Annotated in this window: 44 protein-coding genes (2 of these 44 only partly in view); 17 read left to right on the forward strand and 27 right to left on the reverse strand. The window is 72.1% G+C overall.

The annotated features are described in order from the left end of the window. On the forward strand, positions 1-623 hold the 3' portion of the coding sequence (locus tag HHX37_RS18780; protein WP_396776047.1) for a vancomycin high temperature exclusion protein. Its footprint begins 100 nt before the window's first position; only the last 623 of its 723 coding nucleotides appear in the window; the start codon falls outside the window, past its left edge; the stop codon is at positions 621-623. 369 nt (positions 624-992) lie between these two features. Here the strand turns inward: HHX37_RS18780 and HHX37_RS18785 are convergent, their stop codons facing one another. Continuing rightward, entirely contained in the window at positions 993-2,108 is a 1,116-nt protein-coding gene (locus HHX37_RS18785; protein WP_220502949.1) for a lytic polysaccharide monooxygenase auxiliary activity family 9 protein, read from the reverse strand. Positions 2,109-2,288: 180 nt separating this feature from the next. Further along, positions 2,289-3,620, reverse strand: a complete 1,332-nt coding sequence (locus tag HHX37_RS18790) for a PrsW family intramembrane metalloprotease (protein ID WP_310740437.1) — start codon at positions 3,618-3,620, stop codon at positions 2,289-2,291. Positions 3,621-3,761: 141 nt separating this feature from the next. Here HHX37_RS18790 and HHX37_RS18795 point away from each other — a divergent pair, with 141 nt between their 5' ends. Next, positions 3,762-5,318 (forward strand): N,N-dimethylformamidase beta subunit family domain-containing protein, encoded by a 1,557-nt coding sequence (locus tag HHX37_RS18795; protein ID WP_182886224.1) that lies wholly within the window; start codon positions 3,762-3,764, stop codon positions 5,316-5,318. Between the two features lie 19 nt (positions 5,319-5,337). Here the strand turns inward: HHX37_RS18795 and HHX37_RS18800 are convergent, their stop codons facing one another. Then, positions 5,338-6,291, reverse strand: coding sequence for a heme o synthase (locus HHX37_RS18800; RefSeq protein ID WP_182886225.1), 954 nt, complete (start codon positions 6,289-6,291; stop codon positions 5,338-5,340). A gap of 238 nt (positions 6,292-6,529) precedes the next feature. Between HHX37_RS18800 and tkt the strand changes: the two genes are divergently transcribed. The 9 genes from tkt (at position 6,530) to HHX37_RS18845 (ending at position 22,209) form a co-directional block, all read left to right on the forward strand. Then, positions 6,530-8,632: a transketolase gene (gene tkt, locus HHX37_RS18805; protein WP_220499027.1), complete on the forward strand. Its 2,103-nt coding sequence runs from the start codon at positions 6,530-6,532 to the stop codon at positions 8,630-8,632. Positions 8,633-8,642: 10 nt separating this feature from the next. After that, complete coding sequence (tal, locus tag HHX37_RS18810) at positions 8,643-9,746, forward strand: transaldolase (protein WP_111699318.1); 1,104 nt, start codon at positions 8,643-8,645, stop codon at positions 9,744-9,746. A gap of 7 nt (positions 9,747-9,753) precedes the next feature. Beyond that, positions 9,754-11,379, forward strand: a complete 1,626-nt coding sequence (locus HHX37_RS18815) for a glucose-6-phosphate isomerase (RefSeq protein WP_111699319.1) — start codon at positions 9,754-9,756, stop codon at positions 11,377-11,379. A gap of 214 nt (positions 11,380-11,593) precedes the next feature. After that, the gene (zwf, locus tag HHX37_RS18820) at positions 11,594-13,114 is read left to right on the forward strand and encodes a glucose-6-phosphate dehydrogenase (RefSeq protein ID WP_220499091.1); all 1,521 of its coding nucleotides are present in this window, start codon (positions 11,594-11,596) and stop codon (positions 13,112-13,114) included. Next, a complete protein-coding gene (locus HHX37_RS18825) occupies positions 13,111-14,058 on the forward strand; it encodes a glucose-6-phosphate dehydrogenase assembly protein OpcA (protein WP_182880789.1) in 948 nt (315 codons plus the stop codon). The genes zwf and HHX37_RS18825 overlap by 4 nt, the downstream gene beginning before the upstream one ends. Continuing rightward, on the forward strand, positions 14,055-14,834 hold the full coding sequence (gene pgl, locus HHX37_RS18830; RefSeq protein WP_138461195.1) for a 6-phosphogluconolactonase: 780 nt from the start codon (positions 14,055-14,057) through the stop codon (positions 14,832-14,834). Before HHX37_RS18825 ends, pgl begins: the two co-directional genes overlap by 4 nt. A 163-nt stretch (positions 14,835-14,997) precedes the next feature. Continuing rightward, positions 14,998-20,157: a pentapeptide repeat-containing protein gene (locus HHX37_RS18835; RefSeq protein ID WP_182886226.1), complete on the forward strand. Its 5,160-nt coding sequence runs from the start codon at positions 14,998-15,000 to the stop codon at positions 20,155-20,157. Positions 20,158-20,160: 3 nt separating this feature from the next. Beyond that, positions 20,161-20,841, forward strand: a complete 681-nt coding sequence (locus HHX37_RS18840) for an SLATT domain-containing protein (RefSeq protein WP_182886227.1) — start codon at positions 20,161-20,163, stop codon at positions 20,839-20,841. 117 nt (positions 20,842-20,958) lie between these two features. Further along, positions 20,959-22,209, forward strand: a complete 1,251-nt coding sequence (locus HHX37_RS18845; RefSeq protein WP_182886228.1) for an ROK family transcriptional regulator — start codon at positions 20,959-20,961, stop codon at positions 22,207-22,209. Positions 22,210-22,274: 65 nt separating this feature from the next. Here HHX37_RS18845 and HHX37_RS18850 read toward each other — a convergent pair whose 3' ends face one another. The 3 genes from HHX37_RS18850 to HHX37_RS18860 all read right to left on the reverse strand — a co-directional run bounded on the left by HHX37_RS18850 (position 22,275) and on the right by HHX37_RS18860 (position 26,232). Next, positions 22,275-23,156 carry a hypothetical protein gene (locus HHX37_RS18850; RefSeq protein WP_182886229.1) on the reverse strand — a complete coding sequence of 294 codons (882 nt, stop codon included), beginning with the start codon at positions 23,154-23,156 and terminating at the stop codon, positions 22,275-22,277. Between the two features lie 93 nt (positions 23,157-23,249). Further along, on the reverse strand, positions 23,250-24,743 hold the full coding sequence (locus tag HHX37_RS18855; RefSeq protein ID WP_220502950.1) for an SMP-30/gluconolactonase/LRE family protein: 1,494 nt from the start codon (positions 24,741-24,743) through the stop codon (positions 23,250-23,252). A gap of 424 nt (positions 24,744-25,167) precedes the next feature. Then, positions 25,168-26,232, reverse strand: coding sequence for a GNAT family N-acetyltransferase (locus HHX37_RS18860; protein WP_182874474.1), 1,065 nt, complete (start codon positions 26,230-26,232; stop codon positions 25,168-25,170). 195 nt (positions 26,233-26,427) lie between these two features. Between HHX37_RS18860 and HHX37_RS18865 the strand changes: the two genes are divergently transcribed. Beyond that, complete coding sequence (locus tag HHX37_RS18865) at positions 26,428-27,825, forward strand: NAD(P)/FAD-dependent oxidoreductase (RefSeq protein WP_182886230.1); 1,398 nt, start codon at positions 26,428-26,430, stop codon at positions 27,823-27,825. A 49-nt stretch (positions 27,826-27,874) separates the two neighbouring features. Then, a complete protein-coding gene (locus tag HHX37_RS18870) occupies positions 27,875-29,479 on the forward strand; it encodes an amidohydrolase (protein WP_182886231.1) in 1,605 nt (534 codons plus the stop codon). A 7-nt stretch (positions 29,480-29,486) separates the two neighbouring features. Here the strand turns inward: HHX37_RS18870 and HHX37_RS18875 are convergent, their stop codons facing one another. The 12 genes from HHX37_RS18875 to uvrA form a co-directional block, all read right to left on the reverse strand. Continuing rightward, on the reverse strand, positions 29,487-30,257 hold the full coding sequence (locus tag HHX37_RS18875) for an SDR family NAD(P)-dependent oxidoreductase (protein ID WP_182886232.1): 771 nt from the start codon (positions 30,255-30,257) through the stop codon (positions 29,487-29,489). Between the two features lie 304 nt (positions 30,258-30,561). Next, a complete protein-coding gene (locus tag HHX37_RS18880) occupies positions 30,562-30,909 on the reverse strand; it encodes an RNA polymerase-binding protein RbpA (protein WP_111699330.1) in 348 nt (115 codons plus the stop codon). A 74-nt stretch (positions 30,910-30,983) separates the two neighbouring features. Then, complete coding sequence (gene secG / locus HHX37_RS18885) at positions 30,984-31,214, reverse strand: preprotein translocase subunit SecG (RefSeq protein ID WP_182880797.1); 231 nt, start codon at positions 31,212-31,214, stop codon at positions 30,984-30,986. 147 nt (positions 31,215-31,361) lie between these two features. After that, positions 31,362-32,141: a triose-phosphate isomerase gene (gene tpiA, locus HHX37_RS18890; RefSeq protein ID WP_111699332.1), complete on the reverse strand. Its 780-nt coding sequence runs from the start codon at positions 32,139-32,141 to the stop codon at positions 31,362-31,364. Next, complete coding sequence (locus HHX37_RS18895; protein WP_182874469.1) at positions 32,142-33,329, reverse strand: phosphoglycerate kinase; 1,188 nt, start codon at positions 33,327-33,329, stop codon at positions 32,142-32,144. Then, positions 33,329-34,333: a type I glyceraldehyde-3-phosphate dehydrogenase gene (gene gap, locus HHX37_RS18900; RefSeq protein WP_138461199.1), complete on the reverse strand. Its 1,005-nt coding sequence runs from the start codon at positions 34,331-34,333 to the stop codon at positions 33,329-33,331. Before gap ends, HHX37_RS18895 begins: the two co-directional genes overlap by 1 nt. A gap of 205 nt (positions 34,334-34,538) precedes the next feature. Continuing rightward, on the reverse strand, positions 34,539-35,519 hold the full coding sequence (gene whiA, locus HHX37_RS18905; protein WP_111699335.1) for a DNA-binding protein WhiA: 981 nt from the start codon (positions 35,517-35,519) through the stop codon (positions 34,539-34,541). 63 nt (positions 35,520-35,582) lie between these two features. Next, on the reverse strand, positions 35,583-36,617 hold the full coding sequence (yvcK, locus tag HHX37_RS18910; RefSeq protein WP_182886233.1) for a gluconeogenesis factor YvcK family protein: 1,035 nt from the start codon (positions 36,615-36,617) through the stop codon (positions 35,583-35,585). 237 nt (positions 36,618-36,854) lie between these two features. Beyond that, complete coding sequence (rapZ, locus tag HHX37_RS18915) at positions 36,855-37,724, reverse strand: RNase adapter RapZ (protein WP_111699337.1); 870 nt, start codon at positions 37,722-37,724, stop codon at positions 36,855-36,857. 253 nt (positions 37,725-37,977) lie between these two features. Then, positions 37,978-40,119 carry an excinuclease ABC subunit UvrC gene (gene uvrC / locus HHX37_RS18920; RefSeq protein WP_182886271.1) on the reverse strand — a complete coding sequence of 714 codons (2,142 nt, stop codon included), beginning with the start codon at positions 40,117-40,119 and terminating at the stop codon, positions 37,978-37,980. A gap of 151 nt (positions 40,120-40,270) precedes the next feature. After that, entirely contained in the window at positions 40,271-40,696 is a 426-nt protein-coding gene (locus HHX37_RS18925; RefSeq protein WP_182874468.1) for a Rieske (2Fe-2S) protein, read from the reverse strand. Between the two features lie 178 nt (positions 40,697-40,874). Next, a complete protein-coding gene (gene uvrA / locus HHX37_RS18930; protein ID WP_182874467.1) occupies positions 40,875-43,715 on the reverse strand; it encodes an excinuclease ABC subunit UvrA in 2,841 nt (946 codons plus the stop codon). Positions 43,716-43,983: 268 nt separating this feature from the next. Here uvrA and HHX37_RS18935 point away from each other — a divergent pair, with 268 nt between their 5' ends. From HHX37_RS18935 to menC, 4 genes are all read left to right on the forward strand, one after another. Continuing rightward, on the forward strand, positions 43,984-44,805 hold the full coding sequence (locus tag HHX37_RS18935; RefSeq protein ID WP_182880800.1) for a maleylpyruvate isomerase family mycothiol-dependent enzyme: 822 nt from the start codon (positions 43,984-43,986) through the stop codon (positions 44,803-44,805). Between the two features lie 12 nt (positions 44,806-44,817). Next, positions 44,818-45,462: an MBL fold metallo-hydrolase gene (locus HHX37_RS18940; RefSeq protein ID WP_111699341.1), complete on the forward strand. Its 645-nt coding sequence runs from the start codon at positions 44,818-44,820 to the stop codon at positions 45,460-45,462. A 59-nt stretch (positions 45,463-45,521) separates the two neighbouring features. After that, positions 45,522-46,940: a gluconate:H+ symporter gene (locus tag HHX37_RS18945; protein WP_182880801.1), complete on the forward strand. Its 1,419-nt coding sequence runs from the start codon at positions 45,522-45,524 to the stop codon at positions 46,938-46,940. 64 nt (positions 46,941-47,004) lie between these two features. Next, the gene (gene menC / locus HHX37_RS18950; RefSeq protein ID WP_182886234.1) at positions 47,005-48,105 is read left to right on the forward strand and encodes an o-succinylbenzoate synthase; all 1,101 of its coding nucleotides are present in this window, start codon (positions 47,005-47,007) and stop codon (positions 48,103-48,105) included. 10 nt (positions 48,106-48,115) lie between these two features. Here the strand turns inward: menC and HHX37_RS18955 are convergent, their stop codons facing one another. The 9 genes from HHX37_RS18955 to steA all read right to left on the reverse strand — a co-directional run. Next, the gene (locus HHX37_RS18955) at positions 48,116-48,412 is read right to left on the reverse strand and encodes a hypothetical protein (RefSeq protein ID WP_150934603.1); all 297 of its coding nucleotides are present in this window, start codon (positions 48,410-48,412) and stop codon (positions 48,116-48,118) included. A gap of 100 nt (positions 48,413-48,512) precedes the next feature. Next, positions 48,513-49,364 carry a CDP-diacylglycerol--serine O-phosphatidyltransferase gene (pssA, locus tag HHX37_RS18960; protein ID WP_111699345.1) on the reverse strand — a complete coding sequence of 284 codons (852 nt, stop codon included), beginning with the start codon at positions 49,362-49,364 and terminating at the stop codon, positions 48,513-48,515. Next, positions 49,351-50,025, reverse strand: a complete 675-nt coding sequence (locus HHX37_RS18965; protein WP_396776064.1) for a phosphatidylserine decarboxylase — start codon at positions 50,023-50,025, stop codon at positions 49,351-49,353. Before HHX37_RS18965 ends, pssA begins: the two co-directional genes overlap by 14 nt. Positions 50,026-50,150: 125 nt before the next feature. Continuing rightward, positions 50,151-51,164 carry a TerC family protein gene (locus HHX37_RS18970; protein ID WP_182874462.1) on the reverse strand — a complete coding sequence of 338 codons (1,014 nt, stop codon included), beginning with the start codon at positions 51,162-51,164 and terminating at the stop codon, positions 50,151-50,153. Between the two features lie 299 nt (positions 51,165-51,463). Next, complete coding sequence (locus tag HHX37_RS18975) at positions 51,464-52,573, reverse strand: glycosyltransferase family 4 protein (protein ID WP_310740438.1); 1,110 nt, start codon at positions 52,571-52,573, stop codon at positions 51,464-51,466. Continuing rightward, positions 52,570-54,396, reverse strand: coding sequence for a murein biosynthesis integral membrane protein MurJ (gene murJ, locus HHX37_RS18980; protein WP_182886235.1), 1,827 nt, complete (start codon positions 54,394-54,396; stop codon positions 52,570-52,572). Before murJ ends, HHX37_RS18975 begins: the two co-directional genes overlap by 4 nt. A 55-nt stretch (positions 54,397-54,451) precedes the next feature. Beyond that, positions 54,452-55,420 carry a hypothetical protein gene (locus HHX37_RS18985; RefSeq protein WP_244301993.1) on the reverse strand — a complete coding sequence of 323 codons (969 nt, stop codon included), beginning with the start codon at positions 55,418-55,420 and terminating at the stop codon, positions 54,452-54,454. 128 nt (positions 55,421-55,548) lie between these two features. Further along, entirely contained in the window at positions 55,549-56,532 is a 984-nt protein-coding gene (locus HHX37_RS18990) for a copper transporter (protein ID WP_165900947.1), read from the reverse strand. Continuing rightward, a protein-coding gene (gene steA, locus HHX37_RS18995; protein ID WP_259403582.1) for a putative cytokinetic ring protein SteA crosses the window boundary here: on the reverse strand, positions 56,529-57,671 show its 3' portion. Its footprint extends 54 nt past the window's final position; 1,143 of the gene's 1,197 nt are visible here — the last part of the coding sequence; its start codon lies off the right edge, out of view; its stop codon occupies positions 56,529-56,531. The genes HHX37_RS18990 and steA overlap by 4 nt, the downstream gene beginning before the upstream one ends.

The raw sequence follows: 57,671 nt of genomic DNA on the forward strand, positions 1-57,671 counted from the left end.
TGCTGCCGCTGGCGCCGATCACCTGGGCCTGGCTGACGAGCGCGGCGCACCGGGTGACGGCGGAGCCGGGCACGCGGTGGACCGCCTCGGTGCCCGCCATGCCGGCCGCGCTCGTGCTCGGCGCGGGCGTCGTGGCCGACCGCCCCTCCGCGATGCTTCGCACGCGGCTCGACATCGCGGCCGATCTCTACCGCGCGGGCCGGGTGCGGGCCCTGCTGCTGTCCGGCGACAACAGCCGCGAGAGCTACGACGAGCCGACGGTCATGCGCGACTACCTGGTCTCCAGGGGCGTCCCCGGCGAGCGGATCGTGCTCGACTACGCCGGGTTCGACACCTGGGACTCCTGCGTCCGGGCCAAGGAGATCTTCGGGGCGTCGCGTCTCGTGGTGGTCACTCAGGTGTTCCATCTCCCCCGGGCCGTCGCGCTGTGCCGGACCGCCGGGCTCGACGCGTTCGGCGTCGGGGACGACTCCAGCCGCGACTGGCCGACGGAGACTGTGGTCTACGCGATGCGGGAGTTCCCCGCCGCCGCCAAGGGCCTGCTCGACGGCCTGGTCCTGCGCTCCTCGCCGCGGTTCCTCGGCCGGCGCGAGGTCGCCCTCGACCGCGCACTGGCCCGCTGACGGAGCGGCTCCTCTCCTGAGAGGTACGGCGCGGCCCCCTCCGCGCGGCGGCGGGCGACGCCGCGCACTGTGACCTGACCTCGTGCCGCGAAACTTTCATCCGGTCACCCCCGGCGACCTGGGCCGATTGAGGCGGGCGGGCCCGGGCCGCTGGCCGGTGGCGGAGGAGGGCGTTAGGGTCCGGGGCACGTGGGAGCGCTCCCACCTATCCGTACGGGAGGTGAGGCCACACCACGAGTGGCTATCGCACCGCGGGTACGAGGCGGACCCTCCTCCGCCCACCCATCGCGCGACGCCCGGGGAGGCCGTCACGGCGGCCTCCCCGGGCGTCTCCCGCGAATCCGGACTCAGTTCACCGTCGCGCGCCGCTCAGCCGCAGCTGATGTCGCTGATCGTCGGCGCGGCCGACCCGGAGCCGAGGAACCCGGCAGTGGCCGAGGCCCCCGGGGCCAGCGAGTTGTTGTACGTCGGCGCGTGGATCATCGCGAACGGCCCGCTCTGCATCGAGGTCCCGTTCCACGCCTGGGTGACCGTCGCGCCGTTGGACAGCTGCCACTGGATGTACCAGCCGTTCAGCGGGCTCGTGCCGGTGTTCTTGATCGTGGCCTCACCCTGGAAGCCGCCCGGCCAGGTGTTGGTCAGCTTCACCGTGGCGGTACAGGACGGGTTCCCGGTCGTCGGGGACGCCGAGGGGCTCCGGCTGGGCGTGGCACTCGGGCTGGCGCTGGGGCTCACACTGGGACTCACGCTGGGCGACGCACTGGGCGACGCACTGGGGGACGCGCTCGGCGACGGGTTGCCGCCGACGAAGTCCACGTCCGAGCAGCCGTAGAACGTCTCCTGGCTGTCGGAGCGGTACCAGACGGCGTAGATGATGTGCCGGCCGCTCTTGTTGGGCAGCTTCCCGGAGAAGCGGTACGCGCCGTTGGTGACCGCGGGCTCGGGGTCGGCCGTCAGGAAGGGCTGCTCCTCCATGTCCGCCCAGGTCAGCGGCTTGGTGGGGTCATATCCGTCCTTGGTGACGTAGAGCTTGAAGCCGCCGGGGTGGGGCACCCAGGCGCCGTAGACGAAGTCGTACGTCGCGCCGGCCCTGACCGTGGTGGTCGGCCAGTCGGTCCTGGCCGCGTCGTAGGCGGCGTACTTGCTGAAACCGCCGCTGCACAGCTGGCCGTCGGGGATGAAGCCCCGGGTGCGGCCGCCGCCGTCGGAGCGGAGCACGCCGTACCAGTCGTAGAGGGGCTGGGTGCCGCCGGCCGCCACCGCGTCCTTGCAGGCGGCGTTCTTGGGGATGATCTGGCCACCGGTCAGGCCGTCGGTGTAGCAGGCGTAGGTGCGGCTGGCGGGGGCCTGCAGCGCGCCGTGGGCCTCGGCGGCGGTCTGGGTCACAATCGCGACGACGCCGGCGAGCAGGGCCGCCACCGCAGCGAGGACGGCGAGGTTGCGCCCGGATCTCAACCGCGGAGCTCGCAGGGGCAGGAATCTCACAGGGGTTCTCCTCTGATGGGCGGGCACGCCTTCGGGGAGGAAGGTCGCGCCGTTTGAGCTGTCGTACGAGAAGAACGCGTGCGGCATCGCCGCACGCCCTCCTGAGCCCACCCATCAGTGGCCACCGCGCACCATGATTGAAACACGCGCGAGGCGCCCGGGCCAACCGCGGCCGGCGGATCAGTTCGGCCGGGGTCCGCCCTGCGGCGGGCCGTACCCTCCGGGACCGCCGGGGGGAAGACCGCCGGGGGCATGACCGCCGGGGGGAAGGCCGCCGGGCGGTCCGTACCAGGGCGGCACGGCGGGGCCGCCCGGCCATCGGCCCGGGGGCGGCGCGCCGGGGGCGTACCCCGGCGGCGGCACCCCGCGCGCCGCGTCCGCCTGATGACGCTCCGGCAGCGGGAAGGACATCCGGGCGTAGGCCATCAGGTCCGCCAGCGACCGCTGCTGGGCGCGGAAGGTCTCCTCGTCGACCCCGCCCCTGGCCGCGCGGGCGTGCAGCAGCCCGAGCTCGGTCGAGGCGAGCTGGTAGTCGATCATCGCCCGCGCCCCCGCCCGGCCGCCGAGGGCCTTGGCCCAGGCCCGGGCGTGCCTCCGGCGGCGCAGCGACGACAGCATGAAGATGTCCGCCTGGTTGATCAGCCCGTTGCGCTCGTACGGCGGCAGGTAGTGCTGGATCAGCCCGACGATCCGCCGCCTGTCCCGGAAGATCACGACGAGTTCGACCACGAGCAGCAGCATCAGCAGCAGGTAGGCGATGGCCAGCCCGCCGAGCCCGCCGAAGGTGGCGAGGCCGTTCCAGAGGCCGTGCAGCAGCATCGCCCCGATCCAGCCGATGACGATCACGATGACCCCCACCGCGCCCCGGCGCTGGGCGGCGTACGCGACCGCGATGCCGATCAGCGAGGTGAACAGCGGATGGGCGAACGGCGAGAGCACGGCCCGCAGCACGAGCGTGGCGGCGAGCCCCTGGGCGCCGTTCTCCTGCAGCGCCGCGATGTAGTAGCTGACGTTCTCCGACATGGCGAAGCCCAGCCCGACCATGCTCGCGTAGATGATCCCGTCGGTCGGGCCGTCGAGCTCGTGCCGGCGGAACCACAGCAGCCCGAGCAGCACCAGGCCCTTCGCCGTCTCCTCGACCGGCGGCGCGCCGAAGGTGGCGACGAGGTTCCGCGCGTTGCCGACGTCGCCGAGCTGGTGGGCGACGTAGACGAGGTTGAGCGAGTTCAGCAGCCCGGCGAGCAGCACGGCGATGCCGGCGCCCCAGGCGAACGCGAAGGCCAGGTTGCTGCGCGGCTCGGGTTCCATGCGGTCCAGTGCGAGCACGCCCGCGAGCAGCAGCGGCACCGGCGCCACCGCGAGCCCGAGCGCGATGAAGAACTGGACCGGGTCGCCGTTGATGATGTCGAAGGAGAACGACACCAGGGCGCAGAACCCGGCGATGACCAGGCCCGCGATCAGACCGACGGACGGGCGTTCCTTCAGGACGGCGCGAGGGTCGAGGCCTGCCACTTTGCGACTGTAACCGAACACGGCCGCTGCGGTCCCCCTCCGGTCCCAGGAGATCCCAAAGATCCCGTGCCGGGAATTATCCCGCATGTCGAGTGGGAGGATCGGCCAAGCGGAGCGGAACCGGGGGCACAATAGACGATCATGAACGTCGCACCACGCGGCGGGCTCGGGCGGCGCGGCTTCCTGCGCGTCGCGGCCGCGGCGGCCGTCGGCTCGGTCGCCGCCTGCGAGCCCGCCGTACAGCTCAGGGGATCAGGGCAGGCCACGTCCCCGGGAACAGCCGCCCCGCCGCCCGGATCGTCCCGCACGCCCGCACCGGAACGGCTCATGGCCGGCGACCCGGACTGGCGGATTCGCCGGACCGGCCCCGACGAGGCGATAGAGGGCTACTGCGACCGCGCGAGCGTGCTGCCCGGCGAGACCATCGGGCTGCACGTGTCCACGACCGGGGACCGCTTCCGGGTCACCGCCTACCGCATGGGCTGGTACGGCGGCGCCCTGGCCCGCCGGGTGTGGCGCTCGGCGTGGGCGCGGGGACGCGACCAGGGCCGCGGCAGGGTCGCCGGGGACACCCGCACCGTTCGCGCCGGCTGGCGGCGGAGCATGACGGTGCCGACCGAGGGCTGGCCGGAGGGGGTCTATCTGCTGCGCCTGGACTCCGAGCGGGGCCACCAGCGGTACGTGCCGCTGGTCGTGCGCTCGGCCTCCGGAGCCGGCCGTACGGTCCTCGTCCACGCGACCCCGACCTGGCAGGCGTACAACCGGTGGGGCGGCTACAGCCTGTACTACGGGGAGGACGGCAGGTACGAGAGCCGGTCGCTCGCGGTCAGCTTCGACCGGCCGTACGACGCGACCGGGATGGAGAAGTTCCTGGTCCACGAGCGGCCGGTGGTGGCGCTGGCGGAACGGCTCGGCCTGCCCCTCGCCTACACGACGCACGGCGACCTGGAGAACGGCCACGACGTGCTGTCCGGCGCCTCCGCCGTGATCTTCCTGGGCCACGACGAGTACTGGACGCCCGGGGTCCGCCAGACCGTGGCCGGGGCCCGCGACGCGGGCGTCAACCTCGCCTTTCTGGGCGCCAACACCTGCTACCGCCGGGTGCGGCTGGAGGACGACGGCCGGACGGTGGTCTGCTACAAGACCGCGGTGGACCTCGACCCGCTGGTCCGCAGGCGCCCGTCGCTCGCGACCACCGACTTCCGGGCGGCGCCGAAGGCCGACCCGGAGTCGTCGCTCGTCGGGGTCTACTACGACGGCTATCCGGTCGACGCGCCCTTCGTGGTGCACGAGCCCGATCACTGGATCTTCGCCGGCACCGGCGCGCGCCGCGGCGACGCCTTCCCCCACCTGGTGGGGGTGGAGTACGACCGGGTGAACACCGACGTGCCGACGCCGAGGCCGCTGCAGATCCTCGCGCACTCGCCGGTCACCTGCGTGGGACGGCCCAGCTTCGCCGACGCGGCCTACTACACCGCCCCGGGCGGGGCCGGGGTGTTCGCCTCGGGGACCATGCGGTGGGCGGAGACGCTCATGGCGGGCACCCGGGACCTGCCCCGGGCGCACGGCATCGGCGCGCGCACGCGGGCCTTCGTCACGACCGCGACGACCAACCTGCTGAAGGGCTTCGCCGAGGGCCCGGCGGCCGGGCGCATGCCCGCGCCGGACGACAACGTGCGGCGGACCTACCGGCGCTGAGCCGCCGCTGAGCCGCCGCTCAGACGAGCAGCGAGTCGATCGCGACGGCGAGGAACAGCAGCGCCAGGTAGATGTTCGACCAGTGGAAGAACCGCATCGGCCGCAGGTCGACGCCGGTGCGGCCGGCCTTCACCCGGCCCAGCAGGCGGTGGACCTCCACCAGGCAGACCACGCCGAGCACGAGCGCGACGGCGGGGTAGAACAGGGAGGTGCCGGCGACCGGCCACAGCAGCAGCGAGCACAGCACGGTGGCCCAGGTGTAGGCGACGACCTGCTGCACGACCCGGCGCTCGGTGGCCACCACCGGGAGCATCGGCACCTCGGCCGCCGCGTAGTCCTCGCGGTACCGCATGGCGAGGGTCCAGGTGTGCGGCGGCGTCCAGAAGAACACCACGCCGAACAGCACGACCGGGGCCCACGAGAGCCCGCCGGTGATGCCGGCCCAGCCGATCAGCACCGGCATGCACCCGGCGATGCCGCCCCACACGATGTTCTGTGACGTACGCCTCTTCAGCACCAGCGAGTAGACGAAGACGTAGAACAGGATCGCGCCGAGCGACAGCGCGGCGGCGAGCCCGTTCACCGTGAGGGCGAGGCCGAGGGTGGACAACGTGCCGAGAATCACACCGAAGACCAGCGCGCCCGCCGGGGAGACGTCGTGCTTGGCGAGCGGCCGCCTGCGGGTCCGCCGCATCGTGCGGTCGATGTCCCGGTCGATGTAGCAGTTCAGCACGTTCGCGCTGCCCGCCGAGAGCGTGCCGAAGATCATCGTGGCGGTGGCCGTCCACAGATCGGGCAGCCCGCGCGCCGCCAGGAACATGACCGGCAGGGTCGTGATCAGCAGCAGTTCGATGATCCGCGGCTTGGTGAGCGCCACGTAGGCCTTCACGAGCGCCCCGGCGGAGCGGGGAGCCGTGGCCGTCGCGGTCGGCCCGAGGGGGGCCACCGCCTGCTTGTTCGTCAGGACCGTCAAGGCGCTTCCAACACGTGCGAGGTCAACGCGTAACCTTCTGATTAGGGCGGATCTCCGGGCAGCGGCCGGCACTTGAGCAATCACTGTAGTCGCCGGAGCGGGTGGTCCCCGAACCGGGGGCGAAGTCGCGGGCGTGTACCGGAGGTGCCTACCAAACGGTATTACTGCCGACCCGTTAGGGTCCGGTGTGGGCGGGAAATGCCAGAACCGGCGCGAAAACCAAGAGGGGATCGAGCAGTTGAGCAGCGCAAGCCTTGAGTGGAGTGACCTTGACCGGCAGACGGTCGACGTCGTACGTGCCCTGGCGATGGACGCCGTGGAGAAGGCCGGATCGGGTCACCCCGGCACCGCGATGAGCCTCGCCCCCGCCGCCTACCTTCTCTTCCAGCGGGTCCTGCGGCACGACCCCTCGGATCCCAAGTGGGCGGGACGTGACAGATTCGTCCTCTCCTGCGGGCATTCGAGCCTGACGCTTTACATCCAGCTCTACCTGTCCGGCTATGGCCTGACCCTCGACGACCTGAAGTCGCTGCGTCAGTGGGGCAGCCTCACCCCGGGTCACCCGGAGTACGGCCACACCCTCGGCGTGGAGACCACGACGGGTCCGCTCGGCCAGGGCATCGGCAACGCGGTCGGCATGGCCATGGCCGCCCGCCGCGAGCGCGGCCTGTTCGACCCCGACGCGGCCGAGGGCGCGTCGCCGTTCGACCACATGATCTGGTGCTTCGCCTCCGAGGGCGACCTGGAGGAGGGCATCAGCCACGAGGTCAGCGCGCTCGCCGGCCACCAGAAGCTCGGCAACCTCGCCGTAGTCTTCGACTCCAACCACATCTCTATCGAGGACGACACCCAGATCGCCCTCTCCGAGGACATCGCCAAGCGCTACGAGGCGTACGGCTGGCACGTCCTGGAGGTCGACTGGACCGCCACCGGGGAGTACGAGGAGGACGTCCAGGCGCTGTACGCGGCGATGGAGGCGGCCCGCGCGGAGACCGAGCGGCCCACGTTCATCAAGCTCCGCACGGTCATCGGCTGGCCGGCGCCGAACAAGCAGAACACCGGCAAGATCCACGGCTCGGCCCTGGGCGCCGACGAGGTCGCCGCGACCAAGCGCGTCCTCGGCATGGACCCGGAGAAGAGCTTCGACGTCCCGGGCGAGGTGCTGGAGCACGCCCGCGAGGTCGTCCAGCGCGGCCGGGCGCTGCGCGCCGAGTGGGACGAGGCCTACCAGAGCTGGCGTGCGGCCAACCCCGAGCGGGCGGAGCTGTTCGACCGTATCTCCGGCCGGAAGCTGCCCGAGGGCTGGGACAAGGCGCTGCCGACGTTCGAGATCGGCTCGCAGGTGGCCACCCGCAAGGCGTCCGGCGAGGTGCTGAGCGCGCTCGCGCCGGTGCTGCCGGAGCTGTGGGGCGGCTCGGCCGACCTGGCGGAGTCCAACAACACCACGATGAAGGGCGAGCCGTCCTTCATCCCGGACGAGTACCAGACCAAGGAGTTCCCCGGCGGCAGGTACGGCCGGACGCTCCACTTCGGCATCCGCGAGCACGGCATGGGCGCGATCCTCAACGGCATCGCGCTGCACAACGGCACCCGCCCGTACGGCGGCACGTTCCTCGTGTTCAGCGACTACATGCGCCCGTCGGTGCGGCTCGCCGCGCTGATGAAGCTGCCGGTGACCTACGTCTGGACGCACGACTCGATCGGCCTCGGCGAGGACGGCCCGACCCACCAGCCGATCGAGCACCTGTGGGCGCTGCGCGCGATCCCCGGCCTCGACGTCGTCCGCCCGGCGGACGCCAACGAGACCGCGGCCGCATGGAAGGCGATCCTGGAGCACGACGACCGGCCGGCGGGCCTCGCCCTGACCCGGCAGAACGTCCCGACCCTGGAAGGCGCGGGCGACCCCGACGCCGTCGCGAAGGGCGGCTACGTCCTGCAGGACGCCTCCAACGGCCAGCCGGCCGTGGTGATCATCGGCACCGGCAGCGAGGTCCAGCTCGCCGTCGAGGCCCGCACGATCCTGGAGTCGCAGGGCATCCCGACCCGTGTCGTCTCGATGCCGTGCGTGGAGTGGTTCCAGGCGCAGGACCCGGCCTACAAGCAGACCGTGCTGCCCCCCGCCGTGCGTGCCAGGGTCGCCGTCGAGGCGGGAATCCCGCTCGGCTGGCGCGAGTTCGTGGGTGACGCGGGCGAGGTCCTCGGTCTCGACCACTTCGGCGCCTCCGCGCCGTACAAGACGATCTACGAGCAGTTCGGCCTCACCGCCGACCGCGTCGTCGCCGCCGCCAAGGCCAGCCTGGCCAAGACGGGCGCCGACAAGGGCGAGACGACCGGAAACTGAGGGACGAAGGATGAATGAGAACCTGAAGCGGCTGTCCGACGCCGGAGTCTCCATCTGGCTCGACGACATCAGCCGGGAGCGGCTGCGCTCCGGCAACCTCTCCGCCCTGATCCGCGACAAGAACGTGACCGGGGTCACCTCCAACCCCACGATCTTCGCCTCCGCGCTCAGCAAGGGCGACGCCTACGACGCGCAGATGCGCGACCTCGCCACGCGCGGGGTGACGGTCGAGGAGGCCGTACGGGCGATCACCACGTTCGACATCCGCTGGGCGGCCGACGTGCTGCGGCCGGTCTTCGACGCCACCCGCGGCGTCGACGGCCGGGTGTCGATCGAGGTGGACCCGCGCATGGCCCGCCGGACCGAGGCGACCATCGCCGAGGCCCGCGCGCTGTGGTGGCTGGTCGACCGGCCGAACGTGCACATCAAGATCCCGGCGACGGTCGAGGGCCTGCCGGCCATCACCCAGGCCATCTCCGAGGGCATCAGCGTCAACGTCACGCTGATCTTCTCGCTGGAGCGGTACCGCCAGGTGATCGACGCCTGGCTGAGCGGGCTGGAGAAGGCGAAGGCCAACGGCCTCGACCTGGCCACGATCGAGTCGGTCGCGTCGTTCTTCGTCAGCCGCGTGGACACCGAGATCGACTCCCGCCTCGACAAGATCGGCACGCCGGAGGCGGCGGAGCTGAAGGGCCGGGCCGCGGTGGCCAACGCCCGCCTGGCGTACGCCGCGTACGAGGAGGTCATGAACTCCCCGCGCTGGCAGGCGCTGCGCGCGGCGGGCGCGCACCCGCAGCGTCCGCTGTGGGCGTCCACGGGCGTGAAGAACCCCGACTTCCCCGACACCCTGTACGTCGAGCAACTGGTCACCGCGGGAGTGGTGAACACGATGCCCGAGAAGACGCTGGACGCGTCGGCCGACCACGGCCGGATCTCCGGCGACACCATCCGCCCCTTCTACCAGCAGGCGTGGGACGTCATGGCCTCGCTCAAGCAGGCCGGCATCGACTACGACGACGTGGTCCGCGCGCTGGAGGAGGAGGGCCTCGAGAAGTTCGAGACGTCCTGGGGCGAGCTGCTGGAGACCGTCGACGGCGAGCTGCGGAAGGCCTGATCTTCATATGACTATCGAGGTGACCCTCGGCGACGAGGCGGACGCCGTCGCCGCTGTGAGGGACAAGCTCGTGGCCGAGGGGGTGCCCGCGGCTCTCGCCGCGGGCGACCCCGCCCTCTGGGGGCCGCAGGCGCAGCCCGAGGCCGCCATCCGGCTGGGCTGGCTCGGCCTGCCGAACACGAGCCGGGAGCTGCTGCCGGAGATCGCGAAGCTGGTGGAGCGGGCCCGCGCCGCGGGCCTGGACCACGTCGTGCTGGCCGGGATGGGCGGCTCCTCCCTCGCCCCCGAGGTGATCTGCGCCACCGAGGACGTCCCGCTGACCGTCCTCGACACCACCGACCCGCACCAGGTGCGGCGGGCGCTCGCCGACCGGCTCGACCGCACGGTCGTCGTGGTGGCGAGCAAGAGCGGCGGCACGGTCGAGACCGACAGCCACCGGCGCGTCTACGAGCAGGCGTTCCGCGACGCGGGCATCGACCCGGCCGAGCGGATCGTGGTCGTCACCGACCCGGGCTCGCCGCTGGAGCGGGCGGCCAACGAGGCCGGCTACCCGGTGGTCCTCGCCGACCCGAACGTCGGCGGCCGTTACAGCGCGCTCACCGCGTTCGGCCTGGTGCCGAGCGCCCTGGCGGGCGCGGACGTGGCGAAGCTGCTCGACGACGCCGCCGCCGTGGCGCCGCTGCTCGCCCAGGACGAGGGCAACCCCGGCCTCGACCTCGGCGCGCTGCTCGGCGCGCAGGCCCTGCGCGGGCGCGACAAGCTGATCCTGCGGGACGCGATGTCCGACATCACCGGCCTGCCCGACTGGATCGAGCAGCTCATCGCCGAGTCGACCGGCAAGGAGGGCAAGGGCGTCCTGCCCGTCGTCGGCGCGGAGGCGGCCGAGGCCGACGACCAGTTCCTCGTCTCGATCGGGCCCGACAGCGGCACGACCGTCGACGGGCCGCTCGGCGCGCAGTTCCTGGTCTGGGAGTACGCCACGGCGGTCGCGGGCCGGGTGCTCGGGATCAACCCGTTCGACCAGCCGAACGTCGCCGAGTCGAAGGAGAACACGACCCGGATCCTGGAGGAGGCCGGAGACGGCCCCCTGCCGACCGGCACTCCGATGCTCACCGACGGCCCGGTCGAGGTGTACGGCGACGTGCCCGGCGACCTGAAGAATCTGGCCGACGTCCTCACCTGGCTGCTGCGGTCGATCCCCGAGCGCGGCTACCTGGCGATCATGGCCTACCTCGACCGCGAGGCGGCGTTCGACGCGGCGGTCGTCGGCGAGGCGTCCTTCGAGGAGATGACGGAGACGTGGGCCGGCGCCGACGTCGCCACCCTCCGGGCGCTGCTCGACTACCGGACCGACCACGCCGTCACGTTCGGCTGGGGACCGCGCTTCCTGCACTCGACCGGCCAGTACCACAAGGGCGGGCCGTCGGCCGGGGTGTTCCTCCAGGTCACCGGTGCCGTGACCGACGACATCGAGGTTCCGGGCAAGCCGTACACGCTGGGCAGGCTCCAGCTCGCGCAGGCGCTGGGCGACCTGGGGGCCCTGACCTCCCGGGGCAGGCCGGCCGTACGCCTGCATCTGACCGACCGCGTCGCCGGAGTCAGGCACCTGCTCTCCGTGGCCGAGGAGCTCTGACCATGCGATGCGTTACCGGCGACGGGCCCGTCCCCCGGGAGGAGACATGACGGAGCAACAGGAGCCCCGGGCCGGCGACGACGGCCGCGGCGCGGCGCCGGGTCAGGAGGACCGGGCCGTCGAGCAGGTCCGCGACGTGGCGCTGCCGGTGGCGGAGCACGCGGCGGTGACCGCCGCGCAGGCCGCCACCACCACCGCCACGACCGACCTGACCATGGAGGTCAACCCGCTGCGCGACCCGCGCGACCGGCGGCTGCCGCGCGTCGCCGGGCCCTGCGTGCTGGTGCTGTTCGGCGTCACCGGAGACCTCGCCAAGCGCAAGCTGCTGCCGGCGATCTACGACCTGGGGAACCGGGGGCTGCTGCCCCCGGGCTTCTCCCTGGTCGGCTTCGCCCGCCGTGACTGGGCGCACGAGGACTTCGCGCAGGTCACGTACGAGGCGGTCAAGGAGCACGCGCGGACGCCGTTCCGCGAGGAGGTCTGGAAGCAGCTCAGCGAGGGCATCCACTTCTGCCCCGGCGAGTTCGGCGACGACGGCGCGTTCGACGTGCTCTCCATGATGCTCAAGGAGATCGACGAGACCCGGGGCACGGGCGGCAACTACGCCTTCTACCTGTCGGTGCCGCCGAAGTTCTTCCCGGTCGTCGTCGAGCAGCTCAAGCGGACCGACCTCGCCAAGGCCCCCGACGGGTCCTGGCGCCGGGTGGTCATCGAGAAGCCGTTCGGGCACGACCTGAAGAGCGCCCGCGAGCTCAACGAGATCACCAGCGCGGTGTTCCCGGAGAGCTCGGTCTTCCGCATCGACCACTACCTCGGCAAGGAGACCGTCCAGAACATCCTGGCGCTCCGGTTCGCCAACACCCTGTACGAGCCGATCTGGAACCGCGGCTACGTCGACCACGTGCAGATCACGATGGCCGAGGACATCGGCATCGGCGGCCGGGCCGGCTACTACGACGGCATCGGCGCGGCCCGCGACGTGATCCAGAACCACCTGCTGCAGCTCCTGGCGCTCGTCGCGATGGAGGACCCCACGTCCTTCGACGCCGACGCGCTGCGCCGGGAGAAGGAGAAGGTGCTGCGGGCCGTCAGGCTGCCCGCCGACCTGTCCACCGGCACGGCCCGCGGGCAGTACGACGGCGGGTGGCAGGGCGGCGAACCCGTCGTCGGCTACCTGGAGGAGCAGGGCATCTCGCCCGAGTCCACCACCGAGACGTACGCCGCGGTGAAGCTGGAGGTGGCCAACCGCCGGTGGGCGGGGGTGCCGTTCTACCTGCGTACCGGCAAGCGGCTCAGCCGCCGGATGACCGAGGTGGCGGTGGTCTTCCAGCGGGCTCCGCACCTGCCGTTCAGCCAGGACGACACCGAGATCCTCGGCCACAACGCGCTGGTCATCCGGGTGCAGCCGGACGAGGGCATCACGGTGCGCTTCGGCTCGAAGGTGCCCGGCACCGCGATGGAGGTCAGGGACGTCAACATGGACTTCGCCTACGGCGAGTCGTTCATGGAGTCCTCCCCCGAGGCGTACGAGCGGCTGCTGCTCGACGTGCTCATCGGCGACCCGCCGCTGTTCCCGCACCAGCGGGAGGTGGAGCTGTCCTGGAGCATCCTCGACCCGATCGAGGAGTTCTGGGCCTCCCAGGGCAGGCCGGAGGGGTACGAGTCGGGCTCCTGGGGCCCCGCCTCGGCCGATGCGATGCTGGCCAGGGACGGACGCGCCTGGAGGCGGCTGTGACGACGTTCAACCTGACCGAGACGACCGCGTCGAAGATCTCTTCGACGCTGACCCGGCTGCGGCACCAGATGGGCGCGCCCGCCGTCGGCATGGTGCTGACGCTCGTCGTGGTGGTCGACGAGGCCGGGCAGTACGACGCCCTGCGCGCCGCCACCGACGCCGCGCGCGAGCACCCCTCACGCATCCTGATCGTGATCAACCGCGATCCCGCCGAGCCCAACCGGCTGGACGCCGAGATCCGCGTCGGCGAGTCGGCGCCGGGTGAGGTCGTGCTGCTGCGCCTGTACGGCGAGCTGACCGAGCACGGCGACTCGGTGATCATGCCGCTGCTGCTCACCGACACGCCGGTGGTGGCGTGGTGGCCGGGCGGCTGCCCCGAGGTTCCCGCGAAGAATCCCATCGGGCACCTGGCCAACCGCCGGATCACCGACGCCCGGTCGGCCCAGGACGCCGTGGCCGCCGTCGCCTCCCGGGACGCCAGCTACGTCCCGGGCGACACGGACCTCGCCTGGACCCGGCTGACGCCGTGGCGGAGCCTCCTGGCCGCCGCCTTCGACCAGCCCGTCGGGAAGATCGAGAGAGGCGTCGTGGAGGCCTCGCCGGGCAACCCCAGCGCGCCGCTGCTGGCCGCCTGGCTCTGCGACCGCCTGGAGGCGCCGATCGAGGTCGCCGACTCCGGCGGCCCGGGGCTGACCGGGGTACGGCTGCTGATCGAGGGCGGCGGCGAGATGACGGTGAGCCGGGGCGACGCCCGGCTGGCCACGCTGTCGCGGCCGGGGCACCCGGACCGCCGGGTCGCCCTCGCCCGCCGCCCCACCTCGGAACTGCTCGCCGAGGAGTTGCGCCGGCTCGACCCGGACGACATCTACGCCGCCACGATCCGCCGACTGGCCCAGACGAACGAGCAGGCGGATCGTCGGGCGAAGAAGGGCGGGCGGTCGTGACCGCCGTACCCGGGGTCATCGTCCACCGCGACGCCACGGTGCTGGCCCAGGCCGTGTCCGCCCGCCTCATCACGAGGCTGGTGGACACGCAGGCCGCCCGCGGCTCGGCGCACCTGGTGCTGACCGGCGGCACCGTGGGGATCGCGACGCTCGCGGCGCTGGCGGCCACGGCCGCGCACGACGCGATCGACTGGCGGGCGCTCGACATCTGGTGGGGCGACGAGCGGTTCCTGCCGACCGGCCACCCGGAGCGCAACGAGACGGGGGCACGGCAGGCGCTGCTCGACCACGTGGACGTGGACCCGGAGCGGGTGCACGTCATGCCCGGCCCCGACTCGGGGATGACCGCCGAGGAGGCCGCCGAGGCGTACGCGGTGGAGCTCGCCAAGGCGGCCAGGCCGGAGGACCACGGGCCGGTGCCGTCGTTCGACGTGCTGCTGCTGGGCATGGGCCCGGACGGCCACGTCGCCTCGCTGTTCCCCGACAAGCCCGCGGTGTACGAGGAGGAGCGCTCGGTGGTGGCCGTGCACGGCTCCCCCAAGCCGCCGCCGACCCGGCTGTCGCTGACGTTCCCCGCGCTCAGGGCCGCCAGGGAGACCTGGGTCGTGGTGGCCGGCGAGGACAAGGCGCAGGCCGTCCATCTCGCCCTGTCCGGCGCGGGGCCCTTCCAGGTGCCCGCCGCCGGGGCGCGCGGGCGGCAGCGCACGCTGTTCCTGCTCGACCGCGCCGCCGCCGCCAAGATCCCGCCGGGCCTCGGCCGGATCGCCTCACCCTGAATCCTGATCCGCAAAAGAGCGGCCGGGCGGGTATCCTACCCCGCCCGGTCGTTTCTTTTTGCGCAACTGATGGCGCGAATCCTCATTTATGGAGTCTCACCGCCAGCAGGACAATTGTGGTTAGAATTTCCGCCCGGTAGCGATTCGCGTAGCGGGAGGTGTGGTGGCGGAGCGGCGCGCGATAACGGTGCTGCACGTGTCGGACACCCAGTTCGGTGCCCACCACCGGCACGGCGCCGAGGGCGTCACCGAACAGGACCGGACGTACTCCTCGCTGGCGGCACGGCTTCTCGCCGACGTCAAGCGGTTGCGCGAGGAGCGCGGCGTCTCCCCCGATCTCGTCGTCGCCTCGGGCGACCTCGCGGAATGGGCACGCCCCGCCGAATTCGACCAGTTTTATGACTTTCTGACCGAACTCGCCTCCGGGCTCGGACTGAGCCGGTCGCGCGTGGCCATGGTGCCCGGAAACCACGACGTCAACTGGAAGAAGTGCGAGGCGTATTTCCTGAACTGTCAGGGCGACGACACCGAGCCGGTCCCGCCGTACTGGCCGAAATGGGAGCCGTACGCCCAGATGTTCACCCGGTTCTACGACGGCGTCCCGGGGGTCTCGTTCGCCCGTGACCAGCCGTGGACGCTGTTCGAGGTGCCGGAACTGAAGACCGTGATCGCCGGGCTCAACTCGACCATGGCCGAAAGCCACCGCGACGAGGACCACTACGGCTACTGCGGCGAGGCGCAACTGTGGGCCTTCGCCGAGCTGCTGTCCGCCTTCGAGCGGGAGGGCTGGCTGCGGATCGGCGTGATGCACCACAACCCGGTCATCGACAACGAGAGGGACGACGCCTTCCTCCGGGACCGGGCGGCCTTCCGCGAGATCCTCGCGCCTCGCCTGCACATGCTGCTGCACGGCCACACCCACCAGGGCCGGGCGGAGGGTTTCGGGCCCGACTTCCTGCCCGTGCTCTGCTCCGGCAGCGCCGGCGTGCGGCAGAGCGCCCGGCCGGACGACGTGCCCAACCAGTACCAGCTCGTCGAGATCACCCGGACCGGGCTGCGGATCCACGGCCGGCGCTACAACCCCGACCGGCTGCGCTGGGAGGCCGACACCGCGATCGGACGCGACCCCGACCAGTCCGTGCTGGCGATCGACCGGCCGCTGCGGGAGGCGCACGCCGCCTTCCCCGACCCCGAGCGGGACGGACCCGGACCGGACGACGGCGCATCGTTCGCCGCTCGGTTCATCGAGCAGGGCCTGCGGCGTGACGACCTGCTCTCACGGGTGCGCCGCGTGTGCGAGTTGCGCCACCCCGATGCCGGGGTGGACGAGGTCCGCAACGGTACGACCCGGACATACCTGCGGGTCGCCCGGTCCGACGGTCGCCACGTGTCGATGTTCCCGGTCGGCGTGCACGCGGGACGTCCCGGCCGGGAGGAGGCCGAGACCTTCCTTGCCGAGGTCGACGCCCTCTATCGAGCGGGTGACCCGTATCTGACGTCGTTCCTCGTCTACGACGGTGAGCCCGTGCCGGACGAGCTCCGCCGGTGGGCGGAACTGCGCGGGCTCCAGCTTCAGAGCCTGGCGAGATTCCAGGGCATGGACGCGCTGCGCCCGTACGCCGACCGTCAGGCGAGGCGGCTGGCGGGCAGCGGCGTCTACCCGCCCGGGCTGTTCGTCCCCCAGCGCTTCGTGGTCGTACGCGGCGGGGGCGGCGCGACACCGGCCCCGGCCGAGCCGGAGGTCGACCTGCTGGAGCGGCTGCGCGAGTGGGTCGCGGACCACGAGGGCAGGTTCGTCGTCGTCCTGGGCGACTTCGGCTACGGCAAGACGTTCCTGTTACGCGAGCTCACCCGGCTGGTGCAGGAGGAGGGCCGGCCTCCGGTCATCCCGATCCTGATCCAGCTCCGGGAGCTGGAGAAGGCCCACAGCCTGGACGAACTGCTGGCCGCCCACCTGACGGCGGGAGGCGAGGAGGTGATCGACCTCCAGCGGCTGCGCTACCTCATCGAGGAGGGCCGCGTGCTGCTGCTCTTCGACGGCTTCGACGAACTGGCCCTGCGGATCACCTACGACCAGGCGGCCGAGCACCTGAAGTCGTTGGTCCAGGCGGCCCGGGGACGCGCGAAGGTCGTGCTGACCAGCCGGACCCAGCACTTCCTGTCCGAGCGCCAGGTGGAGACCGCGTTGTCCGCCCAGCTCTCCGGGCTGCCCGGCCACCGCCTGGTCAAGCTGCTCGAGTTCGACGACGTGCAGATCCTGAAGTTCCTCACCCGGCAGATGGCAGGGGACGAGGACCGGGCCCGCGCCCGGCTCACGCTGCTGGACGACGTCCGCGATCTGCTGGGGCTGTCACGCAACCCCCGCATGCTGAGCTTCATCGCACGCCTCGACGAACGCCGGCTGCGCGAGATCCGCGACCACGAAGGGGAGATCAGCGCGGCCCGGCTCTACCGTGAGCTGCTCCAGCAGTGGCTGGAGTTCGAGTTCGAACGGGCCCAGCCGCGCGGCGGGATGCGGGCGTTGTCGGTCGCCGACCGCTGGAACGCCGTACGCACCCTCGCGCTCCGGCTGTGGGAGTCCGGCGAGGACACGCTGGGGCTGGCGGAGCTGGGCGGTGCCGCCGGCGCCCTCGGACACCTGGCGGACCTGCAGATCACCCCCGAGCAGGCCTCGCACATGATCGGCTCGGGCACGCTCCTGGTCCGCACCGAGGGCGAACGGTTCACGTTCGTCCACCGGTCGGTCATGGAGTGGCTGGTCGCCGATCACGCCGCCGAGGTCCTCCGCGACGGCGGCGATCCCGGCGAACTGATCACCCGGCCGATCTCCGATCTCATGGCCGACTTCGTCGCCACCCTCGCCGGTCACCGGCGATCGGTCGCGTGGGCTCGTGCGATTATCGCCGATAGCGATTTTCCCGTCGGAATCGCCAAGGCGAACGCCCTGACCCTGCTGAGGAGGCTGCGCGTCCCGGTCAGCGACGGCGGCAGAGCGAAGGTGTACCTGCCGGGGGCCGACCTGCGGGGTCTCGACCTCAGCGGCATGGACCTGCGTGGCGCCACGCTGTTCGGCGCGAACCTGGAGGGCGCCCGTCTCGACGGCGCCGACCTGAGTGGAGCGAACCTGATCGGAGCCGACCTCACCGGCGTCTCCGGCAAAGGCGTACTACTGATGGAGGCTCAGCTCGGCGACGCGAACCTGTCGCGCGCCCGGCTCCTCGGCGCCGATCTCACCGGCGCGGCCACTGAGGGCGTCGAATGGTGGCGTACAGCGCTCATCGGCGCCCGCCTGGACGCGCCGGAGGAGGTGGCCCGGGCCCACCCGGATGCCGCACTTCCCGGGCAGCCACCGCCTTCCCTCCAGTACGGTCCCGTACGCAGCGTGATAACCGATCTGGCCTGGGGTGGCCGGTCCGGCGACATCCTCGTCGCCGGTACCGCCGACGGGACACTCGCCGTCTGGGACGCCCGCGCAGGACAACCGATCCGGAGCTTCGCGGGTCATACCGGCCGCATCCATGCCGTCGCGATCGATCCGGTGCACCCGCATGTGGCCACGGGAGGAGGTGACGGCAACATCCGCATCTGGAACGTCGCCACCGGCGCACCGATCCGCATGCTCGACGATCAAACCCTCCCGGTGAGCGCCGTCGCCTACAGCCCTGACGGCACCAGCCTGGCGACAGGAGGGTGGGACGGTCCCGTACGCGTGTGGGACACGACCAGCGGTGCGATGACGCGCGACTTCACCGCCCCCGGGCCCGTACACGGAGTCACCTACAGCCCCGACGGCACATGCCTCGTCGTGGTCGGAGACGACCCGTTCGTCCAAGTCCGAGACGTCGGCACCGGGCTACTCGTGTGGGATTTCGGCGACCTCGAGCCACTGTTCGCGGTGGCCTACAGCCCGGACGGAAAACGTATCGCCATCGGAGGTTCCATCGTCCAAGTGCTGGATGCGCGAACCGGCCTCCTCGTCTGGACGGCGAAAGGACACAGCGGCCGGGTCCGTGACCTGCTGTACAGCCCCGACGGCTCCCAGCTCATGGGCGGCGGCGAAGAGGGAGCCGTCTGCGTCTGGGACGCGAACACCGGCGAGACCATGCAGATGCTCCCCGGACACCAAGGCCCGGTGACGGCCCTTGCCCGCAGCCTGGACGGCACCGCGTTCGCCAGCGGGGGCACCGACGAAACCGTTCGGGTCTGGGATGCCGCGACCAATGTCTCCTCGGACACCCTGGACCCTCGCCTTCCAGGGATGCGCGCCGTCGCCCACAGTTCCGACGGCACTTGCCTGGCAACCGTCGGATACGACGGCGTTCCGCGCCTCTGGGATATCGGGACGGGTCGCGTCGATCAGATCTTCCCAGGACACCCGGGTGCCGCCGCGCTCGCCTACAGCCCCGACGGTACCCATGTCGCCATAGGCGGGATGGACGGCGTCACGGTTGTATGGGATACGGCGGCGGGTCGCAGCGTGGAGATCACCCAAGCGGGAGCAAGGTGGGTGAGCGCCCTCGCCTACAGCCCCGACGGTCTCCATCTCACCATCGCCACCGACAGCATGGTCCTTGTGTGGAACGCCACGACCGGCGGACTCGTCCGTGTCCTTCCAGGGGCCTCTCACGCCTGGAAGGGACTGGCGTACAGTCCCGACGGCAGTCGCCTCGCCGTGGCCGAAAGCACACAACCGATATGTGTCTGGGACACCGCGACCGGCCGCCTGCTCCGTGCGTTCGGCGGGCATGCCGACAGCGTGGTGAGCACCATCGCCTACAGCCCCGATGGCACCCGCCTTGCCAGCAGTGGTCTCAACCACGTCGTCGAGATCTGGGACGCCGAGACCGGCGAACCTTCCCTCATTCTGAGGGGACATGCCGACCAAGTACGCAACGTGGCCTTCAGTCCCGATGGCAGCCGCCTGGTCAGCGCGGGCGACGATCGAACCGTGCGGGTGTGGGACGCGAGGTCCGGCGACCTGCTGCACACGCTCCGCGGCCACCAGGGGTTCGTGCTGTCCGTCAGCCACAGTCCCGACGGCAGGCAGGTGGCCAGCGCCGGGAGTGACGGCACGATCCGGATCTGGGACGCCGTCGCGGGCGAGGCCGTGGCGACGCTGCTCCCGCTGCAGGACGGGTGGGCGGCGTTCAGCCCGGACGGCCTGACGTACAAATATCGCGGCACTCCCGGCGGCGCGTTCTGGTGGGCCGTCGGCCTGTGCACGTTCGCGCCGGGGGAACTCGACGAGTTCGTCCCGGAGTTGCGACGGGTGGACGACGACACCCCGCTGACCGCGCTCGCGAAGCCGGACGGGAAGGGATGACCCGTGCCCGACGAGACGACCGGCCCGGACCGGGACCGGGACCGGCCAGGAGGCCTGCGGCCGGAGCGGCCACCGGGCCCGCTCGCCCGGCGCAGGCAGCGTGACCTGGGCACGCGCCCGTTCCCGCTGCTGACGCCGGAGGAGTGGCGTGAGCCCGGCGGCGCGCTGCGGCGGATGTACGAGAGCGCGGAGGCCCGGGCGATGGAGACCGCCGACTGGTACCTGGACGACCGGGTACGCATGCGGCTGGCCTCGCAGGTCCTGCGCGGGCTGGCCATCCTGCTGGCGGCGGCCGGAGGCCTGCAGCCCCTCGCGGCCGCGGCGGGAGGGACGGCAGGCGCGCAGCTCGGCGGCGGCAACCTCGCGTGGGGATACGTCCTGCTGGCCGGCGCTGGCGTCTGCGTCGCCCTCGACCGCATCCTCGGCCTGTCGTCGCGGTGGATGCGCGACATCATGACCGCGCAGAAGATCCAGCAGCGGCTGGTGGACTTCCAGTTCGACTGGGCCGACCTCAACGCCCGGGACGCCGTGGGTCAGGAGCCGGTCCCGGTGCACGACTACCTCGCGCTGCTGCGGGCGTTCCTCTCCGACCTCTCCTCGATCACCCAGGAGGAGACCTCCGAGTGGGTGAACGAGTTCCAGAGCGCGGTGGCCCAGCTCACCAACCACTCCGGCGACCGCTGAGCCGGCTCTCGCGGATATTCCTGAGCGGGACCCCGATTGGTAACCTCACGGGGTGGCAGGGTTCGGTGAGGCAGGGGCGACGGGCGCCTCCGCCCTGCGTCCCCGCGGCGCGGCCCGATGAGGGCCGGGAGCCCGCCGGGGTCCACGGGGCCACAGGGTCCGCCGACACCGAGGGGCGGCCGGACCCAGGAGGAGATCCGCCGCAGCAACCTCGGCGCCCTGCTGCGGCACGTCCACCTGAACGGCCCGGTCTCCCGCTCCGCGCTCGCCGGCCGGATGGGCCTGAACCGCAGCACGATCATGGCGCTGACCGCCGAGCTCACCGCCGCGGGCCTGGTCCGCGAGGAACTCCCCGCCGACACCCGCCGGGCGGGCCGGCCGTCGCTCGTGGTCCGGCCCGAGTCGGGCCGGGTGTACGTCCTGGCCTTCGACGTCCGGGTGGACCGGCTGGTCGCCGCCAGGGTGGGGCTCGGCGGCGTCATCCTCGACCGCAGGGAGGCGGTCAGGCGGCGACAGGCCGACGCCGATCTCGACGACGTCGTCGGCGTGCTGGCGGAGTTCGGCCGGGAACTGCGGCGCGAGGCCGATCCGGGCTCGGTGTGCGCCGGTGTAGGCGCGGCCTACTGCGGCATGATCCGGCCCGCCGACGGCACCGTCCGGTACGGGCCCTACATGGGCTGGGTCGACCAGGCGTTCGGCGACGAGCTCGCGGCCGGGCTCGGGCTGCCGGTCGCGGTGGGCAACGAGGCCCATCTGGGCGCGCTGGCCGAGCACGAGCGCGGGGCCGGCGTGGGCTTCGACAACCTCGTCTACCTGCACGGCGACGTCGGGGTGGGCGGCGGGATCATCGTCGGCGGCAGGCTGCTCGGCGGCGACGGCGGCTACGGCTGCGAGCTGGGGCACATGGTGGTCAACCCGTACGACGGGCGGCCCTGCATGTGCGGCTCGCGCGGCTGCCTGGAGGCGGAGGTCGGCGAGCACGCCCTGATCGACGCCGCCGGCCGGTCCGGCGAGCTCACCGGCCGCGAGGGGGTGCGGGCCGTCGTGGCGGCGGCCGGGCGCGGCGACGAAGCGGCCGCGGAGGCGCTGGAACGGATCGGCGACTGGCTGGGCATCGGGGTGGCCAACCTGATCAACCTCTTCAACCCCGGCCTGGTGATCTTCGGGGGCATGCTCCGGGACGTCTACCCCGGCTCGGCGGAGCACGTCCGCCGCCGGGTCGAGGCCAACGTGCTGCTCATCTCGCGGGAGCGGGTGCGGCTGCGCGTCTCGGCGCTCGGGGACGACGCGACGCTGATCGGCGCCGCCGAGCTGGCGTTCTCCTCCCTCATGGCCAGTCCGCTGGAGGCGCTCGCCCACCTGCGCTGACGCCGGGCCGGACACCAGGTGCGGCGGCGGACCGCGACCCGCACCCGCGCGCATGCCTGGTCGTCTCACTCCTCGGCGGACCGTGCGGCGTCGAGGGCTTCGCGTGCCTCGTCGGCGCGGAGACGGGCCGAGCGGGCGGTGCGTTCCGCGCCCGCCTCCTCGCGCCGGGCGGCGTCGAGCCGGTGGGAGGCGGCCTCCAGCTTGTCCTTCGCCCTCGCGAGCTTCGCCGTCAGCGTCTCCACCTTCTCCGCGCGCCGTCCGTGCTCGCGCGCGGCGTCGGCGTGCTCGGCCGCCCGGTCGGCGCGGCTCCGCTCCGCCTCGGCCGCCGCCTGCTCGGCCTCGGCGAGCGCGCGTTCGAGGTCCTTGGCCCGTCGCTCGCGTTCCGCCTCCCCGCGCCGCCGTTCCGCCTCCAGAGGCTTCCTCTCCACCTCCCGGCTCTCGCCCGCGCGGCCGGCCCTCCCGGCCGGGCGTACGGGGGCCGGGGTGAAGCCGCTGTAGCTGAGGGGGCGGGTCAGCCTGCCCCGGCGCACCTGCTCGGCCGCGTCCTCGTCCACCACGGCGGCGTCGAGGGTCTGCTCGATCTCCATGTCGGCCCCCGAACCCAGCGGATGCCCAGCCGCCTCGGCGTTCTCCCGTACGGACCGGACGGTGCGGGCGATGAGCGGGGTGCGTTCGCGGCCCGCCTCCGCGAGCGCCTCGGCGTCCTGGGCGCGCCACGCCTCGCGCAGCCGCCGCCCCAGGTCGAGCAGCGGATCGAGCAGCCCCTCCCGCCGGGCTGCCTGGTTGACCGCCCAGGCGACGACGGCCGGCCTGCGCAGCGCCTTGATCTGCTTGGCCAGCGCGGCGTCACCGGAGGCCTTCGTCTCCTTCGCCAGGGCGTCCCGGGCCGTGGTGAACTCCCCGGGCACCATGCCGTAGAGCCGGTCCGCCGCCTCGTCGAGGTCCACAGACCACGTGTACCTCAGTTCCCCCCGGCGTTCAAAGGTGTCGCCTCCGGTGTGAGGCGCCCGGCCGGGTCCGGACGCCTCACACCGGGACTGTCAGTACGGCCAGCCGGGGACGTTCAGCCGGACGCGGTAGAGGCCGAAGTTGCCGGTGTTCCCGCCGCGGGAGGGCGTGCCCGAGGTGATGTACAGCGTCTGGCCGTCGGGGCCGCCGAAGGCGACGTTGGTGGTGTTCTGCCCGGCGGAGATGGTGCCGAGCTGCACGCCGGACGGCGCGTACACGTGGACCTTGCCGTCGTTGAAGGAGGCCTGGTACAGGTTGCCGGCGCAGTCGATGGTCACGCCGTCCGAACCGTTCAGGGACGCGAAGTCGGAGCGGGCGCCGACGCTGCCGTCGGAGTTGACGGGCCACTTGTAGATCTTGCCCGTGCCGTTGCCGCCGACGTAGAGCGTCTTGCCGTCAGGGGAGAGCGCGACGCCGTTCGGCTCCCGGATGGTGTCGTCGATCAGCGAGACGACGTTGTTCTTGACCCGGTACACGCCGGTGCGGCCGGACATCTGGTCGGCCCGGTTGGCGCGCTGGAAGTCGGGGTCGGTGAAGTAGACGGTGCCGTCCGGGCCGACGGTGAGGTCGTTGGGCGAGTTGAAGGCCCGGCCCTGGTAGGAGTTGGCGACCACCCCCCGACTCCGGTCGGGCAGGTGGAAGGAGGAGACGCTGCGCTGGTCGTGGGTCGCCGCCAGCAGGGTGCCGCCGTCCCGGGTGAGGGCGAGGCCGTTGCTGCCGGAGTTGGGGATGAAGGTCGTGAAGGTGTTCGGCTCGGTGAACCGCAGCACGTCCGCGGGCTGGACGTTCTCCGACCCGGTGCCGTCACGCATGAGCGACAGCAGCAGGGTCTGGGTGGCGGAGTCCCAGACCGGGCCTTCCAGGAAGTTGAACCCGTCCCGGATCTTGGTGGCGGTCACCGACGACGACGGCAGCGGGTTGGGGTAGGTCGCGCCCGGCGTGCACGGTCCGACGCCGGGGCGCGGCGTGCCCGTGGGGGTGACGCTCGGCGTCGGCGAAGGCGTCGGCGTCGGGCTCGGTGAAGGCGTCGGTGTCGGCGAAGGCGTGGGGGTGGCCGAGGGCGTGACGGTGGGCGTGACCGTGGGCGTGGGGGTCGGGCTGAGGGTCACGGGCCCGCTGCACATGAAGCCGTTGAGCCAGAAGGTGGTGGGGATCGGGTTGCCGCCGGTGATGCTCGCGGTGAACCCCATTCCGCTCGCCGTGCCGTTGGTGGGGATGGAGCCGTTGTAGGCCAGACTGGTGGCGCTCACGCGCGCGCCGGACTGCGTCCAGGTGGCGTTCCAGCCGGACGTGATCCGCTGCCCGGAGTCGGGGAAGTCGAACTCCAGCTTCCAGTTGCTAACCGGGTCGCCGAGGTTGGTGACGGCCACGTCGCCCTGGAAGCCCCCGCCCCACTGGCTGACGATCTTGTAGGTCACCTTGCATCCGGCGGCGGCCGCGGCCGGCGTCGTCACCGTCGCGACTCCACCGGCGACGAGCGCGGCGGCCAGCCCGGTGGCCGCGACGGTGGCGAGACTTCGTCTCATAGGGAAGTCCTTTCGGGAACGGCGACGGGCGGCTGCCGCCCGCGTGTCAGAGTGCCGTCCCGAAATTAAGCGACTGAGCAGGCGGTCGCGATCGGCCGCCCGGTGCGGCGTTCGCCCTGTGAGACGAGGTGTGGTTGTCTTTGTCGCGGCGGCCGGTCACGCGCGGCACCGGCGGCCCCCTCAGCCTGCGCGAACGCGACCGCCTTCGCACCGGGCGAGCCGATCGGCGGCCGGAAGGCGCCCAGGCCACGGCGCTGAAACGTTCAGCCCGCGCCGGGCGCGCCGGGACGTGCGCCGGCGCGGCCCGAGCGGTCCGGCGAGGTGCCCGGAAGCGGCTGATCCGCCACACGGCCGGCGACGGCGGCGACCGTCCTGGTCCGGTGCCCTGAGCAACACCGGACCAGGAGGACCACCCGTGAGGACGTCAGCTCGGGGATGCCGCCGCCATCACGCCCACGGCGATCCGCCCCTCCATCACACCGGGGTCCTCGGTATGGGTGAGCGACGCGCCGAGGGAGCTCAGCAGTCTGCGCAGGCGCATGTTGTCGAAGAGCAGGGTGACCCGCACCTCGGCGAAGCCGAGGTCCCGCGCCTGGGTGAGGAGCATGCGGGCGAGCGTGCCGCCGAGGCCTCTCCCCTGCCAGCGGTCCTCCACCAGCAGTGCGATCTCCGCGATGCCCGGGTCCGCGGTGAACAGCAGGCTGGCGAGGGCCACCACCTGACCGTCGTGACCGGCGACGAGCGACTGCCCGCGGGCACGGTCGCACAGCCGGTCGAGCATGCGCGGCGGCAGGTTGGGGTTGGAGGTGAAGTAGCGGAACCTGCGTGTCTCGGGCGAGCAGCGTTCGTGCAGGTCGCGCAGTGCCTCGCGGTACAACGGGGTCAACGGCTTGACCTGCACCTCCGCGCCGTCGGCGAGCCGCACCGGCCCCTCGGCCGCGGACGGCTCGGCCGGCGGCTGCGCCAGCCTCACCATCGCGGCGGCGCGGGCCGCCTCCGTCAGGGTGAACGGGAGCCCGGCGCGGCGCAGCCGGATCGACCGGCGCGGCGCCACGGGCACCACCAGCAGCGTGGGGTCGGGAAGCTCCGGCGTCTCCCCCTCGTTCCGGTCGCCGGGACGCGCCGCGGCCGCGCCGTACACCCAGCGGGCGTCGTCGGCGCGCAGCAGCTCGCCCAGGATCTCCGGCAGGCGCCAGGGCGCCGACCGCAGCCGGGCGGCGAGCAGCAGCGTACGGGTCGGCTCGTCGGTCAGTTCGTGCGCGGTGGCGGGAACGATCCGCACGCGCCGCCCACCGGCCGCCTCCAGCGCCTCGCGTACGGCCTCGGGGGACGCCGGGATCTCCGTGACGAACTCGTCGACCGTGCCGTCCGTGTCGGGCTGCACCGAGAGGCCGAGTATGTTGCCGCCCCTGTCGGCCAAGGCCGCCGTCAGCGACGCCAGCCGTCCAGGCCGCTCGTCCACGGTCGTACGGATCCGGAAGAACCCCATCGGTGCCGCTCCCTCCGTTGCGCTGACCCTCAGCCTGCCGGAGAGCTGTTACGCGCTTGCTACACGGCGGTGAGCCGATCGTTTCCTTTTGGGATGGCACGTTACGACCATGGTTATCCGCACGACTCCTCCTGATCTGCCACGACATCCGTTGCCGAATGGCGACAAGGGAACGGATATAGCAGGATGTCCTGCATGAGCGCTCCCCTGTCTCCTGAGTTCGTGAACGGTGAGGTGTCCTTCTGGTACCGGTCGTCCGGGGTCCCGGCCCCCGGCGAGCGCCTGGACGGCAACACGCGGGCCGACGTGGCCGTGGTCGGCGCGGGCTACACCGGCCTGTGGACCGCCTACTACCTGAAGAAGGCCGACCCCTCGCTGCGAATCGTCGTGCTGGAGAAGGAGTTCGCCGGTTTCGGGGCCTCGGGACGCAACGGGGGCTGGCTGACCGGTGCGCTGGCCGGCTCTCCCGAGCGTTACGCGAAGACCCACGGCGCGGACGGCGCCCGGCGGCTGCAACGGGCGATGTTCGAGGCGATCGACGAGGTGATCCGGGTCGCCGGCGAGGAGGGCATCGACGCCGACATCGTCAAGGGCGGCCTGCTCACCGTCGCGCGCGGCCCGGCGCAGGCGCTGCGGCTGCGCGAGGAACTGGCCGGTCAGCGCGAGTGGGGCTGGGGTCCCGAGGACGTCCGGCTGCTGTCCGGCGACGAGATGAACGACCGGCTCAGGGTCGCGGACGCGCTCGCCGCGACCTGGACCCCCCACTGCGCCCGGATCCAGCCCGCCAAGCTCGCCCGCGGGCTGGCCGCGGCCGTACGGAACCTCGGCGTGGACGTCTACGAGGGAACCCCGGTGACCGCCATCGCGCCGGGCCGGGCGGTCACCCCGTACGGCACGGTGTGGGCGGACCACGTGCTGCGCTGCACCGAGGGGTTCACCGCCGGCATCGACGGCCACCACCGCGACTGGCTGCCGATGAACAGCTCCCTGATCGTCACCGATCCGCTGCCGGCGGAGGTCTGGGACGAGATCGGCTGGCGGGGCCGCGAACTGCTCGGCGACATGGCCCACTACTACATGTACGCCCAGCGGACGGCCGACGACCGGATCGCCTTCGGCGGGCGGGGCAGGCCGTACCTCTACGGATCGCGGATCGACGAGCGCGGGCACACCCATGCCTGGACCGTGGACGCCCTCTGGGACCTGCTGGTCGCGTTCTTCCCCGCCGTCGCCCGCTCGCGGGTGGCGCACGCCTGGTCGGGCGTGCTCGGCGTGCCGCGCGACTGGTGCTCGGCCGTCCACCTGGACCCGGCGACCGGCCTCGGCTGGGCCGGCGGCTACACGGGGCACGGCGTGACCACCACCAACCTCGCCGGGCGCACGCTGCGCGACCTCGTGCTGCGCCGCGACACCGGCCTGACCCGGATGCCGTGGGTGGACCGGCGGGTGCGCGCCTGGGAGCCCGAGCCGCTGCGCTGGCTCGGCGTCCACTCGATGTACCGTCTCTACCGGCTCGCCGACGCCCGCGAGAGCGGGGGCATGACCAGGACGTCCGTGCTGGCCCGGATCGCCGACAGGATCACCGGCCACTGACGACGTTCCGCCCGTACGTCTGTTCACCAGAAAGAAGGACACGACACCCGTGAGTTCCACCCTCCTCTTCCGCGGCGGCCGCGCCTTCACCCCGGACGGCTTCGCCGAGGCGGTCCTCGTCCGCGACGGAGTCATCGCCGCCGTCGGCGCCGAGGCCGACCTCGTACGGCTGGCTCCGGACGCCGAGCCGGTCGACCTCGGCGGCGGCCTGCTGACGCCGGGGTTCACCGACGCCCACATCCACCCGGTGCAGGCCGGGCTGGAGCGGGCCAAGTGCGACCTGTCCGAGGTGTACGGCCTCGACGCCTACAAAGCCGAGATAGCCGCCTATGCCGCGAAAAATCCGGAGAAGGAGTGGATCGACGGCGGCGGCTGGGACATGGCCGCCTTCCCCGGTGGTCTCCCCCACCGGTCCCAGCTCGACTTCCTCGACCGGCCGGCGTACTTCGTCCAGCGCGACCACCACGCGGCGTGGGTCAACACGCGGGCCCTGGAGCTCGCCGGGATCACCGGCGACACCCCCGACCCCGCCGACGGCCGCATCGAGCGCGACCCCGACGGGACGCCGAGCGGCGTGCTGCACGAGGGCGCGATGGACCTCGTCGGCCTGCTCACCCCCCGCCCGACCCCGGCCGACGTCGACGCCGCCCTGATGGACGCGCAGGCCCACCTGTTCTCCCTCGGCATCACCGGCTGGCAGGACGCCATCGTCGGCTCGTACGCGGGGTCGGACGACCAGTTGCCCGCCTACCTGTCCGCGGCCTCCTCCGGGCGGCTCAGGGCGCGGGTGGTCGGCGCCCTGTGGTGGGACCGCACCCGCGGGGCCGAGCAGATTCCCGGCCTGGTCGAGCGGCGGGCCATGGCCGAGGGCCTGGACCGGTTCCGGGCGACCTCCGTGAAGATCATGCAGGACGGCATCCCGGAGAACTTCACCGCCGCCGTCATCGAGCCCTACTGCCGCTGCGGCGGAACCGGCCTTTCGTACGTCGACCCCGCCCTGCTCGGCGGGTACGTCAAGGAACTGGACGCCCAGGGCTTCCAGGTGCACTTCCACGCCATCGGCGAGCGTGCCGTACGCGAGGCGCTCGACGCGCTGACCGGGACCGACCCCGGCAACCGCCACCACATCGCGCACGTGCAGATCATCACGCCGCAGGACGTGCCGCGCTTCGCCGAACTCGGTGTGACGGCCAACCTCCAGCCGCTGTGGGCGACCCACCACCTGCAGATGGACGAGCTATGCATCCCCTACCTGGGCGAGGAGCGGGCGTCCTGGCAGTACCCCTTCGCCGACCTCGTACGGCACGGCACCCGCCTCGCCGGGGGCTCCGACTGGCCCGTCTCCTCGGCCGACCCGCTGGCGGCGATGCACGTGGCGGTCAACCGGACCGAACCCGGCGGCTCGGTCCACGCGACGTACCCCACCGCGCAGACGCCGTTCCTGCCGGAGCAGAGCCTCGACCTGAGGACGGTCATGACCGCCTACACCGAGGGATCGGCCTGGATCAACCGCTCCCCCGCCGGTGTGATCGAGGCGGGCCGCCCGGCCGACCTCGTCGTCCTCGACCGCGACCCCTTCGCCCTCGACCGGAAGGACATCTGGACTGCCAAGGTCGTCATGACCTTCCTCGACGGCGAACAGGTGCACGGCTGAAGTACGGTCACGGTGGCATGCGATAACCCGCGTCGAGCCTGGGACTGGCGGCGTTGAAATACCCGTTCTCGACGATGTGGGCGGCGAACGCCGCGAATTCGTCCGGGGTTCCGAGCCGGCGAGGGTTGAGGAACTGTTTGACCCCCTCCGCCTTCGTGTCCTCGTCGACATAGTCGTCGACCATGGGGGTGTCGAAGCCCCCGGGGACGATGGTGTTGACGCGTATTCCACGCCCGGCGAACTCGCGGGCGGCGGGCAGGGTCATGCCCTCGACGGCGGCCTTCGTCGCGGCGTACCCGATCAGTCCGGTGGTGGCCTCATGGGCGGCGACGGAGGAGGTGTTGATGATGACGCCCCGCTCGCCGTCCTCATCGGGGTCGTTGCCCAGCATCACGGCCGCCGCATGGCTCATGACGTTGAAGGTGCCGATGAGATTGGTGCTCACGAGCCGCGTCAGCACGGTCGTGTCGCTGGGCCGCCCGGCCTCGGTGACGAGGACGACGGGGGCGAGGATGCCGGCGGTGTTGACGTTGACGTCGATCGTCCCGAACCTGTCCAGGGTGGCGGCCACGACGGCGGCGACCGCCTCGGCGTCGCCGATGTCGGCGCCGATCCCGAGGGCGTTCACGCCGAGATCGGCGGCGATCCGGGCGGCGAGCGCGCCGCGCCGGCCGACGATGACGACGTTCGCGCCCCGGGCGGAGAAATGTCGTGCGACTCCCTCACCGAGCCCGGAGGTGCCGCCGGCGACGAGGACCGTCTTCCCGCGAATGTCCATGATCTCCTCCGGAGCAGGCCGGTGGCATGTTTCACGGCTGCGCGCCGTCTCGGGTGTCCCCCACATTCTGTGCGGAGCCGGGGACATCGGATATGCGTGCGACGGTCTTCTTGGGTCGACCCCCGGGAAGCGGTTCCTTCCTCGACGGAAAGATCCTGGCGGGAACGCGAAAGCCCGGAGCCGTGGAAGGCTCCGGGCCTGCTCAGGTAGCCGGGACCGCTCTCGCGGCCCCGGACACCCGGCTACTTCTCCGTCGTCCGCGGATCGGTGATCCCCGGCGACGCCGTCCGGGCGAACTCGGCGGTCAGTAGATCGGGCGGGAGGAGGAGCGCAGCCGCTCCAGCGCCTCGGCGAGGATCTGCGCGCCGTCCTTGTCGCTGCGGCGCTCCTTCACGTACGCGAGGTGCGTCTTGTAGGGCTCGTTGCGCGGCGGAGCCGGAGGGTTCGACTGGTCCTGCCCGGCCGGCAGCCCGCACCGCGGGCAGTCCCAGAACTCGGGGACGGCCGCGTCGCTGGCGAAGCTCGGGCGCGTCTCGTGCATGTTGGCGCACCAGAACGGGACCCGCACACGGGGGGCGGCCTCGCCGCGTTCGGCCTCTCCCATGGGGCCGGCGCCGACTCGGCTGCCACGGATCGCGTTGCCACTACCCACCGATGAACTCCTTGCTCGATCGCCCCGCGGACGGGGGGAGGTGAATCTCTGTCACGCGTGGCCGGAGACCGTCGCTACGGCTTGAGCAGCAGGCCCAGCGCGATGATGCAGACGAACCAGACGGCGCCCGTGATGATGGTCAGGCGGTCGAGGTTGCGCTCGACCACCGACGATCCGCCGAAGGACGACGAGAAGCCGCCGCCGAACAGGTCGGACAGGCCGCCGCCCTTGCCCTTGTGAAGCAGCACGAGCAGCACCATCAAGGAGCTCGCCAGGATGAGGGCGATGGAGATTCCGATTATCACCGTAGACCTGTTCCTATATCCGGGCGTGCACGACGCGAGTGCACGGCGTCATCAACGTGCGGATGCACGACGCCATCAGCGTGACGATTCATTTGTGTCCTTCGAGGGTACGACTTGTTGTCAAGTCGCACCCCCCGAACGGCACAGCTAGCCGGAGACTTCGCCGAAACGGCAGATCTTGACGTACTCCCCCGCATCGAGGCTGGCCCCTCCGACGAGGGCGCCGTCGATGTCGGCTTCCGCCATGATCCCGGCGACGTTGTCCGACTTCACCGAGCCACCGTAAAGGATACGGACAGCCGCGGCCACATCGTCACCGTACAGCTCGGCGAGTCGCGTCCTGATGGCGCCGCACACCTCCTGGGCGTCCTTCGGGGTGGCGACCTCGCCGGTGCCGATCGCCCAGACCGGCTCGTACGCGACCACGATCGACTTCACCTGGTCGGCGGGCACACCGTCGAGCGCGCCGTCGAGCTGCGCCAGCGTGTGCTCGACCTGGCGGCCCTCCTGGCGCACCGGCAGCCCCTCGCCCACGCACAGGATGGGCGTCAGCGAGTGCCGGTAGGCGGCCTTGACCTTGGCGTTGCACAGCGCGTCGTCCTCGCCGTGGTACTGCCGCCGCTCCGAGTGGCCCACGAGGACGTAGGCGCAGCCGAGCTTGCCCAGCATCGCCCCGGAGATCTCCCCGGTGTACGCCCCGGAGTCCTGCGCGGACAGGTCCTGCGCGCCGTAGGCGATGCGCAGCTTGTCGGCGTCCACCAGCGTCTGCACGCTGCGCAGGTCGGTGAACGGCGGGATGACCGCCACCTCCGCCCTGTCGTGGTCGCGGTCGTTCAGCGAGAACGCCAGCTTCTGCACCAGGTTGATGGCCTCGAGGTGGTTGAGGTTCATCTTCCAGTTGCCGGCGAAAAGCGGCTTGCGCGCCATCTACTCCTCCAGCGCCGCGAGTCCGGGCAGCGTCTTGCCCTCGAGGTACTCGAGGCTGGCGCCGCCACCGGTGGAAATGTGCGAGAAGCCGTCCTCGGGCAGCCCGAGCCTGCGTACGGCCGCGGCCGAGTCGCCGCCGCCGACCACGGTGAACGCCTCCGACGCCACGAGCGCCTCGGCCACCGCGCGGGTGCCGCCGGAGAACGCGTCGAACTCGAACACGCCCATCGGGCCGTTCCAGAACACGGTCCGCGCGTCGGCCAGCTTGGCGGCGAACAGCTCACGGGTGCGCGGGCCGATGTCGAGGCCCTCGCGGTCGGCCGGGATCGCCGTGGCCTCCACGACGTCGTGCGGGGCGTCGGCCCCGAACTCGGTCGCGGCCAGCACGTCGACCGGCAGCACCAGCTCGACCCCGCGGGAGGCCGCCTCGTCGAGGAAGCCCTTCACCTGGTCGATCTGGTCTTCCTGCAGCAGCGACTTGCCCACCTCGTGGCCCTGGGCCTTGAGGAAGGTGTAGGCCATGCCGCCGCCGATGAGCAGGCGGTCCACCTTGGCCAGCAGGTTGGCGATCACGCCGAGCTTGTCGGAGACCTTCGCGCCGCCCAGGACGACGACGTACGGCCTGGCCGGGTCCTCGGTGAGCCTGCGCAGCACGTCGACCTCGGCGAGGACCAGGTCGCCCGCCGCGTGCGGCAGCCGCTTGGGCAGGTCGTAGACGCTGGCGTGCTTGCGGTGCACGGCACCGAAGCCGTCGCCGACGTAGACGTCGGCGAGGGCGGCCAGCCGCTCCGCGAACTCACCCCTGACCGCGTCGTCCTTGGACTCCTCGCCCGGCTCGAAGCGCAGGTTCTCCAGCAGGGCGACCTGCCCGTCCTGGAGGCCGGCGACCACGCTCTGGGCCGACTCGCCGACCGTGTCGGCGGCGAACGCCACGTCCTCGCCGAGCAGTTCGGCCAGCCGCCGAGAGACCGGGGCGAGCGAGTACTTCGGCGTGACGGAGCCCTTGGGCCGGCCGAGGTGCGCCGCGACGACGACCTTCGCGCCGCGCTCCAGGAGCTTCCTGATCGTCGGCACCGACGCGCGGATGCGGCCGTCGTCGGTGATCGTCTCCCCGTCGAGGGGGACGTTGAGGTCGGCGCGCACGAACACGCGCCGGCCCTTCACGTCGAGCTCGTCGATTCCGATCATCAGAGGGAGGCGCCCACGTACTCGATGAGGTCGGCGAGGCGGTTGGAGTAACCCCACTCGTTGTCGTACCAGCCGACGACCTTGACCTGGTTGCCGATGACCTTGGTGAGGCCGGCGTCGAAGATGCAGGACGACGGGTCGGTGACGATGTCGCTGGAGACGATCTCGTCCTCGGTGTAGCTGAGGTAGCCCTTGAGCGGGCCCTCGGCGGCGGCCTTCAGCGCGGCGTTGACCTCTTCGACGGAGGTCTCGCGGCCGACCTCGACGGTCAGGTCGGTGGCCGAGCCCGTCGGGATCGGCACACGCAGCGCGTAGCCGTCGAGCTTGCCCTTGAGCTCGGGCAGGACCAGGCCGATGGCCTTGGCGGCGCCGGTGGAGGTCGGGACGATGTTCAGCGCGGCGGCGCGGGCGCGGCGCAGGTCCTTGTGCGGGCCGTCCTGCAGGTTCTGGTCCTGCGTGTAGGCGTGGACGGTGGTCATCAGACCCTTCTCGATACCGAAGGTGTCGTTGATGACCTTGGCCATCGGGGCCAGGCAGTTGGTGGTGCAGGAGGCGTTCGAGATGATCGTGTGCGCGGCCGCGTCGTACTTCTCGTGGTTCACGCCCATGACGATCGTCACGTCTTCGTTCTTCGCCGGAGCGGAGATGATGACCTTCTTCGCGCCGTTGTCGGCGTGCACCTTGGCCTTGGCGGCGTCGGTGAACAGGCCGGTCGACTCGACGACGACGTCGACGCCCAGGTCGCCCCAGGGCAGCTTGGCGGGGTCACGCTCGGCGAAGGCCTTGATCGCCTTGCCGTCGACGGTGATCTCGTCAGCCGAGGACTTGACCTCGTACGGCAGGCGGCCCAGGATGCTGTCGTACTTCAGCAGGTGGGCCAGCGTGGCGTTGTCGGTGAGGTCGTTGACGGCGACGACCTCGATGTCCTTGCCGCTGGCCGCCACAGCGCGCCAGAAGTTGCGGCCGATACGGCCGAAGCCGTTGACGCCTACGCGGATGCTCACGGATCCGATCTCCTCGTACGTCGTGCGCCGGTGTACCGGCGCGAGGACTGTGTTAAACCTCAATGACAGACCTTATCGGACCCAAATTGGTGTAGACCACGGGGCCGCGTTTTGGCGGCGTGTCCCCCCTTGCCAGCCGGTGAGCGGCTCCGTTCCCGCAGGCGACGGCCCGGGGAACGCTCCCGGTGAAGCGACCGGGAGCGGATCAGTGCGCGAGCATGTCCGCGGTGAGGTTGGCCTCGGTGTTGGCGATGCCGAGATCCTGGGCGCGCTTGTCGGCCATGGCGAGCAGCCGCCGGATGCGCCCGGCGATGGCGTCCTTGGTCAGCGGCGGGTCGGCGATCTGGCCCAGCTCCTCCAGGGACGCCTGCTTGTGCTCCACCCGGAGCCGGCCCGCGATCACCAGGTGCTCGGGGGCGTCCTCGCCGAGGATCTCCAGCGCGCGCTGGACCCTCGCCCCCGCCGCCACGGCGGCCCGGGCGGACCTGCGGAGGTTGGCGTCGTCGAAGTTGGCCAGGCGGTTGGCGGTGGCCCGCACCTCCCGGCGCATCCGCCGCTCCTCCCAGGCCAGCACGCTGTCGTGCGCGCCGAGCCGGGTCAGCAGCGCGCTGATCGCGTCGCCGTCGCGCACGACCACCCGGTCGACCCCGCGCACCTCACGGGCCTTGGCGTGGATCTTCAGGCGCCGGGCGGAGCCGACCAGGGCCAGCGCCGCCTCCGGCCCGGGGCAGGTCACCTCCAGCGACATCGACCGGCCCGGCTCGGTCAGCGAGCCGTGGGCGAGGAAGGCTCCCCGCCAGGCCGCCTCGGCGTCGCAGGTGGCGCCGGACACGACCTGCCGGGGCAGGCCGCGCACCGGCCGGCCGTGGTTGTCGATGAGACCGGTCTGCCGGGCGAGCGCCTCGCCGTCCTTGTAGACCCGTACGACGTAGCGTGAGCCCTTGCGCAGCCCGGCGGGGGCCAGCACGAGGACCTCGGCCTTGTGGCCGAAGACCTCCCCGATGTCCTTGATGAGCCGGCGGGCGGTGGCGTTGGTGTCGAGCTCGGCCTCGATCACGATCCGCCCGCCCACGAGGTGCAGCCCGCTGGCGAACCGCAGCAGCGTCGACACCTCCGCCTTGCGGCAGCAGGGCTTGAGCACCGGAAGGCGGCTCAGCTCGTCTTTCACCACGCCCGTCATGGCCATCTGCGCGTGTCCTCCCCCAAACAGACTCTGCCCGTCAGTCTCTCGCACCTTGGGAGCAGGCAATCACCGCTTCGCGCGGAAAATCTCGGCCAGGACAGCGGCAAGTCGTGGTCCGTCGTGCCGGGCAGATCCGTCAGACGCTGCCACATCGGCCAGAACCACCCGGGCGCCCATCGCCCCCGCGGCCTTCTCCAGCGCCCTCGCGTCGCTCACCACCGCACCGTCCGCGACCACCGCGTCGAGGAGCAGGGCGGGGGCGTGCTCCCTGAGCACCTCCAGGTGCCGTTCCGGGGAGAAACCGTCGGTCTCGCCGGCCTGTGGCGCCAGGTTGAGGATCAACAGCCGCCGGGCGCTGCTCTCGTGCAGCGCCCGGGCCAGCTCGGGCACCTTGAGGTGCGGCAGCACGCTGGTGAACCACGAACCCGGCCCGAAGACCACCCAGTCGGCGGCCTCGATGGCCTCGATCGCCTGGGGGCAGGCGGGCGGGTCGGGCGGCAGCAGCGAGATGGAGCGCACCCGGCCGGGCGTCAGCGCGCAGGCGACCTGCCCGCGCACCGTCGTGACGGCGCCGTCCAGCTCCACCTCCGCCTGGATGTCGAGCGGCACCGACGCCATCGGCAGCACCCGGCCGTGGGCGCCGAGCAGCCGGCCCACCCATTCCAGGCCGACCACGGGGTCCTCCAGGAGCTCCCACAGGGCGACGATGAGCAGGTTGCCGACGGCGTGCCCGTGCAGGTCTCCCTCGCTGCGGAAACGGTGCTGGACGACCTCGCTCCAGGTCCTGCCCCACTCGTCGTCGCCGCACAGGGCCGCGAGCGCCATCCGCAGGTCGCCGGGGGGCAGGACGCCGAGCTCGCGCCTGAGACGGCCGCTGGAGCCGCCGTCGTCGGCGACGGTCACCACGGCCGACAGATCGTCGGTGACGGTCCTGAGAGCCGACAGGGAGGCGTACAGACCGTGGCCGCCGCCGAGCGCGACGACCTTGGGTCCGTTGCTCGCGGGTGCCGCGCCGCTCCGGGGAGTGCTGCCGTACGCGGGGGAATCACGGGGGTGGTCGGGGTCGGAGGGATCGGCCGGTTCCGGGACGGGGTCCTTCATCGTCCTCCTCACCTCGTCGCGGGCACCGCCTCGCGGAGCCGCGGCGTTCGTGCTGATCGGTCACGCTCTGCGCCGAACCGAATCCGGCTCGGGCCGCATCCCGCCACCGTACGCCCTCCGCGGCGCCGCCCGCCCGCCCGATCTTCCCGGTGCCGCCGGAGCGGGCCGGCCGCTGTCACCCGGCCTTCGCGATGCCCGTCTCGGGCACGTCCCCGGCACGCCGGCGACCGGGAGGGGTCACTCGCGGCCCACGTCCCGGTGGCTGACCTGGACGTCCATGCCGCGCTCCCGGAGCCGGGCGCCGAGCTGCTCGGACATCGCCACGCTGCGGTGCTTGCCGCCGGTGCAGCCGACGGCGAGCGTGGCGTAGCTCTTGCCCTCGCGCGTGTATCCGGCGGCCACCACGCCGAAGACCTCCTCGTAGCCGTCGAGGAACTCCTTGGCGCCGGGCTGGCCGAGCACGTAGTCGCGCACGGGCGCGTCGAGGCCGTTCATCGGCCGGAGCTCCGGCACCCAGTGGGGGTTGGGCAGGAACCGGCAGTCCACCACGAGGTCGGCGTCGACCGGCAGGCCGTACTTGTAGCCGAAGGACACCACGTTCACCTTGAGCCCGGGGCGGTCCTCACCGCCGAAGAACGAGACGATCTTCTTGCGCAGCTCGTGGACGTTCAGCAGGGAAGTGTCGATGACCAGGTCGGCGTTGGCGCGGATCTCGCGGAGGATGCCGCGCTCGCGGTCGATGCCGTCGACGAGCCGCCCGTCGCCCTGCAGGGGGTGCGGACGCCGCACGTTCTCGAACCTGCGGACCAGCTCCTCGTCGCTGGCTTCGAGGAACACCACCCGGACGCCGACGCCGCGCCCGTCGAGCTCCTTGATCGCGGCGTTGAGGTCGGTGGTGAAGGCGAGGCTGCGCACGTCTACTACGGCCGCGACCCGGTCGGTGGCCATGTTCACCCGGCCCGCCTCCTCGGCGAGCGAGGACAGCAGACCCGGCGGCAGGTTGTCGATGACGAACCAGCCGAGGTCTTCCAGGGCCTTCGCAGCGGTGCTGCGCCCCGCCCCCGACATTCCCGTGATCACCACGAATGCCGGCTCAGTCGTGCTCATCGCCCGCTCACCGCCCTGCCGCCCGATGTCCAGCCCAACCTATCAACCGGCCGGACCGCGGCGCCCCGCGACGCACCCGCGACTCACCCCGGCTCCGCCCGCCCGTGCCGCACCGCCGACCCCGTGGTCGACCCCCTGCCGGGCCCCGTATCCGGCCCTGTAATCGGCTCCGTAATCGGCTCTGTAATCGGTCGCGCTCCCAGCGGCCGGGTCTCCGTCGCGATCCTCCGCCCGCTGACGGTCCCCGGCCCGCTCACGATCCCTGTCCGGCGGGCGAGGGGCCCTGTCCGGCGGGAGAGGGGCTCTGCCCGCGGAGCGCCGCGACGATGGCCTCGGCGGTCGCCGGGCCGATGCCGGGGACCTCCTGGATCTCCTCCGCGCCGGCCTCTCGCAGCCGCTTCACCGAGCCGAAGTGGCGCAGCAGTGCCTGCCGTCGCGCCGGGCCCAGGCCCGGCACCTGGTCGAGCGCGCTCTCCCGGAGCGATTTCGACCTCTTCGATCGATGGTAGGTGATGGCGAACCGGTGCGCCTCGTCGCGGACGCGCTGCAACAGGTACAGTCCCTCGCTGCTGCGCGGCAGGATCACCGGCTGGTCGTCGCCGGGCAGCCAGACCTCCTCCAGCCGCTTGGCCAGGCCGCAGACCGCGACGTCGTCGACGCCGAGTTCGTCCAGCGCCCGCCGGGCGGCCGCGGCCTGCGCCGGGCCGCCGTCCACCACGACGAGGTTGGGGGGATAGGCGAACTTGCGGGGACGGCCGGTCTCCGGGTCGATCGGCGTCCCGACGACCGGTTCGCGCGCGCCGTCGTCGAAGCCCGCGTCGAAGCCTGCGTCGGCGTCCGCCTCCACCCCGTCCGCCTCTACCCCGGCCGCCTCCGCGCCCGGGCCCGTCGGCGCGTCCCCGGCCGGCTCCGGGATCGGCCCTGTGGTCGGCCCCGGAGTCGGCCCTGGAGCCGGCTCGGTGTCCAGTTCCCCGGTCGCCACCCGCTCTTCCAGGTAGCGCTTGAACCTGCGGCAGATGACCTCGTAGATCGAGGCCACGTCGCCCTCGCCGCTCCTGATCGAGAAGCGGCGGTACTCGCTCTTGCGGACGAGGCCGTCCTCGAAGACCACCATCGAGGCGACCACGTTCTCACCCTGGATGTGCGACACGTCGTAGCACTCGATCCGCAGCGGCACCTGGTCGAGGTCGAGGGCGTCGGCGATCTCCTGGAGGGCCCGGCTGCGCGTGGTCAGGTCGCTCGCCCGGCGCAGCTTGTGCTGGGCCAGCGACTCCTTCGCGTTGCGCTCCACGGTCTCCATGAGGCTCTTCTTGTCGCCCCGCTGGGGGACGCGCAGGTCCACCCGGGAGCCCCGCTGCTCGCTCAGCAGTTCGGCCAGCGCGGCCTCGTCCGGCGGCCGGGCCGGCACGAGGATCTCGCGGGGAATCGTCGCCTCGCCGTACATCTGCAGCAGGAACTGCTCGACCAGTTCGCCGGGGGTGGTCTCCTCGACCTTGTCGACCACCCAGCCGCGCTGGCCGCGGATGCGCCCGCCGCGCACGTAGAAGACCTGGACCGCCGCCTCGAGCGGGTCCTCCGCGAGGGCGATCACGTCGCAGTCGGTGCCGTCGCCGAGCACCACCGTCTGTTTCTCCAGTGCCCGCTGCAACGCCTGGACGTCGTCGCGCAGCCGGGCGGCCCGCTCGTACTCCTCCACGGCGGCGGCGTCGCGCATCTCACGCTCAAGCCGCTTGATGAACCGCCCGGTGTTGCCGGCCATGAAGTCGCAGAAGTCCTCGGCGAGCGCGCGGTGCTCCTCGGGGGTGACCCGGCCGACGCACGGCGCGGAGCACTTGTCGATGTATCCGAGCAGGCACGGCCGCCCGATCTGCCCGGCCCGCTTGAACACGCCCGCCGAGCAGGTGCGTACGGGGAAGACCCGCAGCAGCAGGTCGACGGTCTCCCGGATGGCCCACGCGTGCGAGTAGGGGCCGAAGTAGCGGGTGCCCTTCCTCTTGGCCCCCCGAAGCACCTGCACCCGGGGGAAGTCCTCCCCCATCGTCACGGCCAGGAAGGGGTACGACTTGTCGTCGCGGTACTTGACGTTGAACCGCGGGTCGAACTCCTTGATCCAGGAGTATTCGAGCTGGAGCGCCTCGACCTCGTTGCCGACCACGGTCCAGTCCACCGAGGCCGCGGTCGTGAGCATGGTCTGCGTCCGGGGGTGCAGGCCGGCGAAGTCCGCGAAGTAGGAGTTGAGCCGCTGTCGAAGGCTCTTCGCCTTGCCCACGTAGACGACCCGGCCGTCCGGGTCACGGAAGCGATAGACGCCTGGCGATTCGGGGATCGATCCGGGCGCCGGTCGGTAGGTTGCCGGGTCCGCCACATTCCAAAGACTACTGGCCCCGACCGACATTCCCGCCGCCCCGGCGATCCCTGCGGCGTTCCGGCACGACGCCTTTACGTTGTAGATCAACAGTCTCGCGGGGTGCGTCCACCCAGGGGCGCCATGAGCCGCGGCGGCCGTCGCGATCTCGCGCGACGGCCGCCACCGGCCCGCACGCGGCTCAGGCGAGGGTGATGCTGTCGCCGCTCACCGTGATCTTCTTCTCGGCGAGGGGCTTGTTCGCCGGCGGGTTGGTCACCGACCCGTCCTTGGCGCTGAACCTGCTGCCGTGACACGGGCAGACGATCTCGTTGTTCGCGACGCTCCCGACCGGGCAGCTCTTGTGGGTGCAGGTCGCGCTGAACGCCTTGAACGTGCCGGCCTCCGGCTGGGTGACGACGACGTCCTGGTCCTTGAAGACCTTGCCGCCCCCGACCGGGATGTCGGAGGTCTTCGCGATCTCCCCGCCGCCCGCCGCGGCCTGGCCGTCCGCCGGAGCCGCCTCGGACGTGGCCGTGCTGTCGCCGCCCGAGCACGCGCTCAGGACCGCCGCCAGCCCGGCTCCTCCGGCACTGAAGATCACGGCCCGGCGTGTCGAATCCGTCATGCTTTTCCTTCCCTCGTACCGCGGCCCGGGACGGATGTCCGTCCCGGGTTCTCCCCTTGCGTGACGCGTCACCCCTGTGTGTCCAGGTACGGCCCTCACCCCGTGGCCGGTTCAGCGGGTCGTTCCAGGGGGACGTCGTCCGAGCGGAAAGAGTAGGGAGGAATCATGAGACGAACTCTCATACGCCCAGGATTTTCCTGAGGAACGCGCCGGTGTGGCTCTCCTCGACCTTCGCGACCTCCTCGGGGGTGCCGGTGGCGACGACGGTGCCGCCCCCGGAGCCGCCCTCGGGGCCCATGTCGACGATCCAGTCGGCGGTCTTGATGACGTCGAGGTTGTGCTCGATGACGATGACCGTGTTGCCCGCGTCCACGAGCCGGTTGAGCACCCCGAGCAGCCGCCGGATGTCCTCGAAGTGGAGACCGGTGGTGGGCTCGTCCAGCACGTACACGGTGCGGCCGGTCGAGCGCCGCTGCAGTTCGGAGGCGAGCTTGACCCGCTGCGCCTCACCGCCGGACAGCGTCGTGGCCGGCTGGCCCAGCCGTACGTACCCGAGCCCGACGTCGTTCAGCGTCTGCAGGTGGCGGCGGATGGCGGGGATCGCCTCGAAGAACTCCAGCGCCTCCTCGATCGGCATGTCGAGAACCTCGGAGATCGTCTTGCCCTTGTAGTGGACCTCCAGGGTCTCCCGGTTGTACCGGGCGCCGTGGCAGACCTCACAGGGGACGTAGACGTCCGGCAGGAAGTTCATCTCGATCTTGATGGTGCCGTCGCCGGAGCACGCCTCGCAGCGCCCGCCCTTGACGTTGAAGCTGAACCGGCCCTGCAGGTAACCGCGGACCTTCGCCTCGGCCGTGGCCGCGAACAGCTTGCGCACGTGGTCGAAGACGCCGGTGTACGTCGCGGGGTTGGACCTCGGCGTCCGGCCGATCGGCGACTGGTCGACGTGGACGACCTTGTCGACCAGGTCGGTGCCGGCCACCCGGGAGTGCCGTCCTGGCACGGTCTTCGCGCCGTTCAGCTCCTTGGCCAGCGCGGCGTACAGGATGTCGTTGACCAGCGTCGACTTGCCCGAGCCCGAGACGCCGGTGACCGCGGTGAACACGCCCAGCGGGAACTCGACGTCCACGCCCTTCAGGTTGTGCTCGCGGGCGCCCTTCACGACGAGCTGCCGCTTGCGGTCGCGCGGGCGCCGGATCTCCGGCATGGTGATCGCCTTGCGGCCCGACAGGTACGCCCCGGTCAGCGACTCCTCGCTGGCGAGCAGTTCCGGCACCGTGCCGGACACGACGACCTGGCCGCCGTGCTCGCCCGCGCCGGGGCCGATGTCGACCACCCAGTCGGCGGCGGCGATGGTGTCCTCGTCGTGCTCGACCACGATCAGCGTGTTGCCCATGTCGCGCAGCCGGATCAGCGTCTCCAGCAGGCGCTGGTTGTCGCGCTGGTGCAGGCCGATGGACGGCTCGTCCAGCACGTACAGCACGCCGACCAGGCCCGACCCGATCTGGGTGGCCAGCCGGATCCGCTGCGCCTCGCCGCCCGCCAGCGTGCCGGCGGCGCGGTCGAGCGTCAGGTAGTCGAGGCCCACGTCGAGCAGGAAGCCCAGCCGCGCGTTGATCTCCTTGACCACCCGCTCGGCGATGTGCATGTCACGCTCGGAGAGGCGCAGGCCGGTCAGGAACCTCGCGCACTCGGCGATCGACATCGCCGAGAGCTCGGCGATGGAGGTGTCCCCGACGGTCACGGCGAGCGAGACCGGCTTGAGGCGGCGGCCCTGGCAGGCCGGGCAGGGCACCTCGCGCATGAAGCCCTCGAACCGCTCCCGGCTGGCGTCGCTCTCCGACTCGGCGTGCCGGCGCTGCACCCAGGGGATCACGCCCTCGAAGTCGGTGTAGTAGGAGCGCTGCCTGCCGTACCGGTTGCTGTAGCGGATGTGCACCTGCTCGTCGTGGCCGTGCAGGATCGCCTTGCGCGCCTTCTTCGTCAGCCGCTCCCACGGGGTGTCAAGGTCGAAGCCCAGCGCGTTGCCGAGCGCCTCGATCAGGCGGACGAAGTAGTCGCTGGTGTGGCCGTTCGCCCACGGGCTGATCGCGCCGTCGCCGAGCGTGCGCTCGGGGTCGGGCACGAGGAGGTCGGGGTCGACCTCCATGCGGGTGCCGAGGCCGGTGCATTCGGGGCAGGCGCCGAACGGCGAGTTGAACGAGAACGACCGCGGCTCCAGCTCCTCGAACGACAGGTCGTCGTAGGGGCAGTAGAGGTGCTCGGAGTAGAAGCGCTCGCGGTTGGGGTCGTCGTCCGGGAGGTCGACGAAGTCGAGGGTGATCGTGCCGCCGGACAGCTGCAGCGCGGTCTCGACGGAGTCGGTCAGCCGGCGCCGCGCGCCCTCCTTGACCGAGAGCCGGTCGACGATGACCTCGATGTCGTGCTTCTCGTACTTCTTGAGCGTCGGCGGCTCCTCCAGCCGCACGATCGTGCCGTCCACGCGGGCCCGCGCGTATCCCTTGGTCTGCAGCTCGCGGAACAGCTCGGCGTACTCCCCCTTGCGCCCGCGCACGATCGGGGCGAGCACCTGGAACCGGGTGCCCTCCTCCAGTTCGAGCACGCGGTCGACGATCTGCTGGGGGGTCTGGCGGGCGATCGGGCGGGCGCACTGGGGACAGTGCGGCTTGCCGATGCGGGCCCACAGCAGCCGCAGGTAGTCGTAGACCTCGGTGATCGTGCCGACGGTGGAGCGGGGGTTGCGGCTGGTCGACTTCTGGTCGATGGAGACGGCCGGCGACAGGCCCTCGATGAAGTCCACGTCGGGCTTGTCCATCTGGCCCAGGAACTGCCGCGCGTAGGCGGACAGGGACTCCACGTACCGCCGCTGCCCCTCGGCGAAGATCGTGTCGAAGGCCAGGCTGGACTTGCCGGAGCCCGAGAGCCCGGTGAATACGATCAGAGCGTCTCGCGGGAGGTCGAGCGAGACGTCCTTCAGGTTGTGTTCGCGTGCGCCACGCACGATCAGGCGGTCAGCCACGGTGGTCCCGATAAGTCGATGAGTTGATGGAGGTGCACGGGCAGGCTATCCAGAGCCACCGACAATTCCAGGGGACGTCGTCCGGCGGCCGGAGGGGGCGGTCCCGCGTGCTGTCCAGGGACACGCTCCGTCACCAGGGTATGAGCTTCGTCAAACCCCCGCCCGCGTTCCGCGCGAAACCCCTGCTCATACAACCGCCGGAGACGCCCCGCTCTTCCCGGGTGGGCCGTGCGGAACGGCAGGAGGCGCCGGGGGCATGATTTCCTCCATGTCCGTCATCGATGAAATCGAGCGAGAGCTGGCCGACGCGACGGAGCGCCTGCTGGCGACCGCCGCCCGCCTCACCGACGAGGATCTCCGCGCGCCCTCGCTGCTGCCCGGCTGGACCCGGGGGCACGTGCTCACCCACGTCGCCCGCAACGCCGACAGCTGCGTCAATCTGCTCACCTGGGCGCGTACGGGGGTCCGCACGCCGCAGTACCCCTCCGCGGCGGCGCGCGACGCCGGCATCGAGGCGGGCGCCGCGCGCCCGGCCGGGGAGCAGGTCGCCGATCTGCGGGACAGCGCCGAGCGGTTCGCCGCGGCGGTCAAGGGCATGCCCGCCGCCGCCTGGGCCGCGCCGGTCTCCGCCATGACGCCGCCCGAGCATCCCGCGTGGTACGTCCCCGTCCGCCGGCTCAGGGAGATCGAGGTGCACCACGCCGACCTCGGGGCAGGCTACGGATGGGCCGACTGGCCCGAGACGTACGTGCGCCGGGAGCTCCACGACACGCTGCGCTGGCTCGGCGGAAGCTGCCCGGCGGGCGTGGTCGTCGCGCGGGAACCGGAGACCGGCGTGATCGCGGGTGTGTGGACGGACCTCGGCGACGGCCCCTCGGTGGAGGGATCGCCCCGCGAACTGCTCGCCTGGCTCGCGGGAAGGACCACCGGCGAGCGGCTGCGGCTCGCCCCGGCCGGCACTCTCCCCGGAGAGGACGGCGCACTGCCGGGGCAGGTCCCGGACGGACCGCCGGCCGCACCGCCCTGGCCGAAGTCCGCCCCGGAGGGACTGCCCGCCGAGCCGCCGGCGACCTGGCCGCCGGCCCAATAGAAGGGAGCGACGATGAGCTACACGGGAAACGTCACCAAGGGCGGGGCCGCCGACGTGCGGGAGGTCCCCGGACTGACCATCTCCAAGATCGAGGTCGGCGACTTCGGCAACAACGCGTACCTGCTGCGCTGCACGGACACAGGCGACGGGCTGCTGATCGACGCGGCGGCCGAACCGGACCGGCTGCTCGGCCTGATCGGCGACATGCCGATCAGCTCCATCGTGACCACCCACCGGCACCCCGACCACTGGGGTGCGCTGGAGGAGGTCGCCCGTGCCACCGGCGCGCAGACCGTCGCCCACCCGCTCGACGCCCCCGAACTGCCGGTGGAGACGACCCTGGAGGTCGGGCACGGCGACCGGGTGACCGTCGGGGTGGTGACGCTGGACGTCATCCATCTGCGCGGCCACACGCCCGGCTCGATCGCGCTGCTCTACCAGGACCGCCACCTGTTCACCGGCGACTCCCTCTTCCCGGGCGGCGTCGGCAACACCCAGAAGGACCCGGCGCGGTTCGAGCAGCTGTTCACGGACGTGGTGGAACGGGTCTTCGACCGCCTGCCGGACGAGACGTGGGTCTACCCCGGTCACGGCCGCGACACCACGCTCGGCGCCGAGCGGCCGCACCTGCCCGAGTGGCGGGCCCGCGGCTGGTGATGATTCGGGGGGCTCCTGCGGGGCAGCGGTGACCGCACGGACCGTCTGAGGAGCCCCCGATGACTTCCCCGATAACCAGCCTCGCGTCCACCCCTCTTGAGGCGACCCTGCCGGGCGCGGCCGCGTGGACCGGCCACGACACCCGCCTGATCCTCGCCGCCCTGGCCGGCATCGCGGTCATCGTGCTGCTGATCACGAAGCTCCGCGCGCATCCGTTCCTCGCCCTCGCGATCGGTTCCGGGACGCTGGGGCTGGTGGCGGGCATGGCGCCGCAGAAGCTGATCGACAGCTTCTCCGCGGGTCTCGGCTCCACCGTGGCCGGGGTCGGCGTGCTGATCGCGCTCGGAGCCATGCTGGGCAAGCTGCTGGCCGACTCGGGCGGAGCCGACGAGATCGTCGACGGGATCCTCCGCCGCACCGGCGACCGCGCCCTGCCCTGGGCGATGACGCTGATCGCGGTGCTCATCGGGCTGCCCATGTTCTTCGAGATCGGGCTGGTCCTGCTGATCCCGGTGATCCTGCTGGTGGCCCGGCGAAGCTCGCGCCCGCTGCTGCTGATCGCGGTTCCCGCGCTGGCCGGGCTGTCCGTGCTGCACGGCCTGGTGCCTCCGCATCCCGGGCCGCTGGTCGCGATCGACACGCTCAAGGCCGACCTCGGGCTCACGCTCGGGCTGGGGCTGCTGGTCGCGATCCCGACCGTGATCGTGGCCGGTCCGCTGTTCGCCCGGTTCGCCGCCCGATGGGTGGAGCCCGCGCCGCCCGAGCGCCTCGAACGCGAGCAGACCCCCGGGCCCGGGGACGGGGAGCGCGGCAGGCCGTCCTTCGGCGTCACGGTGGCCACGATCCTGCTGCCGGTCGTGCTGATGCTCGGCCGGGCCGTCGCGGAGATCGTCATGCCGGAGGGCGACGCCGTGCGCACCGCGCTGGAGGTCCTCGGCACCCCCCTGATCGCCCTGCTGATCGCGGTGATCGTGGCGATGTTCACGCTCGGCCGCCCGGCGGGCCTCGGCCGAGGCGGCGTCTCCTCGACGATCGCCGACTCGCTCCCGCCGATCGCCGGGATCCTGCTCATCGTCGGCGCCGGCGGCGGGTTCAAGCAGACCCTGGTCGACTCCGGGGTGGGCAAGGTCATCGGCGAGGCGGCGCAGGGCGCGAACGTGCCCGTGCTGGTGCTCGGCTGGCTGATCGCCGTCGGCATCCGGCTGGCCACCGGATCGGCCACGGTCGCGACCATATCCGCGGCCGGGATCGCCGCCCCGCTCGCCGCCGGGCTCTCCCCCGCGCACGTCGCGCTGCTCGTGCTCGCCATCGGCGCGGGGTCGCTGTTCTTCTCCCACGTCAACGACGCTGGTTTCTGGCTGGTCAAGGAGTACCTGGGCATGTCCGTCGGCCAGACGATACGCACCTGGTCGATCATGGAGACGATCATCTCCGTGGTGGCGTTCTGCTGCGTGCTCCTGCTCGGCCTGGTCGTCTGAGCCCTCTCCGGCACGTCCGTATAGTGGTCGGCGCACACCGTCCATCCCCTGGAGCCGGGCCCACATGCAGATCACCGGAATCGAGCTGCGCCGGATCGCGATGCCGCTCGTCGCGCCGTTCCGCACCTCGTTCGGCACCGAGACCACCCGCGACGTCCTGCTGGTCCGGGTCGTGACCCCGGACGCCGAGGGCTGGGGCGAGTGCGTGGCGATGTCCGAGCCGCTGTACTCCTCCGAGTACGTGGACGGCGCGGCCGACGTGATGCGGCGCTTCCTGATCCCGGCGCTGCCCCGCACGGCGGACCCGCAGGCCGTCGGCCCGGCCCTCGCGCCGATCCGGGGGCACCGCATGGCCAAGGCGGCGCTGGAGGCGGCCGTGCTCGACGCCTCGCTGCGGATCACCGGCGAGTCCTTCGGCCACTACCTCGGCGCCACCCGTGACCGGGTCCCCTGCGGAGTCTCGGTCGGGATCACCGGGTCGGTCGCCGAACTCCTCGACACCGTGGCGGCGTACGTCGAGGAGGGATACGTACGGGTCAAGCTGAAGATCGGGCCGGGCTGGGACGTGACGCCGGTCCGCGCGGTCAGGGAGCGGTTCGGAGAGGACCTGCTGCTCCAGGTCGACGCCAACGCGGCCTACACACTCGCGGACGCCCGGCACCTGGCCCGGCTGGACGCCTTCGACCTGCTGCTGATCGAGCAGCCGCTCGCCGACGACGACCTCGTGCAGCACGCCCGGCTGGCCCGCACCCTCCGTACGCCGATCTGCCTGGACGAGTCCATCGAGTCGGCGGCCCACGCGGCGGCGGCGATCACCCTCGGCGCGTGCTCGGTGGTCAACGTCAAGCCGGGCCGGGTGGGCGGCTACCTGGAGGCGCGGCGCATCCACGACCTGTGCCGCGCCCACGGCGTCGCGGTCTGGTGCGGGGGGATGCTGGAGACCGGGATCGGCCGGGCGGCCAACGTGGCGCTGGCGGCGCTGCCGGGGTTCACCCTGCCCGGGGACACCTCCGCGTCCCGCCGCTACTTCGGCACCGACGTCACCCCGCCGTTCGAGCTGAGCGGCGGGCACCTCGACGTGCCGGCCGGCGCGGGCCTGGGCGTGGAGCCCATCCCGGACGTCCTCGACGAGGTCACCACCGCGACGGAGTGGATCCCGTTCTGATCGGCGGTTCTCAGGCGTCGCCCAGGGCCGGGTGCGGCCTCGGCTCGCCGGTGGTGAACACCTTCACGATGCGGTCGGCCGCGAGGGCGGGCTCCTCCGCGCTCTCCACCACGTCGCCCCACGACCAGCGGTAGAACCAGCCGTCCGGCATGGCGACGCAGTCCACGGTCTCGGAGAACAGCGCCGCGTCGGGGTCCCGGACCTTCAACGACGGCGGATCGGGGCGCAGGGACGCCTCCAGCCCGCGTAGTTCCAGCTCCCTGGCCAGCTTGCCGAGGAAGTACGTGCGGGTGTGCTCACGAGGCATGGCGACCGGGCTCCAATGGAATAGGCGTTGTATCCACGTGATTGGCCGGGCCCGGATGAAAGGGCCCCAGCCGACCGGGGCCCCTGTTCGTGCGACGACGTCAGCCCGCGTTCACCGAGCGTCGTTCCCTGCGCCGCTTGTGTTTGAACATGAGGACGCGAAGCGGGATGGCGGACACGATCGCGATCTGCATGGTCGCGCCGACCCTGATGAGCTGGTCGCCCCCGGCGAGCTGGGCGGCCCAGATCGTCAGGCAGGCCACGTTGATCAGCATCCAGGCCAGCACGACGGCGGCCAGGTTGCCCTTCGGCTTGGGATACTCGATGCGGCTGACCATGAGCCAGGCCACCGCCATGATGCCCGCGATCGTGAGGTAGTTGGGCTGGAAGAGCAGCACGATCGACACCACGGTCATGGCGCCCATGGGGATGGGCAGGCCCATGAAGTCGCCGCTCTTGGTCTTCACGCAGGCGAAGCGGGCCAGCCGTACGACGCCGGCGAGCAGGATCGACCCGGCCGCGACCAGCACCAGCCACAGCGGGAGCTTCCCGGAGAAACCAGCCCAGATCATGACCATGAAGGCGGGCGCGAAGCCGAAGCTGATCACGTCGGCGAGGTTGTCCAGTTCGGCGCCCATGGCGGACGCGCGGAACTTCCGGGCCACCAGGCCGTCGAACAGGTCGCAGGTCGCGCCGACGAGCAGCAGCACGACGGCCGTGCCGAAGAAGCGGGGGTCGGGGGCGAACTTCACGTTGGCCTGCAGGCTGCTGATCGCCGACCAGGCGAGCACGCAGACGGCAAGGAAGCCGCTGAGCGCGTTGCCCAGCGACAGGGAGTCGGCGGCGGACAGGCGGAAGGCCTTGCCGACGGGCCCGCGCGGCTCGTCGTCCACCTCCTCCACCGGCCACGCGGCTCCGGCGCCGAATCCGGACCCGAGATCAGACGTTGTCAATGCGAGTCACCCCCGCGACGGTTCGGGTGCCGACGGTGACCGCCGGCGCGATGCCCTCGGGCAGGTAGAGGTCCACCCGGGAGCCGAAACGGATCAGCCCCACCCGCTCGCCCTGGACGACCTTCGCGCCCGCGAACAGGTACGGCACGATGCGGCGGGCGACTGCGCCGGCGATCTGCACCATCTCGATGTCGCCCAGAGCGGTGTCAAAGTGCCAGACGACGCGCTCGTTCTTGTCGCTGTCCTTGTTGAACGCGGGCACGAACCCGCCGGGCACGTGCTCGACCGAGGTGATCGTGCCGGCCGCGGGCGCCCGGTTGACGTGGACGTTCAGCGGGCTCATGAAGATCGCGACCCGGGTACGGCCGTCGGGCCAGGGATCGATGCTCTGCACGACGCCGTCGGCGGGCGAGATGAGCCGCCCCTCGCCCGGCGCGCGCTCGGGGTCGCGGAAGAACCACAGCATTCCGCCGGTGAGCGCGGCCAGCGGCGCCGCCGCCAGCGCCCAGCGGGGCGACCTGCGGGTGAGAACGGCGGTGACGGCCGCCGCCGCGGCGGTCGGAGCCAGCCACGGGGACACCCCGCGGGCGAGCCGGACCCGGCCGCGGGGACTGTCCGCGGTCCCGGATACAGGGCCGCGGGGCAACGATTCGTTGGACACAGGTGACCTTTGTACTCTTCCAGGCGACTATGAACCGGCGTGCGAGCTAACGATCGATATTACCGATCCGGCGGTCAATATGCGGCACAACGAGAACAAGCAAACAGGGTTATGTACCCGTTTCGCTAGCCCTGGGGGGCCTCCGCCTGGGAGGCCTCCGCCGGGGAGCCTGCCGCCGGAGGTACCGCTTTCTCATCGCGACGGGCCTTGACCAGACTGGCGAGAGTGGTCACGGCCATCGTCACGCAGATGACCGCCAGAGACACCCAGATGGGGATCTGCGGAGCCCAGGAGACCTCGTTCTCATGGAGCGCTTCGAGAATCAGCTTAACCCCGATGAAACCGAGGATGAACGCCAAACCATAGCTGATGTAGACCAGTCGCTGGAGCAGCCCGCCGAGCAGGAAGTAGAGCTGACGCAGTCCCATCAGGGCGAACGCGTTCGCGGAGAAGACGATGAAGGCCGCCTTCGTGAGGCCGAAGATCGCCGGAATCGAGTCGAGGGCGAACAGCAGGTCCGTGGTGCCGATGGCGATCATCACGATCAGCATGGGCGTCACCATGCGCCTGCCGTCCACCCGCACCGTCACCCGGGAGCCGACGTAGTCGGAGGTCGTGGGGAACACCCGGCGCGCCCAGCGCAGCAGGATGTTCTCGTTGAACTCCTCGTCGTTCTTGTTGTGATCCCTGAGCAGCGTGTACGCGGTGTAGATGAGGAAGGCCCCGAACGCGTAGAGCAGCCAGCCGAACCGGTCGAGGGCGGCGGCGCCGACGGCGATGAAGATCCCGCGCATCACGAGCGCGAGGACGATGCCGACCAGCAGCACCTTGTGCTGGTAGATCCGGGGCACCCCGAACCGGGTCATGATCACGTAGAAGATGAACAGGTTGTCCACGCTGAGGCTGTATTCCGTCAGGTAGCCCGCGAAGAACTCACCTCCGGTGCCGGCGCCGGCCCACACCGTCAGGCCGATGCCGAACAGCACCGCCAGGGATACGTAGAAGCCCACCCAGATCCCGGCCTGGCGCATCGAGAACTCGCGGGGTTCACCACGGTCGACGATCCACAGGTCGACGGCGATCACGACGAGCAGACCCACGATGACCAGGGCCCACAACCACCAAGGAGCATGTACCACATCAACCTCCGGCACGCGCGCTGAACACACTGCCGGAGGTCTCTCCCGCCCGCACGCGCTCAGCGGACCGACGGCCCCGGGTGCATACACCGTGATGACGGAACCGCCGCGAAGGGATACTCCCCCCCAACCGGTCCAGTATATGAATCAGCCTTGGCCGCGCCTAATCCTTGTCCGTATCGCCGTGGCCGCCGGGGAGACGCCCTCCTCACGTCCGGGCCGGTCTCCCCTGGCTGCCGGGCCAGACAGGTCTCACCCCGGCGCCACCGCAGGCCGCGGAGGCCGGCCGGACGGGCCGGCTACTCCGCCGTCGGCAGCCCGTAGGCCGTGAGGACCGACCGGAGCGCCGCGTTCTCGTCGGGCAGTTCCCGGCCTCGCCGTACGGACGCCTGCGCGAGGCGGGCGGCCAGCGCGGGATCGCCGAGCAGGCGGCCGATCTCCCGGCTCAGCGCGCCCGCGTCCTGTGGGGGCACCAGGAGAGCGGCGTCGCCCACCATCTCCGGCACCCCGCCGACGCGGGTGGCGATGACCGGCCGTCCCGCCCGCAGCGCCTCCTGCACGCTGAGCGGCTGGCCCTCCCACCGGCTGGGCACGATCACCGCCGTCGCGACCTGGAGCAGGTCGGCCGGCTCGGCCCAGCCGTAGAGGACGACGGGCAGTTCCTCGGCGTCCACCCGCGCCTGGAGTTCCTCGCGCAGCGGCCCGTCGCCCGCGATGACGAAGACCGGGTCGCCCTTGTACGGCCCGGCCGCCGCGTCGAGCAGCGTCTCCAGGCCCTTCTGCTGGGCCAGCCGGGCGACGGTGAGCAGGATCGGCCGCAGCGCCGGGTCGGCCACGTCGGCCGGGAGGCGGGCGGCGATCTCGGCCCGTACCTCCCCGGGAGTCCGGCCGGGCTCGGCGAGCGGCGGCGCGGGCACCACCGCCGGGTCCACCCGCGCGGCTCCCCCGGCTCGCATGCGCTCGCCGATGTCGGGTGACACCACCAGGACGCGGTGAGCCCGGCGGGCGACGATCCGTTCGAGGACCCGGTACACCCCTCCGATCGCACCTCCCGCCGTGACGGCGTTGTGCAGGGTGACCACCAGGCGGGGCCAGCCCCGCGAGCCGGTCAGGGCGAGCGCGGACAGCGCGCCGGCCCGCAGACCGTGGGCGTGCACGACGTCCGCGCCGCGCGTCAGCCCGCGCAGGCGGACGACGGTCCGCGGGTCGCGGGCGGGGTGCGGCCGGTCGGAGATCCGGACCTCGGCGAAGTCCGCTCCGGCTCCGGTGAAGCCGAAGGCCTTCTCGGTGTCGAGCGGCCCCGCCACCAGCACCCGGTGGCCCCGTGCGACCAGGCCCCCGGCGAGCATCCGCACGTGCCGGGCCACACCGCCGGCGCTCGATCCCAGCACGAGAACGATGCGGCTCACGTCGTGTCCTCCCCCTGATGGGCGCCCGGGTGAGCGTCTTGCTTGCGGTCCGTCCCGCGCCGGCGCACCGCCGACAGGGCGGCGGTCACGTCGGCGCGGTCCACGAGCGCGGCGACGGCGACCCCCGCGGCCACCGCCGCGAGGCCCGCCGGAACCGCCGTCAGCAGGCCGCCCCACGGCCCGCCGTCGCCCAGGGGAAGCCGGGCGGCCGCCGCTCCGGCGAGGAAGCCCGCGCCCCCGCCCAGCAGGGCGGCGAGACCGGCCCGGGCGACTCCGCGTACGGCCTCCGGGCCGCGGGCCCGCACGACCGAGGCGAGCAGCAGCGCGGCGCCCACCGTGATGCCCGCCGCCTGGCCGAGCGCCAGCGCCCCCAGCCCCCAGCCCCGCGGCAGCAGGAAGACCAGCGCCACCTGGGCCACGGCCACAAGCAGCCATCCGGCGACCGCCCCCCGGGCGGCCGCCCTGCCCTGTCCCGTGGCGTACAGGACCCTGCTGAGATGGGCCGTCAGCCCGTACCCGATCAGGCCGGGCGCGAACAGCGCGATGCCCCGGGCGAACTCCGCCGCGCCGACGGCGGCGTCGGCGCGGGCGAGGAACACGTGCGCGACCGGCTCGGCGACCGCGGCAAGCGCGCCGGCCGCGAGTCCGCAGACCAGCACGACCGCCCGGGTCGTGCGCGCGGACAGCGCCGCGAAGCCCTCGCCCCCGCCGTGGGCCCGGGCGGCGAGCGCGGGGAACGCGCTGGTCGCGATGGGCACCGCGAGCACGGCGTACGGCACCTGGTAGACGGCCCAGGCGTAGTTGTACGCCGGCAGGGCGCCCCCGCCGATCCGGTTGGCCAGCGGGATCACGATCAGCGCGGCTACCTGCTGGGCGACCAGCGCGCTCAGCCCGGCGAGGGCCAGCCGCCGCACCTGCGCGGCGACGCCCTCGGGGAAGCGGAGGGTGGGCCGCCATCGCAGGCCGAGCCGCCAGGTGGGCCACACCACGGTGAGGACGAGGGCGAGCACGCCGAGCGTCGTTCCCGCCGACAGCGCGATCTCGGCCGGGCGGGGCACGGTGGCGGGCTCCCGGTGGCCGCCGCTGAGCGGCCCGAAGGCCAGATAGGCGATGATCACCACCACGCTCGACACCAGCGGCGCCAGCGCCGGGCCCGAGAAGCGGCGATGCGCCTGCAACACCCCGTACAGGACGACGGCCATGCCGTACAGCGGGATCTGCGGGGCGAAGACGACGAGCATGCGCGCGGCGACGGCGGCGACCTGACCGGCTTCGCACCCCTGCACCCGGGCGAGCAGCCCCGCCACCGGCCCGGCGACCAGCGCCGTCAGCACGCCCAGGGGCACGAGCAGCACCAGCACCCAGGACATCAGCGCCGAGGCGATCCACCCGGCCTCGTCGCGGGCCCGGTCCCGGCCCGTGCCGGTCGTCCTGCCGGTCGCCTTACCGGTCGTCGTGACAGTCGCTCCGCCGCCCGTCCTGCCGGTCACCGTGGCGTTGACGACCGCCGTGGCTCCGGCCGTGGTGGCCGGGCCGCCTGCCGGGCTGCCCACAGGGCTGGCCACGGTGCCGTCGCCGGCGGCGCGGGCCGCCGCTCCGGCGAGCACGGGCACCACCATGCCCGCGAGCGCGCCGCCCACGACGACCTCGAAGATGATGTTGGGCACGTTGTTGGCCGTGTAGTACGCGCTGGCCAGGCAGTTCGTGCCGACCGTGCGCGCGAAGGCCAGTTGCTTGGCGAACCCCGTCACCCGCGCCAGGACCGTGATGACCCCGATGAGGATCGCGGCCCCCGCGATCCCCGCTCCGAGCCGTCTGCTCACGGCTCGGTCGCCGTACGTCGCGCCTGACGGCCTGGCCGATGGGTGGAGCTCCAGGTCACCCGAGCGGCCTCGGCGTGCCGGGAGCGGGCTGCGGAGCGCGGCGGCCGAGCATGTCCAGGCGGTTGAGCACCGGGTTGCCCGCGATGACCTTGGTGAAGCTGATCTTCTCGGACGCGGCGGTGAGCCCGGCGACGGCGGCGAGGGCGGCCAGGCGCGCGGGCCGGTTCAGCCGGGCCGTGGCGGCGAGCCCGAGCAGCGCGCCGAGCGCGTTCGCCCCGGCGTCACCGAGCATCGCCCGCTCGCCCAGGTCCTCCGGCAGCAGCGCCACCGCCGCGCCGAGCGGCACCGCGGTCAGCGCGGCGGCCTGCCGGGAGCGCGGGCCGTACGGCGCGGCGATCGACGCGGCCAGCAGCGGGACCCCGGCGAGCAGACCCACCTTGACGGCGCGGCCGGGCCGCAGGTCGAACAGGTTCGCCAGGTTGGCGCTGCCCGCGATCAGCGCCCCGTCGACGAGCGTGTCGGCGGACCATCCCAGCGCTCCCCGCCTGGAACGTGCCGGGACGCCTCCGTGGGACGGGGCGAGCGCGGCCGCCGCGAGGCCGGTGGCGCCGATCCCGAGGATCTTGACGGCGCCGCTGGTCACCTCGCCCCGCGCGAGGGCGGTCAGGTGTCCCTTGAAGCCCTTGGACGAGTTCGTGCCGAAAAGGTCGTCGTAGGCGCCGAGGACCCCGCTGCCCGCCCCGGCCAGCACCGCCGCCGCGCGGGCCCGCATGGACAGGCCGGGGGCGAGAGCGGCCGCGGCGACGGCGCCGGCCGCGAACGCCGGGCCCTCCAGCAGCGTGACCGGCTCTCCCCGGTGGTTGACCCGCGTCCAGTACTCGTCGGCGGTCTTCTCGTCGCCGATGGGCGGCCTGCGCCGGAAGGCGGCGAAGGCCGCGCGGGCCGCGACGGCGCCGAGCACCGCACCGACGGCGGCGCCCGCCGCCGCGGCGGCGCGGGTGCCGGCCTGGGGACGTATGGCCACGGCTGTTCCCCTTCTCTGCGTACTGGGTCGTGCTGGTCGTGCCGCTTGTGCTTCGTACTCAAGTCGTGCCGGCCGGCCGGGCTTCCGTCCTCGCCCGCCCGGCGTGCGGACGGCGCGTGGGCGGCGGTTCAGCCCCGGCTGCCCGCCGGGGTGGGGGTCGGGCTCTGGCTGGGCGGCGTCACCGAAGGTTCGAACGCCGTGGCCCCGCTGCCGATCCCGTACGCGCCCGAGCGGCCGGTCAGTTGCTCCCGCAGAGCGTAGACCACCACGACCCGGCCCGCGGCGAAATCGAGAGTGTCGACGGTCGAGACGGCGGAGGCCACGCCTCCCGTGTCGTGCAGGGCCTCGATGACCCCGCCCGCGGCGGAGGCGTTGGCGGTGCCCGCGAGGACGGTGCCGAGAGCGCCGCTGTCGAGACCGGCCGCGACCGAGACGACGGCGTTCGTCTCCCGCTCGGCGTCCTCCCCGTCGTACGGCTGGGCCGGCGCGAGCACGATGGCCATCGTCGCCCGCTCCTCGGGTTTGCCGCTCACCGTGAGGAAGTCGCCGGACTGGAACGCCTCCAGGACTCCGGCGGCCGCCGCGTTGGTCCGGCCCGCCTGCCCGCGGTCGTTGGTCACGACCGCGCTCGCGAGTATCGCGGCGGCCTTGTCGTACGGCGAGGCGCCGTCGGGGAACGTCGTGCCGGGCGGGGCGAGGGTGGCCGCCAGCCCGTCGACGAGGCTCGCCTGGTCCGCCTCGATGAACTTCTCGGTGAGGCTGATCCTGCCGCTGTAGACGCCGCCCGCGCCGGTCACGAGCTTCTCGACCGCGTCGCGCATCGCGGCCGGCGCGCCCGGCGCCTCGACGAGCAGGACGTGCTCCCCGAGAAGCTGGCCGCGTACGAGGTCGGTCAGGTGCGCGGTGATCAGCGAGTCCGAGCCCTCCTCGCGGCTCTGCAGCTGCGAGATCTGGGCCAGGTTGCTCTCGTTAGCCTTCCGCAGGGACGCGGTCATCTCCTCGGCCGACTTGAAGAACATGGGCTCCAGCACGGTGCTGCCCAGCACGATCCCGACCGTGAGCGCGAGGAAGATCGCCACGATGGAGACGAGGTGATAGCGGAAATCGATCACGAGAAGAGTCCGACCAACCAGAAGATGAAGCCGTTCCAGGCCACGCGCAGACCGTTCAGCCACACCTGGCCGATCGGCGAAACCGAGATCACCACACCGATCGTGACCAGTGTGGTGGCCACGAGAAGCAGCAGGGAGGGGGTCGAGATCCGGCTGCGGTAGAGCCGGCTCACGCCCTTGGCGTCCACGAGCTTGCTGCCCACCCGCAGCCGGGTCAGGAAGGTGCTCGCCGCGCCCGACCTGCCCTTGTCGAGGAACTCGTCGAGCGTCCAGTGCGTGCCGACCGCGACGATCAGCGTGGCGCCCTTGTCGTCGGCCAGGAGCATCGCGATGTCCTCGCTTGTCCCGGTCGCGGGGAACACGACCGCCTCCTGGCCCAGCCGGTGCACCCGCTCCAGCCCCGGCGCCCGGCCGTCCCGGTAGGCGTGGACGACCAGCTCGGCGCCGCAGCGCAGCGCCTTCTCCGAGACCGAGTCGAAGTCGCCGACGATGATGTCGGGGATGTAGCCCGCCTCCAGCAGGGCGTCCGCGCCGCCGTCCACGCCGATGAGCACGGGCCGGTACTCCCGGATGTACGGCCGGAGCGTCGCGATGTCCTCCTTGTAGTGGTAACCGCGCACCACGATGAGGGCGTGACGGTTCTCCAGGGAGGTGCGGATGTCCGGGACGCCGACTCCGTCGATGAGCAGGTCGCGCTCGCGCCGGACGTACTCCATCGTGTTCGCGGCGAACGCCTCGATCTGGACGGCGAGGCCCGCCCGGGCCTCGGTCATCGCCGCTTCAATGCTCTCGGCGGTCTGCGGCTCCCCCTTGCCGACCAGTTCGTCGCCGAGGTAGACCATGCCGTCGTGGACGCGGATCACGTCGCCGTCGGCGATCCGCTCGAACAGCTCCGGCGACGCGCTGTCGATCAGGGGGACGCCCGCGTCGATCAGGATCTGCGGCCCGAGGTTGGGATAGCGGCCGCTGATACTGGCGGCCGCGTTCACCACGGCGGCCACGCCGCACGCGACGAGAGCCTCCCCGCTGACCCGGTCGATGTCGACGTGATCGATAATCGCGATTTCACCGGGCTGGAGGCGCTTGGTCAGCCTCTTCGTCCGTCTGTCGATTCTCGCCACTGCCGACACCCCGGGAAG

Source organism: Microbispora sp. H10885 (assembly GCF_014161415.1).
Lineage (GTDB): Bacteria > Actinomycetota > Actinomycetes > Streptosporangiales > Streptosporangiaceae > Microbispora > Microbispora triticiradicis.

Bases quoted from the DNA above. Each gene is read 5' to 3' on its own strand.
- HHX37_RS18945 (WP_182880801.1), top strand. From the start codon at position 45,522: ATGACTTCCCCGATAACCAGCCTCGCGTCCACCCCTCTTGAGGCGACC.
- menC (WP_182886234.1), top strand. From the start codon at position 47,005: ATGCAGATCACCGGAATCGAGCTGCGCCGGATCGCGATGCCGCTCGTC.
- HHX37_RS18860 (WP_182874474.1), bottom strand. From the start codon at position 26,232: ATGGGGTTCTTCCGGATCCGTACGACCGTGGACGAGCGGCCTGGACGG.
- HHX37_RS18925 (WP_182874468.1), bottom strand. From the start codon at position 40,696: ATGACGGATTCGACACGCCGGGCCGTGATCTTCAGTGCCGGAGGAGCC.
- tal (WP_111699318.1), top strand. From the start codon at position 8,643: ATGAATGAGAACCTGAAGCGGCTGTCCGACGCCGGAGTCTCCATCTGG.
- uvrC (WP_182886271.1), bottom strand. From the start codon at position 40,119: ATGTCGGTCGGGGCCAGTAGTCTTTGGAATGTGGCGGACCCGGCAACC.
- HHX37_RS18875 (WP_182886232.1), bottom strand. From the start codon at position 30,257: ATGGACATTCGCGGGAAGACGGTCCTCGTCGCCGGCGGCACCTCCGGG.
- whiA (WP_111699335.1), bottom strand. From the start codon at position 35,519: ATGGCCATGACGGGCGTGGTGAAAGACGAGCTGAGCCGCCTTCCGGTG.
- HHX37_RS18940 (WP_111699341.1), top strand. From the start codon at position 44,818: ATGAGCTACACGGGAAACGTCACCAAGGGCGGGGCCGCCGACGTGCGG.
- HHX37_RS18815 (WP_111699319.1), top strand. From the start codon at position 9,754: ATGACTATCGAGGTGACCCTCGGCGACGAGGCGGACGCCGTCGCCGCT.
- HHX37_RS18795 (WP_182886224.1), top strand. From the start codon at position 3,762: ATGAACGTCGCACCACGCGGCGGGCTCGGGCGGCGCGGCTTCCTGCGC.
- HHX37_RS18895 (WP_182874469.1), bottom strand. From the start codon at position 33,329: ATGATCGGAATCGACGAGCTCGACGTGAAGGGCCGGCGCGTGTTCGTG.
- yvcK (WP_182886233.1), bottom strand. From the start codon at position 36,617: ATGAAGGACCCCGTCCCGGAACCGGCCGATCCCTCCGACCCCGACCAC.
- HHX37_RS18865 (WP_182886230.1), top strand. From the start codon at position 26,428: ATGAGCGCTCCCCTGTCTCCTGAGTTCGTGAACGGTGAGGTGTCCTTC.
- HHX37_RS18955 (WP_150934603.1), bottom strand. From the start codon at position 48,412: ATGCCTCGTGAGCACACCCGCACGTACTTCCTCGGCAAGCTGGCCAGG.
- HHX37_RS18845 (WP_182886228.1), top strand. From the start codon at position 20,959: ATGAGGGCCGGGAGCCCGCCGGGGTCCACGGGGCCACAGGGTCCGCCG.
- rapZ (WP_111699337.1), bottom strand. From the start codon at position 37,724: ATGAGCACGACTGAGCCGGCATTCGTGGTGATCACGGGAATGTCGGGG.
- zwf (WP_220499091.1), top strand. From the start codon at position 11,594: ATGGAGGTCAACCCGCTGCGCGACCCGCGCGACCGGCGGCTGCCGCGC.
- HHX37_RS18855 (WP_220502950.1), bottom strand. From the start codon at position 24,743: ATGAGACGAAGTCTCGCCACCGTCGCGGCCACCGGGCTGGCCGCCGCG.
- HHX37_RS18935 (WP_182880800.1), top strand. From the start codon at position 43,984: ATGTCCGTCATCGATGAAATCGAGCGAGAGCTGGCCGACGCGACGGAG.
- tpiA (WP_111699332.1), bottom strand. From the start codon at position 32,141: ATGGCGCGCAAGCCGCTTTTCGCCGGCAACTGGAAGATGAACCTCAAC.